Source organism: Ruegeria sp. A5 (assembly GCF_056543005.1).
Genome location: NZ_JBQGAV010000007.1, coordinates 1 through 56,270 on the forward strand (window position 1 = coordinate 1; position 56,270 = coordinate 56,270).

Here is a 56,270-nt window from a genome sequence, read left to right on the forward strand (position 1 = left end):
CCATCCCCCGCAAACTCTCCGACCTCGGCGTCACCAAAGCCGCCATCCCCGAACTGGTACAAGGCGCAATCATCGACCCCTCATGCGGAGGGAATCCAATCCAACTCAACCAACAAAACATCACTGAGCTGTTTAAAGTGGCGATCTGACAGTGAGCGCTGAAATCGTTCTCATAATCCTTGCGGCCGCGTTGCTGCATGCGATCTGGAACACGGTTGTAAAAACAGCCGCTGACCGAACGGTCACGCTGGGTCTGGTTGCACTGGGGCATGTTATCCCGGGGGCGCTGATGGTAGCGGTTCTGCCGCTGCCGAATGTCGAGAGCCTGCCATATCTGGCAGGTTCGACTGTCGTTCATTTCGGATATTTCTACATGCTGAATCAGGCCTACCGGCATGGTGATCTCAGTGTGGTGTACCCGATCGCGCGCGGTGTGGTTCCTGCGCTGGTCGCTCTTTGGGCCGTAATATTTGCGGGCGAACATCTGCCGACGCAGGCATGGATTGGGATCGCGGTGATTGCCACCGGCATTCAACTGTCCAGCTGGTCGGTTTTGAGGCAAGGGGTCGGTAGGGCATCGCTTGTTTTCGCATTGGGAACGGGCTGCTTTATTTCCATCTACTCGCTTGTGGATGGCCTGGGCGTGCGGGTGTCAGGCAACATCCTGAGTTATTGGGCCTGGCATTCGGTTCTGCATATCTTTGTTGTGGGCTTTGTCGCGCTACGGCGAGGCGCGCGTGTGCTTGATTTGCCTCTGCGCATCTGGGTGATCGGGATTGCAGGCGGAATGGTGTCGATGACGGCTTACGGCCTAGTGCTTTATGCCAAGAATTTCGCTCCGCTTGGCGTCGTGTCAGCCTTACGCGAAACTTCAGTGATCTTCGCGGCCCTAATCGGATTTCTGTTCCTGGGTGAGGGCAATCCCATGCGACGCCTTCTGGCGGCCGTGATGATGGCTGCTGGCGTGACGCTGATCGCATTGTCGTCATGAACACATGCTGGGATGAGTTGAATGATTCTTGCGAGAGATCTGAAATCCACCTGTCACGCCGCATGAAACTGCAGGTTTGTTGTGCCATGTTGACCGGAAAAGACAAAAAAACCAAAATTGTCGCAAAAGATTTACATTTATTGTGGATTTTTGCGCGAAAATGTGACCGAGTCTGAAAATGGATGATGATAGCGTAACCATCCCACATCGTGGCCGAGAGCTGCTGGATGTCCTTGCGCGGCTGGGGGGGTCAGCGCGCAACACTCAGATCGCCCAGATCATGGACGTCTCTGAGGAAACTGTGCGTCGTTTGGTCAAGGCACTGGCGCGCGCGAACAAGGTTGAGCGTGTGCATGGCGGCACATTTCTGTCTCGGGCGCAGGATACACCGATGTTTTCGGGCGCGTTGGAGTATAATGCCGACGAGAAAACCAACATCGCCAGGCGGGTCTGCGGGTTGCTTGAGGACGAGATGGTGTTGTTCATCACCGTTGGCTCGACCATGACTCATGTGGCCGAGCAACTACGTGAGCTGCGGGGTTTGACCGTCGTTAGCAACTCTTTGTCAGTTGTCGCATCCCTGGCCGATCACAATGGCACGCGCGCCGTTCTGGCAGGGGGCGAAGTAATCCGCTCCGAACGAGGCAGTTTTGGCCGTGCAGCTGAAGAACTGGCGTGTCAGTACAGCTATGACGCGGTGATCTGCGGCGCGGATGCACTGTCGCTGGTTGGAGGCGTATTGGCTTCGAACCCGCTAGAGGCGGATCTGACCCGTGCGCTGCAAGGGAACACGCATCGCATGATCGTTGCAGCGGACCACACCAAATTCGGTGCAAAGGCAGCCAACGTGTCTTGCCCGTTCGACAAGGTGACGGATCTGGTGACCGATATCGCGCCACCTGATGCGTTTGCACCCGTTCTCAAGCAAGCTGGGGTCCAAGTGCACATTGCATCGCAATACGATGTCAAATCCGGGCCAGATGAAACAGAGCCCCGGAAGCAAAAAAAGAACAAAGAAACCTCCGAAAGCAAAGCGGGCAAATCGGGCTCTCGGAAACGCAAAACGAAATAAACAAAACCTAGGGAGAAAACATGAAAAAGCTTCTTATGTCTGGTGTGGCCTTTGCCACAATCGGGGGCGCGGCCTGGGCCAATTGTCCTGCTGCAACCGTCGCGGATATGCAGGGCGTCGCAGCCGGTGCTTATCCTCAGCAGTTTGATCTGTCCGAGTTTCAATCAGCTGCAAACTGTACGCTCAGCTTTGCAGAAAACCCGGCTATTGGGGATCTGAACGGCATGATCCGTGGCAATGGCGATCTTGCGGCCGTGGCAGATCGTCTGCCGGCTGACCCGTTGGTCATCGTACCCTATGACTCGATAGGTCAGTATGGCGGTGTTCTGGACGCGCTCTCCAACGCCACAGAAAGCGGCACCTCGGACTTCCTTTCGGTGCGTCACGTCAACCTGTTCCGCTATTCCGACGACCTGCAGACCCTGGTGCCCAACGTGGCGAAATCCTGGGAATGGAACGATGACTTCACCGTGCTGACCGTGAATCTGCGTGAAGGCCACAAGTGGTCGGATGGCGCGCCATTTACGGCGGCGGATATCGTCTTCTGGTACGATAACCTGATGATGGACACCAATGTCATCGCCGAAGCGAAGGATTATGCACTGGCGGGCGGTGAGCCCATGAATGTCGAAGCGCTGGACGACACCACCGTCCGCTTTACCCTTGCCGCGCCCAAGCCTGGCCTGACCGAGACATTCTCGTTCACCTATGTGCAGCCCTACCAGCCCAAGCATTTCTTTGAAAAGTTCCACCCGGCGCTGGATGACAACGCCGACGCCAACGCGCAGGCGCTTGGTTATGAAAACGGGTACGAGCTGATCAAGGCCTATTATGGCAACTCGGACTGGATGGATACGCCATCTCCGATGCTGACAGCCGGTGACAAACTGGCGGGTCTTCCCACCGACACCATGCCGACGCTGGAGAGCCATATCCTTGTGAAGGAGAGCACCGAGGGTCGTCACTACGTGGCCAACCCCTATTTCTTCCAGGTCGATACGCAGGGTAACCAGCTTCCCTACATTTCGGAAATGGATGAAACTTACGTTCCGGACGAAGAAGTTCGCACCCTTAAGTTGCTGAATGGCGAGGTCGATTACAAATCGCAGGGTGTTAACCTGACATCCGCTCCGGTGCTGCTCGAAGGTCAGGAGAACGGTAACTACACGGTCGAGGTGAAGCCTTCGATCGGCTATCCGGTTCTGACCTTCAACGTGACCGCAGAAGACGAGGCCAAGCGCGCGATCTTTAACGATATCCGGTTCAGAACTGCGATGTCTGTTGCGATGGATCGCAACCAGCTGAACGAGGTTGTTGCTTTTGGTCTGGGAACACCGACACAGTACATCGGCTTCTCGCCACGTCCCGATTTCATCGACGAAAAATGGTCGAACCATGAGATCGAATTCGACGCAGAGCGCGCCAATGCGCTGCTGGACGAAGTAGGTCTTGTCGACAAGGACGGTGATGGCTTCCGCGACTTGCCGAATGGTGATCCGTTTGTTCTGGATTGGCAGTTCTCGACCCAGCCAGCTTCGGCGCAACTGGTGGAACTGATTGCTCAGAACTGGAAAGACGTTGGCGTCAACACCGCGATCAAAGAGGTGACATCCGACGAATTCCGCGCCGCACAAACGGCCAACTCGCTGGATATGGGCCTATGGCTGAAGAGCCAGCCAGCCGGGTCGATCCTCGGGGACAGCGAGATCTGGGTGCCTCCGTTTGATGGCTATTTCGACGTACGCACAGGTATGCTCTGGGCTGAATACATCAGTTCAAACGGTGAAAACGGTGTTGAGCCGCCGGCTTGGGTCGCGGATCTGAAGGTTGCATTGGACACCTATCAGTCCAGTGCACCCGGCTCTGATGCGTCAGTATCCGCCGCGCAGAAGATGGTCGAGATCATGACCGGCGAGCTGCTGTTCCTGGGTACCGTGAATGCTCCTGCCCCGATCTATCACTCGAACAACCTGCAGAACTTTACCGAGTTCAAAACGCAGTCTTACGAGTTCTATCGGACCTATCCTTACCGCCCCGCACAGTGGTGGCTGAGCGAATAAGGTTGAGAAAATAAGAAGGTGGGCGCCCGCGCCCGCCTTCACGCATCCCGCGGGGACAGATATGTTGCAATTCTGCAGATTTGCCGCCACCCGGGCGGTTATGGCGTTGGTCACTTTGGTCATCGTATCGCTGATTGTTTTTTCACTGATGGAACTGGTGCCTGGTGACTGTGCCGAGCGCTATTTGGCGTATAAAAACACCCAAGGGTCCGCGATCACCGTTGCTGACGTTGCAGCAGAACGCGCCCGACTGGGGTTGGATCAACCGTTCCTGACCCGATGGGCCACCTGGTTGTCAGGGGCGTTTCGTGGCGATTTCGGCGAAAGCTGCATCCTGCGGGTGAATATTGCACAGCTGCTGGGCGACAAGTTCTGGCTGTCGCTGTGGATCTGCCTTGGCGCTTTGACGCTGGCTTATGCCATTGCAATCCCTGTGGGCATCATTTCTGCCGCCTCGCGCAGTGCGGTACTGAACAACTCGCTGCGGATCGTCAGCTATCTGGGTCTGGCGATGCCGAACTTCCTGCTGGCCCTGATGGTGATGCTGGTTTCAACCGTTTATTTCGGCGAGACTCTGACCGGGCTGTTCTCGCCCGAGTACAAAGAAGCGCCTTGGTCTTGGGGCAAGTTCCTTGATTTGCTGAAACACGCCTGGCTGCCGATCTTCATTCTGGGCTGGTCGGCCACAGCCTTTGCGCTGCAGACCGTGCGCGCGTTGATGTCGGATGAGATCGGGAAGCTGTATGTCACCGCTGCTGCCGCGCGGGGCATTTATGGCCGCCGCCTGTTATGGCGCTATCCGGCCCGTCATGCGCTGGGGCCGATCGTCAACAGCCTTGGCTTTGACCTGAACCGGATCTTCAACGAACTGCCCATTGTGGCGCTGATCCTGACATTGACCGAAGCCGGGGCGCTTTTGCTTGAAGCGTTGGCGCGGTCCAATGATCAGCAACTTGCGGGGGCCATCATCTTTCTGCTGACGGCATCAATCGTGACGTTGAATTTCTTCACCGACATTCTGCTTGCGGTGATCGATCCGCGCGTGCGCAAAAGTATCCTCAGGTGACCAGATGACTGCGACAATCGACAACCAAAAGGCTAAAGAAGCCTATTTCACCGCCTCGCAGCGTCAGTTGATCTGGGCCCGATTCAAGAAACAGCGCGCGGCGATGATTGCGGCCACAGTTCTGGTCGTCCTGATCGTGTCGGGCATCTTTGCTCCGTTCCTGTCGCCTTACGATCCGACCGCCGCAGGGCGTGACAAAGACTATTTGAACGGAGCCCCGCAGATTCCAAAATTCTGCGACAAGAATGGCTGCTCGATCCGCCCGTTCCTGCACGGGGTAACCCGCGAACGCTCGTTGGCGACCAATTTCCGCTGGGTCGAGAAAGTGAACGAGGATGAACGCCGATATATCCAGTTCTTCGTTCGGGGCGACAAATATAAGCTGTTTGGAGTCATTCCCGGTAACATCCACCTGTTTGGTGTCGATCAGGGCTATGTTCACCTGTTCGGAACCGACAGTGCCGGCAAGGATATCTTCAGCCGTACACTGCATGCGGTTTGGACGTCGCTACAGGTCGGAACGCTTGGGGTGATGATTTCGTTCGTGCTGGCGCTCGCGATCGGAGGGGTGGCCGGATATTACGGTGGAATGGTCGACAGTGTGATCCAAATGATCACCGATGCGATCCGAACGGTCCCGGCCATCCCTCTGTTCATGGCGATTGCGGCCTTTATCCCGCCGGAATGGTCGGCCGAGACACGGTTTTTCGTGATAACGGCCATATTGGGACTGGTCGGCTGGCCGACGCTGGCGCGGCGGGTGCGTACCCATCTGCTAACGGAACGCAATCAGGAATACGTGCTTGCGGCGAAACTGTGCGGCGCGTCGCCGGGCCACATCATCCGGCGTCATCTGCTGCCCAGCTTCACCAGCTACATCATCGTCGATCTGGTGATCTCGTTCCCCTATATGGTCCTCAGCGAAACCGCGCTCAGCTTTATCGGGCTGGGGCTGAAAGATCCGGTCAACTCACTTGGCGTGATGTTGCAGAATGTGACTAAGGCGGATGTTCTGCTGAATTACCAATGGTATTTCATCCCAGTCATCTTCTTTGTCGTTCTCGTGATGTCTTTCGTGTTCGTTGGCGATGGCCTGCGCGATGCGGCTGATCCTTATTCGGAGACCCGCAAATGAGCCTGATCGATGTCGAAAACCTGTCCGTTCAGTTCAAAACCGATGAAGGGTTGATCACGGCGGTCGAGGATGTTTCGTTTTCACTCGCTCCAGGCGAGGTGCTCGGGCTGGTCGGCGAAAGTGGATCAGGGAAATCAGTGACGGCAAAGTCACTGATGAAACTAAATCCACCCAACGCGATCTATGCGCCGGAAAGCCGGATCGATCTGCATCTCGACAGCGGCCCGGTTGATATCATGGCGCTGAAGCGGCCCAGGGACATGGAGATTGTGCGCGGCGGGGCGATCAGTATGATCTTTCAAGAGCCGATGGCCAGCTTTGCCCCCGCGATCACCATCGGCAAGCAGATGGTTGAACAGTTGCTGATCCACACGGACCTCAGCAAAAAGCAGGCCAAAGAACTATCGATCGAAATGCTGGACCGAGTGGGTATCCTTGAACCAGCGGCCCGGTTCAACCAATACGCTTTCGAATTGTCGGGCGGGATGCGTCAGCGGGCGATGATCGCCATGGCGCTTTCGACCAAGCCCAAACTGCTGATCGCGGATGAGCCGACAACGGCGCTGGACGTGACCATTCAGGCTCAGGTTTTGGATCTGATGAAGGATCTGGTGGCCGAGTTCGGCATGGGCATCGTCTTCATCACCCATGACCTAAGCGTCGTCGCCCAAACCGCCGACCGGGTTGCGGTGATGTACCTGGGTCGGATCATGGAAAGCGGACCTGTGCGTGAGGTGATCCGCCATCCGGCACATGCCTATACGCGTGGCCTGCTGAACGCGTTACCCAAACTCGATGATCTGGACGCACCGCTAACCCCGATCCCTGGCGATATCCCCTCACCTCTGGAGCGGCCATCAGGCTGCGTGTTCCATCCACGCAACCCGGAACTCAAACCCGGATCGCGATATGAAACGGAACGCCCACCCTTGACCGAGGTCAGCCCCGGCCATTTCGCAGCCATTTTCCCCGAAGACGTGCCAGGCCAGCCATGACAAATGCACTGATCAAAACCGAAAACCTGTCGGTCGAATTTCCCCTTGGTGGCGGGTTGTTTAATAAGCGCACGCTGAAGGCGGTCGACAACGTCTCGATCGAAATCCCGCGAGGGGCTTTTGTTGGGGTGGTCGGCGAGTCCGGCTCGGGCAAGACAACACTTGGCCGCGCATTGCTGAATGCGGTTCCAATCACCAGCGGTGGCGCAAGCTATGATGATGGTGAAGAGCAGTTCGATCTGACCAAAATGTCAGCAACCGATCTCAAGTCCTATCGCCGTCGGGCTCAGTTGATTTTTCAGGACCCTTACGCGGCGCTTAGTCCTCGGATGACCGTGCGTGATATCATAGCCGAACCGCTGGAGGTGATGGGCCTGACCGCATCGCGTGAGGAAACCGATGCGCGGGTTCGCGAGATTGCGGGCAAATGCCGGTTGAACCTTGAACATCTGCGACGCTATCCGCACGCGTTTTCGGGCGGTCAGCGTCAGCGGATTTCGATTGCGCGGGCGCTGGCCTGCAACCCGCGATTTGTAGTTGCCGATGAATGCGTGGCGGCGCTGGACGTGTCGATTCAGGCGGATATCCTGAACCTGCTGAAATCCCTTCAGCGAGATATGGGCCTGACCTTCATGTTCATCAGCCACGATCTGTCGGTTGTGGCCCATACCTGCGAATTTGTGGTTGTGATGTATCACGGCAAGATCGTCGAAAGCGCCCCAACGCGCGAACTGTTTGCCGCTCCCAAGCAAGACTATACCAAGCGGTTGCTGGATGCGATCCCATCGCTGGACCCCGATCATCGAATGCGTGCCTGATCAGGGCGCGCTGACCTGCGCCTGTCCGGTCTCGGTCAGCACAATCTCGGTCGCTCCATCTGCGCTGCGCTCGCTGGGTGGGACAAGGACATCGATGCCAGGCCGGTCGGGGCCAAAGGTGTTGCCGACCCGGCGGACCGAACTGAGAATGGCCAGCAGCGCCGGAGACGTCGCCGCCACGAAATGAGATGATCCCGCATCGCTGTTGAATGCAGTCGTGTCGATCACGCTGATCGGATATTCGGCCAATGCGTCGACCGAACTGATATTACCCAACCTCTGACTGTCCGCGGTGCCGCGCAGCCGAGCCGACAGGTTCAGAATCTTGTCCTTCTGGGACACCATCACCACAAACGGGTCGGGCGGGCTCTTGATGCTGTTCATCTGGGATCGGAACAGATCCACATCCAGATCAGGTGAGATCAGGATGACCCCCTCAAGATTGCGGCTTGCCCATCCCGGCTCGCGCAGTTCGGCTTGCCGCATCATCTCCATCGATAGTGCGCTGCCCATCGAATGCGCTATCAGGACGACCCGCTTTACGCCCATTGATTTGAGCAATCTAATGGTCTGTTCCAGCCCGTCTCGGGCAAACAGCATACTGTCCAGATCATAGGCGTAACCGGTGCCGCGTGCCTTACTGGGCCAGGAATAAATCAGAATAGTTCCGGGGATACCGATATCATGGCTCAGCTGAGCGGCCCGAAATGCGGTCTCGGTCTGCGTGGCGTTATACCCGTGAACAAAGATGACCACGTCATCCACGCCACGCAGACGGGACTTCAGATCCTGCGGACCAGAGAACTCGGTAACATCGGCCACGACAAACTGTTTGTTCGGATTCGGGTTCGCGTATGAGAACTTGAGTTCACCCGGCGTGTGCGACGGCGGAATCGAGACGGTCATCTCAAGGTAACGCAATGCCTCGGCACGGTTAGCTCCGTAGCTGCCATCCGGCTCGCGCGCCCGGGTAGTGGCGGCAAAGACCGTGGCGGGGGAGCCGACCTTAAGGGCTTCGGGTGTGATCTCTGTGATAGACCGATCCGCACAGGCGGTCAGCACAGACAGCGTCACAATGATGATGAAATAGCGCAGCACGCTCTGCCCCTGTGAAGTTACAGGGCTACGCTACCGTATTCCCGCCCCGCGTCCAGCCTGAGGGCACGACTCATTGGCAAAATCCGGCTGGCACCTGTTACAAAACGTAACGGCTGAGGTCTGTGGATTTTGTCAGCTCGCCAAGATTGTCGTTCACGAAACCTGCATCGACGGTGATCTCAGCCCCTGCCTGATCCGGTGCGGTGAACGAAAGCTCTTCGAACACGCGCTCCATCACCGTGTAAAGCCGCCGCGCACCGATATTCTCGATGCTTTGGTTCACATCCGCCGCAATCCGGGCCAAGGCTGCGATCCCGTCTTCGGTGAAACTGACCTTGACCTCTTCAGTGCCCATCAGGGCAGTATACTGCAGGGTCAGAGCGTTGTCGGTCTCGGTCAGGATACGTACGAAATCCTCTTCTGTCAGGGCGCGCAGCTCCACGCGTATCGGCAAACGGCCCTGAAGTTCTGGCAGCAGGTCCGAGGGCTTGGCGATGTGAAACGCACCGGATGCGATGAAAAGGATATGGTCGGTTTTCACAGGGCCATGTTTGGTGCTGACAGTGGTGCCCTCAATCAGAGGCAGCAGGTCGCGCTGAACCCCTTCCCGGCTGACATCGCCCCCGCGCGCATCGGATCGGGCGCAGACTTTGTCGATCTCATCCAGAAACACGATGCCGTTCTGTTCGACGGATTCCAAAGCCACACGGTTGACGGTTTCGTCGTCCAGCAACTTGTCGGCCTCTTCGCCAATTAACGCCTCATAGCTTTCAGCCACAGTCATGCGTTTCTTGACGGTCCGTCCACCGAAGGCTTTGCCGAAGATATCACCCAGATTCATCATCCCCATCTGACCACCCGGCTGGCCCGGAATATCGAACATCGGCATCGGGTTCGTGGTATCTGACAGTTCCAACTCGATTTCGGTATCGTCCAGCTCACCAGCCTTCAGCTTCTTGCGGAACATCTCGCGCGTCGCTTCGCGGGCGTCGGTTCCTGCAATCGCCTCGATCACGCGATCCTCGGCGGCCTGATGGGCGCGGGCTTTGACATCCTCGCGCATATACTCGCGGGTTTGCAGGATTGCGGCGTCAGCCAGATCACGCACGATCTGTTCAACGTCCCGACCGACATAGCCGACCTCGGTGAATTTGGTGGCTTCAACTTTGATGAAGGGTGCGCGGGCCAGTTTGGCCAGACGGCGGCTGATCTCGGTCTTGCCAACGCCGGTGGGTCCGATCATCAGAATGTTTTTCGGATAGACCTCATCGCGGATGTCATCTGGCAACTGCTTGCGCCGCCAGCGGTTGCGTAGCGCCACGGCGACGGCGCGTTTCGCGTCTTTCTGCCCGATAATAAAGCGGTCCAGTTCCGAGACAATCTCGCGCGGGGTCAGGTCGGTCATATGTGTTCTATCCGTATGTTTCGCAGCGGAACCTAATCATACGGCGCGAAAACACAAGCCGATCACGAGAAGATCACGGCAACTCACGGGCAGCACACGGAATTTCGTGGTGATGTGAATCGCCAGATGCACAGCGTCTGCGGCATAACCTTTCGCGACGGACTCTGCGTCCGTATGACATTAGGGAGATACCTCATCATGATGACTCGTCGTTCGCTTTTTGTGAAAGCTGCAGCTACCGGCGCGGCCCTGTCTCTGGTCGGCACCACCGCTGCCCTGGCCGGTGGCGCAAAAAAGAAAGGCACATTTGAAGGCCGCTCGAACCACGTCACTACCGGTTCGGTAAAACTGGTCAAAGATGGCGAGCGTTACATCGTTGAACTGGGCGACGACTTTTCGCTGGACAACGGCCCCGACCCGCGTGTCGCATTTGGCAAGGACGGCACATACGCCCCAGACAGCAAACTGGGCGCGCTGCTGCACCTGACCGGCAAGCAATCCTATGCCGTGCCACCAACCATGGATGTCTCGGGCTACAACGAAGTTTACATTTGGTGCGAGGTTGCCAGCGTCCCGCTGGGCGTTGCTTCGTTGAAGTAATCACACCCTTCAGGGGTCGGGCTTTCCGGCCTCTGACACGCCGTTAGGTGACAGGGCAACTGTCTGTTACACTCGCCCCAAGATATTGGAACTGGGGGCGTTTTCATGACCAAGATTGCCAAGATCACCCTGCTGTTTGTGGTCTTTGTTGACCTGATCGGACAAGGGCTGGTGTTTCCCATCATCAACTCCCTGATCATGGAAACGAAGTCCGGCTTCTTGCCGGAAAGCACGGCCATGGGCACAAGGCACTTTTATTATGGTCTGGTGATCGGCTGCTTCTTCCTGTCTTGGTTTCTGGGGGTGGTCTATGTCTCGAAAGTTTCAGACTCCATCGGGCGCAAGAATGCTCTTCTGGTCTGTTTGACCGGGGCGCTGGTCGGCTACGCCCTGACCATCGCAGCGCTTTATCTCAACAGCCTGCTTCTGCTGATCATTGGTCGTTCGATCACCGGGTTTACGGCTGGAAATCAGCCCATCGCACAAGCGGCGATGATCGATGGCAGCACCGACGCTGCCGACCGCGACCGCAACATGGGTTATATTGTGACCGGTGTCAGCTTTGGCTTGGTCGGAGGACCGATCATAGGCGCGGTTCTGTCCGATGCAGCCTTATTGGGCAGCGCGGCGACATTGAAAACGCCTTTCTACGGGGCGTTTGTACTGGTCCTGATTGCAATCTTTCTTGTGACCGCGTTCTTTAAGGATACCAGAACCGAGCGTGAACCTTTTGTATTCCGCCCACGCGACATCACCGACAGTCTTATTGCTGTGCGCGAGCACCCGCTGGTTCTGAAGATCATGCCAGTTTACGCCCTGTTCATGGTCGCCAACGTTACTTTCTATGTATTCGTCGACAACTTCCTGACCAGCGCGTGGGGTTATGGCGTAATAGGGGGCAGCATGGCGATGGTGGTCATTGGCGTTGCGCTGGCCTTTTCCAGCACCTTCCTTGTGAAACCAGCGCAAGAGAGGTTCAGCAAGCACCAGATCATCTACACCTCATTGGTCACCATGGTGATCTGTGGCTTTGCCTTCGCATTCAGCCCCAGCGGGGTGCTGAGCTATATTCCGGTCTTTTTCTTCTACTTCTTCTTCGGCGTTTCTTACCCGACGCTGCTAGGCCTGTTCTCGTCCAGCGTTGCGGAAACGGATCAGGGCTGGGTCATGGGCGTGACCACAGCCGTGTTCTGCCTAGCAGGCGGTATCATGTCCCTGATCGGAGGCGGATTGATGAGCATCGACATCCGCGTGCCGTATTATATCGTCATTGCCACTGCCTTGATGGGCCTGATCGGGATGCATCTGAGGTGGAAGGGGAAAGAGATCAAAGCGCTATTGGCGTAAAGAACAGCCGATAGAGCGGAAAGGGTCACCTACTCCTGCTCTTCCTCGATTTCTTCTTCGTCAAGTTTGCGCTGGCTTTCCTGCAATGGCGCGCGCTCGATCAGTGCCCAAATTTCCTTTTTGGTCTTCTTTGAAACAGCGCCTCTGGCTTCCAGCTCGATCAATAGCGAGCGTGTCTGATCTTCGGTGCAGCCAATTGTTCTGCTGAGCCGTTCCAGAGTTTTGAACTTGTACTTCGTATCCCTCAACATGGACTCAAGCAGCTTCTTGCGAGGCTCTTTCCATGTCTTGGCGTGCTTCCGGTTCCGATATTCCTCAAGCACAATCGGCCCAACAATGCCGCCAATCAGCCCACCAAATATCGCTGCCAGAACCGCACTCATGACCCGATCGTCTCAACCGTCAGATTGCCGTTGGTATACACGCAGATATCCGCAGCAATTGCCATAGCTTCACGCGCTACATCCTCGGCTGGTTTGTCGCTATCCATCATCGCACGGGCCGCCGCCAGGGCAAAGTTGCCGCCCGACCCGATTGCAGCGACGTTGTGTTCCGGCTCAAGCACGTCCCCTGCCCCAGTGATCACGAGCAGATCCTTGCCGTCGGTCACAATCAGCATCGCCTCGAGCTTCTGCAGATACTTGTCGGTGCGCCAGTCCTTGGCCAGCTCGACCGAAGCACGCGCCAGTTGGCCGGGCGTCGCCTCAAGCTTGGCTTCCAGACGTTCCAGCAGCGTGAACGCATCCGCCGTAGATCCGGCGAATCCGGCGACCACTTCGAACCCGCCCGGTGTCAGGCGACGCACCTTTCGCGCAGTGCCCTTGATCACGGTTTGGCCCAGGCTGACCTGCCCGTCCCCGGCGATGACAACCTGCCCGCCCTTCTTGACGCCAATAATAGTGGTGCCGTGCCATCCGGGAAAATCGCTGTCTGCCATGAATGCCTCCGTTATCCGTGCTGCCATATATGGGCCGGGCACGGGTTCTGCGCAACCGGTTCTAAAACTGCCCAAAAGATATGCAGTAAACGCAAACCGGGGCTGTTGAGTCAGCATTTGTGAGACTCAGCCGCCGGAGTTACATGAGGCTTACAACCGACAACGGGTCGGCTGTTTCTGTTAAAAGGACTAAGCACATGGCAAACGCAATCGCAAAAACCCATGCGCCGCGCGGAGCAGTCACCATCCTGCACGCAGTGGACGCATTCTCTCATGCATTCGAAAACGTTGTCGAATGGTACAAGTCATATCAGACACGCAACGAACTGTCGCAACTGAGCGACGAGCAGCTGGAAGACGTCGGGCTGACCCGCGCTGATATCTCCAAGTTCTGATCCAGGATTTGAACACTTATAAGATGAGCCGCTCGATTGAGCGGCTTTTTCTTTTTCAGTTTTCGACGAATTTACCTGCGAGATCAGGCAGATAAGCCTCAACTGCAGCAGTGGCTACGACATGCCGGGTACCCGCCTCGGCATCCTCGACATCCAGTCCCCCTTTGACCGCCCGAACCGAGGCGCGGCCCCGCGGCAGATCCGAGGCGACAAGATCACAATCAACCTTCTCAGGCTGCTGAACGCCAATCGTGACCTCAACGCGCATCTCCTCATGACTGATGCCCAGTTTGGAAAACAGCGTGATGGACGAGTGGTGCAGCGCGTCCTGAACAGCGCGGCGCGCGGCCTTGGTATAGTCCTGACCATACAGATCGTTGCCGGTCCCCATCTCCAGAATGATGCGTTTTTCCGTCATCGGGCGGGCTCCATATCAAATGAGACAACGATCGCGGCGTTGGCGATCACCGTGCGACCTTCAAAATGGGGTTTGTCGATATCCAAGCCACCATGTGTGACCGTGATGTTGGGCTGGCCGTAGGGGAAAATGGCCTTCAACGCCTGCGAATCCACCCGGTCCGGTTGCTGTACTCCGATTTCCGCGTCGATGATCATGGCCTCTTTCGGGAATCCGAACAATTCCGCCATATTGATCGAGTTATGCCAGAGCGCATCCTTGAGCGCGCGCAGCGCTGCTTCGGTATAGTCTTCGCGCCGAAGCGACGTACCCATACCGAATTCCACCAATACCCGAGTTTTGGGCATGTCGCCTCCTTATTCCTGATGACCCGACAATCTGCACGAGTTCTTGCGAATTGAAAGAACCAGTACAGTGAACTGCATCCGGCCAAACCACGAAACCCGAATGTTTGGTGTGTACCGCCGCTATCGACTAGAATTCTGTCTGTTTAAGCACACGATCTATGAAAGGTTTGATTCCATGACGTATTTTCGGCTCATGTCATCATTGTTGTTGTTTGGACTTCTGGCGCCAAGCGTATCCGCTGAAGTCATAGAAAACAAAGCGAAATTTATGAACCTGATCGTTGATAAGAAGCTGGTTCAGGGCGAAACCTGGGTGACTATTCACAAGGACGGCACGGTTGAGGGCAAAGGCCCGAAAGGTGGCAGTATCAGCGGCACGTGGGAGTGGAAAGACAGGTATTACTGTCGGAGAATCGTGATCGTCGGTGAAGTGATGCCCCACGACTGTCAGGTGGTTTCAATCGCAGACGACACCGTTACATTTACCCACAAAGACGGCGCGGGAGTATCGGTGAGGTGGACCATCAAGTGAGTCTAAACTCTTGTCACGCAGTGGCTTTAACAAAAAAAGGCGCCCAATGCGGGGCGCCTTTTTTTCGTTCGCACACTAGCGAAGGTCAGATCGACTCGTCGATCCAGCTTTGCAGGGCCGCCTTCGGGGCCGCGCCAGCGCGGTTCGAAACCACCTGACCGTCTTTGAAAATGAACAGCGCCGGAATGCCGCGCACGCCCATGGCCGCGGCTGAGTTTGGGTTGCTGTCGACATCGACCTTGGCAATCTTCACCTTGCCACCATATTCGCTGGCCAGCTCTTCCAGGGCGGGGCCGATCTGCTTACAGGGGCCGCACCACTCGGCCCAGAAATCCACCACGACGGGGATATCGGAATTCTTGACTTCGGCGTCAAAGGTGTCGTCGGTAACGGCTACGGTCGACATGTCTGTCTCCTGACTGGGAATGCTTGGGCTCAGAACCTAGGTGCGGCACCGGGCAAGGTCAAGATATAGGGTTCGGTGTCAGGGCGTCCGTCACCATATCGTGTGGCAACCACATCAGGTGTGCGGTTCGCGTCCACAAGATAGCGGTGCGGATACTGTGATTGGGATAGATTTGCGACAGGGCATGGGCGTAGGCCGCCATCTGTCGCAACAGCCCTTCGGGGCAGGATTGTGGCCCGGTCGGAACAGTCGCATTGGATTTGAAATCAATCACATGCACCTCTGTATCCGTGATAATCAGCCGGTCGATGACCCCATGCATTCGTGTGCCGTTCAGATCGGCAGAGACCGAAACCTCGGTCAGCGCATCCGAGCCAAAGACCGGTTTCAGATATTCGGCCGTCAGCACCGATGTGGCCTCAGTCAGCAGATCTTGCCGCTCAACATCTTGCATATCGGCCAGAAGCCGTGCGCAAAGCTGCGGCCATTGATCCTGTGCGGCAGCAGGAAGATGTTCGAGCAACAGATGCAGCTGCGATCCACGTCGTTTCGCCGCCTCTTCATTCTGCCCCGCATCTCCGGGCAAGGCCTTCGCACCCCCTAGATCAGAGGGGCTGAGCGTTTCGGCTGGCGCGGGTACATTTGGCGCGGGGTGGTCAAAAAATACAGGCAAATGCTGTTCGTTGTGCGGGATGCTGCCCTGTTCAACGGCAGGCAAAGCCTCCCAATCTCCATGCGCCAGTCGAAGGGTCTGGGTGCCGGGCACCTGATTAGCCCCTGCCCGCGCCATCGCGGCCTCAACCATCTGATACCAACTGTTGCCATCCTTGCCTACATCCCCGGCGGCCGCCACTATTAGCCACTTTTCTGCCCGTGTTAGAGCCACATAGAGTAGCCTCAGCCGCTCATTCTCTTCGCGCGTTCTGGCTTCTTGGCGCGCAGCTGCGATCAATGCAGGTGAGGCATCAGAAGGCACTTTCCACAACGGAGTATCGCCCGCCATCATGATCTCGGCATCTCGTGGTGGCTGTCGTTTACCAGTGTCCGGCAGGATTACGATCGGTGATTCCAATCCCTTCGAGCCATGAACGGTCATCACCCGGATCATATTGCCGACTCCGCTCATCTGGCGCTTGATCTCCAGATCGTCGGTTTGCATCCAGACCAGAAAACCGGTGAGGCTTGGGATATCTGTCCGTTCATAGGCCAGCGCCTGCGACAGTAACGCGTTGATACCATCCTCAGCCTCGGCCCCAAGCCGACCCAGCAGTTTGCGTCGCCCGTCATGGCGCGTCAGGATACGTTCGATCAGATCATAAGGACGCAGAAAGTCGGTTTGACCGCGTAGGTCGTTCAGAATCGCAAGCGTTACCGGGAACTCCTCGGCACGATTGCGCAACGCTGCCCATAGATAAGTTTCCTCCCTGCGATGAGCCAGATCGAACAACTGTTGTTCCGTCCAGCCAAACAGTGGGGATTTCAGGACTGTCGCCAGTGACAAGCTGTCTTCGGGTGTGGCCAGAAAGCTAAGCAAAGCAGCCAGATCCTTGACCGCCAATTCCGCGCCCACCTTCAGGCGATCTGCCCCCGCGATGGGCAGACCCTCGCTTTTGCAGGCGCGAATGATCTCGGCAAACAGGTCTGAGCGGCGTTGGACAAGGATCAGAAAGTCGCGGGGCTGCACTTTGCGCCGGACAAATGTCCCCGACGCGTCGCCATCATCGGGAATGGTGGCGCCACCCCTGATCATATCCTTGATCGACCGGGCAACCTGTTCTGCCAGAATGACGGTGTGATGCCGCGCGCCGGGTCGATCAACGGGATCGGTCCAATCGGTGTCATCCTCGTCTTCAACCTTCTCGATCACCGGCCATAGGTCGACGCGCCCAGGAAGATCGGCCTTGAATGCCCGGTGTAAGGCATCCTTGTGGAACCCGGCCTCTATATGGTTTTCGAACAATATATCGACCAGCCCAAGGATCGCGCTGGACGAGCGGAATGAATATTCCAGCGTTGAATCCCACAGTTTAGAGCCTGATTCTCGAAGTTTTCGTCCAAATTCGGCCTGCATCTGGTCAAAGGCTTGCGGGTCGGCACCTTGGAAGGAATAGATTGACTGTTTCTTGTCGCCGACCACAAAGATCGTGCGCTCAACGCCGGATCGGGCCCCTTCCCCGCTGGTAAATTCCTGAGCCAATTTTTCGATCACGTCCCATTGATCCGGGCTGGTGTCCTGCGCCTCGTCCACCAGAATGTGATCGATGCCACCGTCGAGCCGGTACAGCACCCATTCTGCGACCGCCGGGTCGTTCAGCACCTGACGTGCGCGCAGGATCAGGTCATCAAAATCCAGCCAACCCCTAACCTGCTTGCACCGCTCGTATTCCGGAAGGAAGGCCGCGGCAAAGCGATGTAATACGTGGGTTTTCTGGGCCGCAACCAGCGCCAGTCGCTGTTCCCGCGCGGCTTCGACCCGCAGCATCAGGGCCTCGAGCTGGGGCATCCGATCTGCCAGCGTCCCTTCACGCAGCGCCTTGGTTGGAAAGCTGTTGAGTTTTGCGGCAAAGGGCTCTTTCGCGCCCTTACCCGTCAATAGGACGTTTTCAAGTATCGTCAGTTTGCTCAGCCGGGCGTCGGTAAAACCGACAAGCTTGTCGGCGGCCTTGGCATTGTTCCCTCCGCTTTCCGAAAGCGCGGGCAAAATGGACTGGATCAGTTCGACCTCACCGCCCAGAAACACGTTACGCAGCAGGACCTGTTCATCAAAACCTTCGGGCAGATCAAACCGTTGCAGAATGTCCGGCCATTGCAGCACATGTTCAAACTGATTTCGTTTCTGCGCAACAGCGGCAGTCAGTTTGTCAAAACCGGTATCGGTGACAAAGCGGGCAACGTCTTCGATCAATTCGGCCTGAGGGCCGTCGGCAAAACTTTCAATGATCTCTTCGCGCAGCAACGCCGCAGCCCGGTCTTCCATTTCGGAGAATTGAGGGCTGACCCCTGCCTCAAGCGGGAACCGTCGCAGCAGCGAAGCACAGAAGGAGTGGATCGTTTGGATTTTCAGTCCACCAGGCGTCTCAATAGCGCGGGCAAACAGGGTCCGTGCTTGCGCCAACCGGTCGGGATCGATCAGGCCTGGTACGCCAAGTTCGACCAACTCAGACTGAAGGTCGCCGTCGCCCAACATTGCCCATTTGCCAAGACGTTTGAACAACCGGTTCTGCATCTCGCTGGCCGCGGCCTTGGTATAGGTCAGGCACAGGATATGCTGCGGCTGTACGCCATCCAGCAACAGCCGCGCCACCCGGTCGGTCAGCACCCGGGTCTTGCCCGAGCCCGCATTGGCCGCCAGCCAGGTTGAGGCGTCCGGGCGCGCGGCCTGAACCTGCCGTTCGGTGGCATCATTGCGGGGGGTCATGTCAGGTCCTCCGGTTCGGTTTCCGCTGAACGATCCCACTCGCCGAACCGGGCGAGGTGATCATAGTCCCCTATATCTGTGTCCTTGTGCAGCATCCTGCGTGAAGAGAACCCCTGATCAGGCTCTAAATAGGCTGATATGAGCTCTTTCAGTTCGGCCAGCACCTTGTCGGTCGGCTCTTTCTGCAGCGGTGCGGGCACTTCTTTATAGGTGCCGCCCATGCCAATGAAGATCGCCTGTGCAACGGGAAGCGGATCGAATCCTTCGATACCGCCCTGCTCGGCCATTGCGGCCTCGATCAGCAGTTGTTTGTCGAATTTGGCTTGCTGACTTTCCGTTGGCGGAGTGCCCGTCTTGTAGTCGATGATACGCAAAGCCCCCTGCCCGCTTCGATCGATTCGGTCGGCACGTCCGGCAATGGTGAAGTCCAGCGGCGTCAACGCCAGCCGCATTCCAACTTCAAATGCTACAGCCCCGCCATCGGCGCGGCGGTGAATCTCGGCGGACAGAAAGCTATCGGTAATCCGCTCTAGCCGCGCCAGCCACAGCTTTCGGGCAGTTGGCCACGCAACGTGGTCGTCCAGCAGAGCTTTGGCGCGTTTCAGGAAATTTTCTCGGGTCAATAAAGCCGGATCCAGAACGCTGTCGCGCACGAATTGTTCCATCACCTCGTGGATGACGATACCGCGTAGCAGGGCATCTGGCGCCTGAACCAGCGGGTCCAGTTGTCTCAATCGCAGGACATGTCGGGCATATATGGCGTACGGATCGCGGATCAGGCGTTTGATTTCGGTCACCGATAGCCGCCGTGGCCGCGCCGCGACGGGTGGTCGTGGCGACGGGCGGTGCGCGGGTGCGATTCGGGGTGCATGTTCCAGCATCTCTGCCCAATCCAGCCACCGTTGGCCCCGCGCTTGCATTGCTTCTAACGCCCTAGTTCCACCCTGTTCAGGCAGGCCTTGCAACAGGTTGGTCATGCGGTTCAGCCAACGGGATGGTACGGTCTCCGCATCATCCGAGCGGGTAGCGCGGGTCAAAACCACCTCTGCAGCACCTGCCGCCTGCTGGAAGTCATGCGCGGACAGGCCGATCCTGCGTTCGGGCAGTAAAAGACCGGCCTCATTGCGCATCTGACGGTTCAGCCAGGGGTCGGGTGCCGCAGCCTCGGGCCAGCTGCCTTCGTTCAAGCCACCCAGAATTAGCAGATCCGCACCCTGAACGCGCGCTTCCAGCGTGCCCCAGATCATCAGATGCGGGTGAGGTGCATCGCGGTCGCGGACTTCTTCACCTGCCAACAACGCGCCCAGAAGGTCGGCAAAGTCATGGGCGGTCATCGCGCCGCCATGCTGTGCTTCGGCTTCCAAAGTAGAGATCACCGCAAGCGCCTTCTGGCCCGCGTTCTTGTCCCACAATGTGCCAGATTCACCGGTTGCACCTGCCGAGATCATCTCGGCCAGCGTGCGAAGCCGGGCGACCCAGTCCGGCAGTGGCTGTTCGGTGGGGTCGTATTGATCGCAAAATGTCTGGGTAACCCAGCGGACCCAGTCCTCGGGCGCTTCAGTACGAATGGCGAAAGCGGTCAGGCTGGCGCTGTCGGGAAAGGGCGGGCCATAGCGACGCAGGTCAAGCTCAAGATCGCGGGTATGCAGCAGGTGGCTGCCCCGGTCGCCCCCGTCATGGCACAGTGGGTGTTTGAGCAGCGTCAGCAGAGCCTCGCCATCCAGGCGGCGCGCGAACAGCCCGGCGACATGGCGCAGGAACCGCCCGGGCGGAGACAGCTGCAGTGGCAGGCCCGCGCTGTCATCGGGCAGGATATTCCACCGGTCCAGTGCGGCGCTGACCTGCCGGGTTAGCATCCGGTCGGGGGTGATTAGCGCGGCGGTCTGGCCGGTCTCGGCGGCTTGCCGTAGGCGTAGCGCAATGGCCAAGGCCTCGGCCCGGGGCGAGGGCGCCTCGATCAGCGTCACATCCTTGGTCGCACCGTTCAGGTCGGGCAGGAGCGGGCCTTCAGTCATCCATGCGTCGGTGACCGGGGCAGGGCGCAATGCAAGCGAAATCAGCTTGTTACGGGCAGGTGAAGGGGCCTGATCCGTGGTCCATGGCCGGATTTGATCCGGGCCAAGCCCTAGCCCAAGCATCAGCTTGCGGAACCGGTATTGAGGATGATCCTCAGATGTCAGCGGGTTATCCAGATTGTGCCAAACATGTTCAGGCTGATCGAAATCATAGCCAGGCAGCACCAGCGCCCCCTGAGGCAGACGCGCGACCGCCTGCATCAGCATCAGGGTGGTCCCGCGAGACCCGGTAGAGCCTGCCAGAATGACAGGATGTTCGGGCGGCGACGCCTCCCAGCGCGCGATCAGGTTCTCGACCACGCGCCGCTGTCGGGCCTGCGCATCCAGCGCGTCCGAACCGGATTCCATGAACTGATCGGCGATGCCGATAAAGGCCTGCGCCCGTGCCCAATGGCCGGACATGTCGCTGACATCCAGTTGCCTGATCGCATCGTGAGAGACACCTTCCCCCTGCATCTCGTCGATCAGCCCGGCCAGGCTGTCAGATAGATCGAACAGCGAGGACCGGGCCGCCAGATCGGGTTGCTGGTCTAGCAGTTTTGCGATCAGCTGCGTCAGCTCCAGCCTGCGACGCAGAGGCGGGATTGCGGGTGGGATCTGCGCCAGATCGGCGCTTTCGCCAAGATCGGTGACCAAAGAGAGGCGTGGCAAAAGGCAAGCGGGACCCTGATCAAACAGATCGCGCACCCGGCGCGCCATCCGGCGGGTGTTGATCACTAGTTGCACCCGGGCCAGCGCGTCGGGCGGCTGCCCCACAAACCGCTCATGTAGCCCGTCAACCAACACCTTGGGAAAATCCGCTCCCGGAGGAACGGCGAAGACCCGGGGCAGGGCGCTGGGCTCAAACATCGGCAATCAGCCCCTCGGCCAGATCAATACCCTCGGGACGCCCCACATCGCACCAGCGACCGGGGTAAGACAGTGCGAACAGGCGCTTTTGCTGCAGCATTCGATCCCACAACACGTTCAATGAAAACACGTCCTCAGCGATGTCATGCAGCGCTTCGGTTTTCAGAATTTGTACCCCGCCGTAAACAAGACCTGCACTGCGGACGATCCGCCCTGTGCTGTCCTGAGTGAAGTCACCAGGGCCGGAGTGGCCAAGGGTTTGCCCAACTGGAACGCACATCAGCAGCGCATCCATTTTTTCCGGATTCCACTGATCCTTCAGTAAATTCAGCGGGTTGGGCCCAGCCCAGATCGCGTCGCTGTTCAAGGTGAAAACGGGATCGGATCCAAGCAGAGGTAGCGCTGCGCGCAGCCCACCACCAGTATCCAAAATGCGCGGTTCTTCCCGCGATATCATAACGTCGCAGCCCGCCAGATGATCAGCCAACTGATCAGCGTGGTAGTGCAGGTTGGCAACAACCCGCAACGGCCTGAGCGCATCGACCAGATCCAGTGCGTGATCAATCAGGGGCCGCCCGGCCACCTCGATCAGCGGTTTGGGCCGGTCTTTGGTCAGGGCACCCATGCGAGTACCAAAGCCCGCGGCAAACAGCATTGCAGCTTGGGGTGTGCCGGTCATTGCGCCCTCAGCTTTGCCAGGTTCTCGGGGTTTGGGGCGGGCAGGGCGCTGCGCAACAGGTCTGCCACCGGCACCAACGCGGGATGTTCGAGATCGCGCATCAAATGTGCCCACGCAGCCGGGATCAGGTCGACGTAGTGTGGCTTTCCATAATCGGTCGCCAGCCGGGCAAAACCGCCCAGAATGCGCAGGTTACGCTGTGCGCCCAGAACAGCATATGCGGTGCGGAAATCATGCCCATCGACGCCGGTTGCGGTGATATAGCGGTCGATCATCCTCATCTCGATCCCGGCGGGCACAGTCCGACGCACATCCTGTAGCAGTGACATCAAATCATAGGCGGGATGCCCCAGCATCGCGCTTTGGAAATCCAGCAGACCGACGCGCGCCAGACCTTCGCGCTCGGGCAGCCAGATCAGGTTTTCTGCGTGGTAATCGCGTTGCACAACAACCCGCGTTCCGCCGGTTTCCCGGTGCAGGATATCCGCAAAGCGGAGCTCGAACCGGGCGCGGGCCTCGTCGTCGTGCGACCCAAGAATTCCTTGTGCATATTTCGTGAATGACAGCGCCGCCAATTCGGTCATCATAGCGGGGTCGTAACTGTCTAGCGAAAGCGTCGGCGCCGCGTGAAGATGGACAAGTACATCGGTTGCGGCGTCATACAGCGTGCGCTCAAGCGTCGGATCGTCCCGCAAGACGCGTGCGAACAGATCGTCGCCCAAATCTTCGAGCAACAGAAACCCGTATTCGCAGTCCTCGGCGTAGATTTCCGGCGCACTCAACCCAATGGAACACAGGTATTTCGACATACGCACGAAGGGTTCAACAGCTTCGCCCTTGTCGGGCGGAGCATCCATCAAAACGGCGGTCCGGCCGGTGACAGGGTCGGTCAGACGCTCGTACCGGCGGTTCGAGGCATCACCTGCCAAAGGCGTATGCCGTGCGTCGTTCCATGGTGTCTGCGCGATCAAGGCTTCTGCCAGAATGGCCCGGTTCGTCATTGGATCCCCTCCAGCTTGGCGTTCCATTTCGGGTCTGTCCACGACATCTTAAGTTGTCGCGTATCTTGTTCGTTGGCGTCTGTGGTGAACCGGATCAGTAAGGCCGGCTCTGGCGTCAGAGGACCCAGCTTTTCAGGCCACTCGATCAGGCAAATGCCGGCGTCGAAGGCGTCGACCAGCCCTAGCTCTTCGATCTCTTCCACGGCAGAAAGACGATAGAGGTCTGAATGCCAGACCTCTCCAAGCTGCGTCTCGTAAACCTGAACCAGAGTAAAGGTCGGCGAAGGCACATCTTCGGGAGCGGACAGAAGAGATTGAATCAATGCGCGTGCGAAATGGGTTTTGCCGCTGCCGATGGTACCTTCAAGCAGGATAGTATCGCCAGACTGCAATGCGCCTCCCAGTTTGGTGGCAACTTCAGCAGTGTCGAATGGGGATTTCGAGGTCAGAGTCAGCGGTGCGTTCATGGCGTCACAATGAACCTGCGCCGGGTCGGCTGCAACCGGTTCACGCGCTGATTTTTTGTATTTCCGTGATGTTCCTGACCGGGTTGTCCGAGGCGAAACGGACAATTGTTGCCCCGTTTTGCATGGGGCTGACCGTGCAGTTCAAAGAGCCGCCGGATTTTAGGATCAGTTCAGCCGACCATTCGGCCCGATTCTCGCGCGCGGTGACGAATTCGCGGATCTCGCCAAGGATCGGCGTGGCGGTGCAGTGCTCCTGCCATTGGCGTGTGATTTCCAGCACCGTTGCTGGTTCGAATCCTACTTCGCCGCTGTCGCCCCACAACACCTGATAGGCGTAATTTGTGATCGCCAGCGAACCGTCATCCGAAAACACCGCGATGGCATCAGCCAGCTTGTCCAGAATGGATTGCATAAGGTCCGTTTCAGCGCGGAACCGTCGGGTCAGTGTGATTTCGGCGGTGATATCTTCGAACAGGAAAGCCACGGCCCCATCGGGATGCGGGCGACCACTGACGGAATAGACCGATCCTGATGGCAGCGACCAGGTTTCCTGATAGTTCCCGTCCTGTGCCGCCTCCAGAAGGTCGTTCATCTGGCGCCGCCAACTGCGATAGTTCTTAGGCTCGGGCATCATGTGCTGGTCGCGAAGCCGGTCAAAAAAGCTGGACAGGCTTGGGCGCAGGCTCAGGAAGTCGGGTGGCAGGGTGGTCAGATCAATCAGCGCTGGATTGAACAGGGCCAGTTGCCGGTTGCGGTCAAAGATCGCTAGGCCAATGGAGAGCTGTGCGAAGGTTTTGGTCATGGTCTGCACAAACTTGCGCTGTGCTGTCTCGGCTTCGACAATCGCGTTGATATCGACCGCGTAACACAACTGATCCTGTTCGTGTGCGACCTGGGTCAGGTCAAACCAGAGCTTGGCATCGCTGTCCCTGACCGGAATCGAGACACGGGTTTTTCGACTCAGCTGCGCCTCGTCCCTGTGAGAAGGAAACAGAGGGTCCGTCAGATCGGCATCCGGTCCCGCGATCTTGCGAACCAACCGTACATAGGCCGCATTGCACCAGCCCACCTTATCACGGTGATCTATCAGCCAAACAGGGTAGGGCGCCTGCTCCATCGCCAAACGAATTGGATCGCGCTGGTCACGGCGTGGCGCAGGGATGGTCCCCGTCAGATCACGTAATTGAACCCGAATGATACCGTCGATCCACTCGCACAGAACCTCGCGCTCGACTGTGCAGTCGATGGCTGAAACGGCGATGTTGCCCCCGGACCGGACAATCTCGGGCGTTTCGGGGAAAGCGGGAAAATCTCGTTGCAGCAAACGCCGCAGATCAGCCCAGTTGCTGACGGATTCGTAACCTGCCAGCGCAATATCGGAGTGGCTGATCAACCGGTCGCCATCGAACAGGAAGACAACATCGAACAGCGCTCCGGGCGCTGACAGCCCGAAATCTCTTGTTTTGGCCTGATGGCGTGGCAAGAGCCACAATATCGCAAAGCTGGCCGAAACCACACTGATTGCGGCCAGAACGATCCATTCGGCCATTGCTCCAACCCCCGGGTAATACGTTTGAATCTATATGAACAACAATGGTTAACGGGGTCTTAACTCAGATCTGGAACGGTTGGTTGGCGCCCGAGGGAACAGGAGTGTCCCCGGTTTGCGCGTCGATCAGCTTGCGCGGCCAAACGACATTGACGATCGCCCCCCTGCGGTCCGGTTGGTTAGTCAGGGTCTGATAAGGGTCCGCGCCATTGGCGAAGCTCAGTTCGGCACCGCTGCGTTCCAGCAGGGTTTTGGCGATGAACAGACCCAGCCCCATGCCTTCGTATTCCGGCCGACTACTGCGATCGGCGCGGCGGCGGCGCATGAATGGGTCACCAATCCGACCAATGATGTGAGAGGGATAGCCGCGCCCATCATCCATGATCGAAACGCTGATCCGGTCAGAGGTCCATTCAGCTTCGACCCAGACCGTCGACTGGGCGAAATCCACTGCGTTCTGGATCAGGTTGCGCAGCCCGTGAATGATCTCGGGCTTGCGCAGGATTGAGGGCTGCTGCACATCGCCATCCTCAACTGGTCCTTCGTCGAAATGCACCACTTTACCACGATTGATATGTGGCTCTGCCGCTTCATGGATCACGGTGGACAGAGGCGCCTGACGCAGGTGCAAGTCATCTTTCCCAGCTCGGCCCATATCGCGCAGGATGTCGCGGCAGCGGTCAGCCTGTTCGCGGATCAAGGCTGCGTCCTCCATCAGCTCAGGCCGGTCGTCCAGCTCTTCGATCAGTTCTGAACTGGCCAGCTTGATTGTAGCCAGCGGCGTACCCAACTCATGCGCGGCGGCGGCCACCACACCACCAAGATCAGTCAGCTTTTGCTCGCGCGCCAGCGCCATATGGGTGGCCGAGAGCGCTTCGGACATCGATTGAACTTCGGAACTGATGCGGTGCGAATAGGCGCCGATGAAAACGATGGCGATGATAATCGCCGCCCAGTTTCCGAACAGCAAAATATCGGGGATATCCAGCACCAACCCCAGATTGGTTCTCAGCGGGAGGTGGAATTGCGCCAGCAACGTGGTCAGGATCACCGCAACGCTGCCGATGATCAGGGTCGAGCGGGTGCTCATTACATTTGCAGAAATCGTCACCGGACCCAGCAACAGCAGCGCAAACGGGTTGTTTAGCCCCCCCGTCAGATACAAAAGGATCGACAGCTGCAGCAGATCGAACAGCACCATCAGGAAGTTCTCGAATTCCGACAAGCGCTTGTTTTCGGGAAACAACAGAATGGCCGTGAGGTTACCCATCACCGAAATGCCGATGACGAAATAACACAATGCCAGCTCAAGCTGAACGTCGTAATATTTCTGTGCAACCGTGATGGCCGTAAACTGGCCGATAATGGCGACCCATCGCAGCAGGATCAGCGTGCGCAGCCTGATCCAGGTACTGCGCTCCTGCCCACGCCAAAGACTGGTGTTGGAATTCGTCATCTGTCGATTATGTCCTATTGCGTCGGTCCGACATGTTGATAGGTGTCCCGGCAGAATCGATCAACATCCCCTTTCGTATCAGGATACGCGCCATGGTTCGTCTTTATGCTATTCTCGCAACTGTTGTTCTTGCAATTGGTCTTGGCGCCATGTGGCTGCTGACGCGGGGTGGCTCAGATGACAAATACGCGCAGTGCCGCTCGTCTCAGATTGCGGGCGGGAGCGCGGCGATCGGCGGACCGTTCGAACTGCTTAACGCCAATGGTGAGACGGTAACCGACAAGGATGTGATCACCGAGCCCACGCTTGTCTACTTCGGTTATACCTTCTGCCCGGATGTTTGCCCCTTTGACATGTCGCGCAATGTCGACACGATCGATTTGCTGGCAGAGCGCGGTCAGTCGGTGACGCCGTTGTTCATCTCGATAGACCCGGATCGCGATACCCCCGAGGTTGTGGGCGATTTCGCATTCAACCTGCATGAACGCGTGATTGGCCTGACCGGATCGCCCGAGCAGATCAAGGCGGCCAGCAAGGCGTACAAGACCTATTACAAGGCCCAAGACAAAAGCGATGAGTATTATTTGGTCGACCACTCGACCTTTACCTATCTGATGACGCCCGAGGACGGGTTTCTGGAATTTTTCAAACGCGATGAAACGGCCGAGCAGATGGCGGACAAGATTGGCTGCTTTCTTGATCAGGCCTGATCCTCAACAGTCGGTTTGACCTTTGGAATGGCGCTGCTATTACTCATGTTTAAGCCAAGAGGCATGAAATAGCGGAAAGACCCACATATGGCAGACAGTTCCCAGCTTGAAATCGGCCCCGACAAATCGCTGCTGCTGGTAGATGATGACGAGCCGTTTCTGAGACGTCTGGCCAAGGCCATGGAAAAACGCGGATTCGAGGTTGAAACCGCGGGTTCCGTCGCCGCAGGCCGCGCCATTTCCACAGCCCGCCCACCTGCCTATGCCGTGGTTGATCTGCGACTTGAAGATGGCAATGGGCTGGACGTGGTTGAAGTGCTGCGCGAAAAACGCCCCGACAGCCGGGTTGTGGTTCTAACCGGTTATGGCGCCATCGCCACCGCCGTTGCGGCGGTCAAAATTGGTGCAACCGACTATCTGTCCAAACCCGCCGACGCCACTGACATCACCAACGCTCTGTTGGCCAAGGGCGACGAACTGCCCCCGCCGCCGGAAAACCCCATGAGCGCCGACCGCGTCCGCTGGGAACATATCCAGCGCGTTTATGAGCTGTGCGACCGGAACGTCTCGGAAACCGCGCGCCGGTTGAACATGCACCGCCGGACGTTGCAGCGGATTCTGGCGAAGCGTAGCCCAAGGTAGACCCTTAAACTCAATAGTGTGTTTTCCCGGGCCGTTCCAAACGACTTTCAGGGCGCGGGTTGAGCCTGAGTTTGGAGCCTCAGCGCGTAATTCTTAAGGCAGGCAGAGCGCGCGCACCCAACTTTAGGCAATAACAGCAACTCATCAACCTTTGCCTGTAGCTTGCCACCCATCGCCAGCATTCGATCATCCACGACGCTGTTCTGATTGTACTTGTTCCAATACCTTTCACGAAACCGGCTGGACCGGTTGGGTGCATCTGTCGCTTTCGTGCCTTGCCCGCGCTGCCGCTTGAGCGCGAAACTGTCTCGCGTTTTCACCGGGTAGTGAATGACAGCAGCCCAATCGTGTGTAGACAGATGCTCGGGCGCGGCACCCAGCGCATGTCTTCGTCGCAATCCCGAACGATACATGTGTTCGTGCATCGGCAGGCCCGCAGCATTTACAAATTGCGATCCATCGTTTCGAAAGTCCGGTCGCAAGTAGGGCCGGTGCAGGCCAAACCCCCGTATTTTATCAGACTTTCGAAAAAGCGTTTTGAAGTAGCGATGCAAATTATGATCTGTATCGGCACGCTTTAGGAATCGTTGCGTGACCAGCCCCGGTTCCCACTTGTCGTTGCCCCCATTTCCGAAGATCAACCAATTCACGGCGATGCCCTCGGCGAAACCGGAACAGCGTTCGACGAGACCTGCGACCTGATTTTCATCGTTTGCACAGAAAAGAAACTCATCGCTATCAAGCCACATCAGCCAATCGGCATCGTTAAGCGAAGGATGCGCATAGGCCGTTTCCGCCGCTGTATGCTGTGGTACTTGCCCGGGTTTCAGATCTTGCAGAACATGGGAAATAACCCCGTTTTTATCCAGCGCATCAAGCAGCTCGGCGGTGCCGTCTGTCGAGTCATTGGTGTAAATCAGAATAGGATCAAACCCGACCAGCAGATGATACGCGATCCACTCAAGTATAAACGGCCCTTCATCCTTGGCGCAGGAGAACAGCCCGACCTTCATATCGGCTTGGCCTGAGTGGGTTTGATCATGATCGCGGTTCTCCCTTGCACGGCCTATCTTCTGAAGATGATATTACGTTGAGTTTGAAAGGCATTTTCATAGCCACGATCGGAAAGTGAGGCAAACAGGCGTTCGGCGCTATCACCAAGATTCACGGTTTCCAGCTGTAGATATTGGGGAAGCGCTGCATCTACTGCGCTTTCAAGAAAAGGCATAAGAATGTTCGGCTCGTGCCCTTCAACATCAAGCTTGGCAAAATCGGCATCATGCAGATGTGTAAGCTCAAGCAGTGTTCGGGTCTGCACCTCAATCGTATCGTATTTTGATAGCTCCAGATACGCTGGGTCGTTTGCCAAGCGCGCCTGACCAAGATTGGTGGCCGTGTCGCCCCGCTTTTCTATGATAAGTGTCGCCTCACCAGTTTCGCCCGCGATCGCGAAAGTGTTCAGCTCCACGTTGCCAAATCCGTTCAGAGAGCAATTATTGCTGAGGCGTTCGGCCAGTGTCGGATTAGGCTCAAACGCATGAATCCGGGAGTCCGGGCTAAGAATTGACGACAAGAAAAGTGAATACAGACCAAAATTTGCCCCGATATCCAAAACCTTGAGAGTCTTCCCCGCAAAACTGTCTTTCAGCCAATTCAGCTCAAGCTCTTCCGGGGACCGGCCCTTCTGCCAAAGAGAGAATTCGCTGAAATTGTCATAAGGGTGCAGGTGGATTCGAATACCCCGGTAGGCGATCAACTGTGGCAGCAGTGACTTTCGGATCAGATTGCGCACCCGCCCTCGGCCTGTCAGATTGTACGCTTCACGTAAACACGCGTTGGCATATTCCATCTGCGCGTTCGTGACCGGTATCTGGCTGTCTGCGTCGCTCATCTGAACCTGCGTCCGATTATGGTCTTGTTTTAGCGGAAAATTAGCATAGGCCGAGCTGCTGATCTATTGGCGACCTAAATGCTGCCCAACAATTCCTGATGCCGCGCGGTATAGGCCTGCCGCACCTCAATCGGGGGACGCAGTTTGATCTGCAACCCCTCTAATATTGCCTTGTCCGGACGACCAAAGAACTTTGATGCTTCGGTATCAGAAAAACCTGCGATCTGCGTCGCCTCCATCCAGGCGCTGATCTTGTCCGCCTTCTTGATCTGGCGTTTCACTGTTTTTGGTACCACGGCGGGCAACCCGAAACGTATATGAATCGCAGCAGCCAGCCGGTCGTCTAAATCACCATAATCCGGGCCAACGGCGGATTTCACCGGAGAGATCATGTCACCAATCACATATTCGGGGGCATCGTGTAACAGTGCCGCCAACCGCCATTTCGTCGGTGCATTTGGTGCGATGCGGCCAAAGAGCTCTTCCACCAGCAAGGAATGTTCGGCCACGGAATAGGCAAAATCCCCGTTGGTCTGACCGTTCCACCGCGCCACAAAGGCCAGCCCGTGCGCGATATCTTCGATCTCGATATCCACGGGCGTCGGGTCCAGCAAATCCAGCCGCCGTCCCGACAGCATTCTTTGCCACGCTCTGGGTTGTGTTGCCATTTTACCATGCCTTGTGAACTGGGACACGTTCAATTCGCGTTCTTGTGGTATGATGTATCTGTCTGGATCACATGCTGCCAACAATTTCTTGAGCATTCGTGCTTTGAACCTGCGCGATACGATCCCGACATCAAGGACTGAGGGGGGTGCTGACTCCTCCCAGTTGCGCCCTCTCGAAACGAAACTCGTATCGAAAGGAGCTTGCTATGTTCAAGCGTTTGTTTGCAATAACCCTGACCTTCGGAATGGCCGCAACCGCGCCACCCGCCTTTGCCCAGAACTGCGCAGAGCGCGAGCACGTGATTACCAAACTGCAAGACAATTACTCCGAGGAATTAACCTTTGGCGGTCTTCAGAAATCACGTGGCGGGCAGACGGTCATGGAGGTTTGGACCTCGAAGGAAACGGGAAGTTATACCGTTTTGGTGACCCAGGCGAACGGCATGAGTTGTATTGTCGCCGTTGGCACTGATTTTTTTGAAGCGATCCCCAAAATCAAGGCAGAGGGTACGCCAAGCTGATATTTTGTCACCAGACTTCCTGTTTCCGGCCATCTTCATTGCCTCATCCCGCAAGGGATGCTAGTGGCACTTCGGACTGTGAATTGCCGGAGTGGAGTACCTGATGGCCGGGGACTATATCGTTAAAGACATTTCAATGGCCGAGTTTGGCCGCAAAGAGCTGAATATCGCTGAAACGGAAATGCCGGGGCTGATGTCCCTGCGCGCCGAATATGGCGAAAGCAAGCCGCTGAAAGGCGCGCGGATCGTCGGTTCACTGCATATGACCATCCAGACCGCCGTTCTGATCGAAACACTGGTGGCGCTGGGTGCTGATGTGCGCTGGGCGTCGTGCAACATCTTCTCAACGCAGGACCACGCGGCGGCGGCGATTGCCGAGGCTGGTATTCCCGTTTTTGCCATCAAGGGCCAGACGCTGGAAGAGCATTGGGATTACCTGGACAAATCCTTCCTGTTCGACGAAGGCCCCAACATGATCCTGGACGATGGCGGCGACGCGACGCTGTACATCCTGCTGGGTGCACGTGCCGAGGCAGGAGAGGACATTATCCCCGTTCCCGGTTCGGAAGAAGAAGAGGTGATCAAGAAGCAGATCGTCAAGCGCATGGCCGCGTCTCCTGGCTGGTTCACCAAAATGCGCGACCAGATCCAAGGCGTCTCTGAAGAAACCACCACCGGTGTAAACCGCCTGTATCAGCTGGTGAAAGACGGCCACCTGCCGTTCCCGGCGATCAACGTGAACGACTCGGTCACCAAGTCGAAATTCGACAACAAATACGGCTGCAAGGAATCGCTGGTTGACGGTATTCGCCGCGCCACCGACACCATGATGGCCGGTAAGGTTGCCGTGGTCTGCGGCTATGGTGACGTGGGCAAAGGCTCGGCGGCTTCGCTGCGTGGCGCAGGCGCCCGCGTGAAAGTGACTGAGGTCGACCCGATTTGCGCGCTGCAAGCGGCCATGGACGGGTTCGAAGTCACCCTTCTGGAAGACGAAGTCGCAAACGCCGATATCTTCATCACCACCACCGGCAACAAGGACGTGATCCGTATCGAGCACATGCGCGAGATGAAGGACATGGCCATCGTCGGTAACATCGGTCACTTCGACAACGAAATTCAGGTGGCCAGCCTGAAGAACCACAAGTGGACCAACATCAAAGAACAGGTGGACATGATCGAGATGCCCTCGGGCAACCGCATTATCCTGCTGTCCGAAGGCCGCCTGCTGAACCTCGGCAACGCCACCGGTCACCCCTCGTTCGTGATGTCGGCCTCTTTCACCAACCAAGTTCTGGCCCAGATCGAGCTGTTCACCAAAGGCGATGAATACAAGAACGAAGTTTACATCCTGCCCAAGCATCTGGACGAAAAAGTTGCCCGTCTTCATCTGGACCGGATCGGCGTGAAGCTGACCCAGATGGACAGCGATCAGGCGGCCTATATCGGCGTGAAACCCGAAGGCCCCTATAAGCCGGAACACTACCGCTACTAAGTGCGAAAGACGCATGACCAAAGCTTCTGGACGCCGCCGAATCCTGCTTTCGGCGGCGTCTTTTCTTTTTGGCCTCTTAACGCTGTTGACCGTGTTGGGCGGCGGCGTTTGGTGGCTGCTTGCCCATCCCAATACGCCTGTACCCCCGCACTGGAACCCGCTGCGTGATCTGACCGTGACGGCCCCGGTCACCCCGGTCACCCCTTACCAGTTGAACCGCGCACTGGCGGATGACGCTTTATGCCGTGCAGCCTTGGCCGAGGCTGGAGCTCGGTTTGATCCGCTGGACGATCTGGTGGTGGACCAGAATTGCGGAATCGAGGGACGCGGCCGGTTGTTCGGTCTGGTGAACGCCCGCGTCACTGCAGTCGAGACCCGGTGTGCCACAACTTTGCGGCTTGTCATGTGGGAACACCATGTTGTGCAACCCGCTGCGCAGCAACTACTGGGGACTTCCGTCAGCAGATTGCGCCAGATCGGTAGCTATAACTGCCGGCGGATGCGCACCGCGCAAGGACAAGACAATGGTTGGAGCAGTCACGCCACTGCGGACGCGATCGACATCGTCGGAATGGATCTCTCGGACGGGCGCAGCTTGAACCTGCTGGCTGACTGGGACGCTGACGGGCCCGAGGCCGATTTTCTGCGCCAGATTTGGCGCGGAGCCTGTGACTGGTTCCGCGTGGTGCTTGGCCCTGATTACAACCGCTTACATGCCGATCACTTCCACCTGCAGGGGCCCGGCTGGGGCTACTGCCGATAGTACCTCAGCGTAGAGGTGGGATAAAATCGCCGCGGCCCTGTGGTGTGAAATCCAGCACATTCCACAAAGGCCAAGCTGCATCCACATGCCGGGGATGCCAGTCGCTGGGTTCAAAGAACAGCTCGGAACTCCAGAAGTGATGAATGCCATCAGGGAGCTGTTGAAAGACATTCAGGATGGGAAGCTGATCACCCCCGTCGGTCTCGGCCAGATAGTCACGTTGGTAATTCGTCCCTAATGCTGAGTAGAGCGGCAGCGCATTCCAACCCATCTCATCCTTGAGCGCCGAGAGTTTTTCGGGCGTATTCTGCGCCACTACGGCAACCGAGGCGTTCTGTATGAGATGGTGGATCTGAGAGTTCAGCCCATCCAGAAACGCCGAACACATAGGGCAGGGGCGTTCCGCGTCGGGTCCGTACATCAGCGAATAGATAATCAGCGTATCCTTATCGCCAAACAGCGACGACATAGGCGCACCCTCGCCTGCCAGATCTCGGAACGCATAATCGTTAGGGGTTTTGCCTCCGGTTGGAAGAGAACGGCGCAAGGCCGCGACCTCTTCAACCTTTGCTCTCAGGTCCCGCTCGGCGGATAGAAGTGCATTACGAGCTGACCGATATTCGGTGGTTTCATTCGGCAACGTTACGGGCATGGGGACCTCCGAGAATCATAATTAACAAAAATGTTAAATAATAAATCTGAAAAAATCAAATCACCGAGTCCCGCGAAGTTCAGCCTAGGGGGAAACCTTGTGATTTTTCCCTTTTGGGAATTCCGCCGACAAGGCTAGTCTCTCGTGCATCGGTAAAAAGTTCCGTGACAATGGATTAAGGAGATTGGGACATGGGCAAACGCGACGAATTGATCGCCAAATACGCTGAAGATCTAAAAGGCAAATGCGGGATGGACCCCGATATGGACCTGCTGACCAAGGTCACCATCGGTTGCGGTCCGGCGATCTATGACGCGGATGCGTCGACAGTGGCGGCCAGCCAGGAAGGCGAGCTTGAGACGGTCAAGAACAACTTCCTCATCAAAAAGCTGGGCCTGTCGGATGGTCCCGAACTGATGGAAGGGATCAACAAGGCCATGGAGACCTATGGCATGTCCGAGCGTAACAAGTACCGCGCTGTCGTTTATTACATGCTGACCAAGCATTTCGGCAAAGAATCGGTCTATAGCTGATCCAGCCAAGAACCTTTTCAGCACCCGTCGGTCTTACCGGCGGGTGTTTTGTATTTGATTGAAACTCTAAATACTTGGCGTTTGAAGCGCGGTTCTGAAATCGGCTAAGGTCAGGATATGACCAGGACGGTCAGAGCCAATAGATTTCCGTATGCGTGTGGTGAGCTTGGGAGCACGCGGGGTAGGGAAGGTTCTGAAGTCGTCAGGGCCTTCCCTTTTCATTCAATCCGCCTCAGTCTCGCCCAAAGCGCAGATCAACTGCCATTCTGTATCGCTGACCGGCTGCACTGACAGGCGTGAATTCTTGACCAGAACCATTTCACCCAACCGCTCATCCGCCTTGATCTGATCTAGTTTGACCGGAACTGTGAAAGACCGGACGGCTTTGATATCCACGCATTCCCAACGCTCATCATCGGTTGTGCTGTCGGGATGGGCCTCGGCGCAGACCTCGACAATGCCGACAATCGCCTTGTCCTTTTGCGAGTGGTAGAAAAACCCACGATCGCCAATCTGCATCTGACGCATGAAATTGCGGGCTTGATAGTTGCGCACCCCATCCCATTCCTCGCCCGCGTCCCCCTTGCCGACCTGCTGATCCCAGCTCCAGGTCGAGGGTTCGGATTTGAACAGCCAATACGCCATCAGCCGATGACCTTTTTCCACGGGATCAATTCAACCGAGTCGAACAGGCCGGCCAGCGCGTAGGGGTCATTTGAGGCCCAGGCCTCAGCGGCGGCCAGATTCTCGACATCCAGAATGACCAGCGATCCGATCATCGCATCGCCGTCCAGTAACGGCCCGGCCTGCGCCACAACACCGGTTTCTTCAATGTAAGCCAGATGGGCGGTGCGGTTGTCCAGCCGGGTCTGTAGGGCACCAGCTTTATCCCGGGCGATCAGGGCGATGAGCATATTATTCCTCCTTAAGTGGGCGACCCAGCAGGGCCTGAATCGCGTCGGTGACACTGTAGGCACCGCTGCTGAGTTTCGCCACCGTTGCGCTGATGGGCATGTCTAACCCTTCGCTCGCTGCGATTTCGGACATGGCCTGCGCAGTGGCGACACCTTCGACGGTTGTCGTGGTGTCAAATGGCTTGTTTAGACCCAAACAAAGGCCAAAACGATAGTTTCGCGACAATTCGGATGAGCAGGTCAGCACCAGATCACCCAGCCCCGATAACCCCATCAGCGTATCGGGCCGTGCCCCGCGCTGGGCGGCAAAGCGCTGCATCTCAGAAAATCCGCGTGTGATCAACGCAGCGCGGGCGCTGTCGCCAAGCCCGGCACCAATGGCCGCGCCGCAACCAATAGCCATCACATTCTTTAGCGCTCCACCTAGCTCTGCTCCGACGGTATCGGCGGTACGATAAAGACGCAGATTGGCAGTTGTCAGCTCTTGCTGAAGCGCTTCACCCAGTTCGGCATCATCACAAGCCAGCGTCAACGCCGTAGGCAAACCGCGCGCGATATCATCGGCAAAGCTGGGGCCAGTCAGCAAGGCCGGTAGTGCGTCCGGAACGGTTTGACGGATGACTGCAACGGGACCCAGCCCCGTGGACAGTTCGATCCCCTTGCAGCAAGCCACCAAAACCTTGCCACCCAGTTCGCCGGTATATTGCGTCAACGCATCGCGCAGCTTTTGCATTGGGACGGCCAGTAACAACACATCGGATTGCGCCGCTTGTTCTAATTCAGCTGTCACTGAAACACTGGCGGGCAATGTAACGCCAGGCAATCGTCGCGGGTTCTCGCGCCCGTGCTGCATCTGCGCTGCTTGCTCGACATCTCGTGACCAGAGAGTTACAGGCCCATTGCCCGCCAAAGATATCGCCAGAGCGGTTCCAAATGCGCCAGAACCAAGGACGGTCACGCTCATGCCTTGGCCCCTTTTTTGCCGCTACCCAGCATTGCAGGGCTGGTTTGATCCAAGGGCCAGCGGGGCCGCGCCGTCAGGTCCAACCCATCTCGTGCACCGGTGCGGAATCGTTCCATACCCGCATAGGCGATCATTGCGGCATTATCAGTGCACAAAGCCAGCGGAGGGGCAGTAAATCGGGCGCCCATTTCCGCAGAAACAGTCTCTAATGCTGAGCGAATAGCGGAATTTGCTGCGACACCTCCGGCAACGGCAATAACCGGTTCTGACGGTGATGTCTCAAGATACTGGGCAATCGCGCGGCGGGTTTTCTCAGCCAAGGTATCAACAATAGCCCGCTGAAAACCGGCGCACAGATCAGCGCGATCTTGTCGGGTCAGCCCCCCTTTTTCGGCTACGACCTTATCCCGCATCCGCATCAGCGCGGTCTTGAGTCCCGAAAAAGACAGGTCACATCCGGGGCGATCCAGAAGGGGCCGGGGAAAGCGGAAACGTTTGGCATCACCCGCGCGCGCCTCAGCCTCGACTGAGGGGCCGCCGGGCTGGGGTAGGCCCAGCAGACGGGCGGTCTTGTCAAAGGCTTCTCCGGGGGCATCGTCGATCGTCCCCCCAAGGCGGGTGAACTGTTCCGGTCCATGAGCGATCAGATATTGGCAGTGACCACCCGAGACCAGCAGCATCAGGTAGGGAAAGGCAATCTCGTCGGTCAGTCTTGGTGTCAGCGCGTGCCCGGCCAAATGGTTCACCCCGATTAGCGGCAACCCGGTTGCTGCGCTTAGGCCCTTTGCGCACATCACGCCGGATATTACGCCGCCAATTAAGCCGGGACCGGCGGTGACAGCGATAGCGTCCAGATCATCTAAGCCAATTTCGGCGTGTGTTAGAGCCTGCTTGATGCAAATATCCAGCTTTTCCGCATGCGCACGCGCTGCGATCTCAGGCACAACGCCACCATAGGCGCTGTGCAACTCAGTCTGGCCATGCACCACGGATGACAGGATCTCGGCCCCTACGCCTGTGCCCTGCCGCACAACGGCGGCTGCGGTATCGTCGCAGCTGCTTTCCAGTCCAAGGACGGTAAGTGTTTGCACCATAGGCCTGATCCGTTGCATCATGATTGCCAAGCGGGGTATCACCCCGCGCGGATGCAAACAATCCCAAGGCCGAAGGCGCCGACCGTTGTATTTGTTGATGACCCGCCCTCGCGCCGCCTCGGACAGGTTCGTTGCGCAACTGCCGGACCACATTCGGCCGCAAGTCGCGGTTATCCATTCACCCTTGTTAAAGATCGAACCGCTGGGTGTCATGGTTGAGTCCGATGATTCTGCTGGACTGATCTTTTCCTCGGCAAATGGCGTGAACGCCGCCGCCGTATTGAATGTGGAACGCAGCCTGCCCGCCTATTGCGTTGGTTCGGTGACCACGCAGGCAGCGCAGGCAGCAGGGTGGGATGCTCAGATGCTGGGTGCGACGGCCGAAGGGCTGGTGGCCAATCTGCTGAAACTCAAGCCAAACAGCCCGCTGCTACATCTGCGCGGAGAACACAGCCGTGGCAACGTGGCCGCGCGTTTGACTGAATCCGGGCTGACCACCCGCGAACAGCCGATTTATCGGCAACAGCTTTTGCCGCTGAGTGATGAGGCTTCCCACGCCGCCGAGGGTGATCAGCCCATCATCGCCCCGCTATTTTCGCCCCGCACAGCGCGACAATTTGCCGATGTCTGGGCCGGATCCGCGCCTCTGTGGCTGGCCGCGATCAGCGAAGCCACAGCGGAACCCCTTAAAACACTGAGTTTCGAGCGGCTGAAGATCGCGGATGAACCGACCCCGGACAAAATGCAGAAAGCCGTGAAAAAACTCGTGAAACACGTGATGCGGGTTGAGAGCGCGCCGGGTGCAGATTAACTTGGGTTAGTCTGTTGTTCATGTGTTTTGGGAATCGATAAGGGGATTAACGCGGTGGCTGATAAGAAGAAACCCGATCAGGAACCGGTCGAAGACCCCAGCGTCGAAGAGGTGGTAGAAGCCGCCGAGACCGAAAGTGATGCAGTGTCGGATGAGAAATCCGTTGACGCGGATAACGCTGCGGACGAATTGACTTCCGAAGCCGAAGCCGAAGCCGAAGCCGAAGCCGAAGCCGAAGCCGAAGCCGAAGCCGAAGCCCTGAACAGGGCCGAGCCGACCGAAGAAAAGCTGATCGAACGCACAGTCGAAAAACGCGGTGGGTTTGTTCCGGCTTTGTTGGGCGGGGTTATTGCTGCAGGCCTCGGATTTGCTGCAGGCAACAGCGGGTTATTGTCTCAAGGAGCAGATAGCTCGGACGCAATTTCCGCGCTCGAGTCGAAGCTGGCGGAACAATCCGATCAGATTGCCCAACTGACAAAAACTCTTGCTGAAGGCCCCGATGTCTCGGGCTTGTCAGATCAGATCAAGGCGTTGTCGGATAAGCTTGCTCCGGTCGAAAGCGATCTGACTGCCGTGAAGAGCAGTGTTGATGGCCTGACCGGTAAGGTCGACCCGCTTGAGGAACGCCTGACCGCGCTTGAGAAGCAGCCGCTTGAAGCAAATGTCTCGCCCGAGGCCACAGCCGCGTTCGAGGCAGAATTGAAGAAACTACAGGATTCTCTGGCCGCTCAGCGTAGCGAAGTGGAAAAGATGGTCTCAGACGCGCAGGCTTTAGAGGCTAAAGCTTCGGCCGAGGCGCGCGCGGCGACCAACGCTGCCATCCTGTCGCGTTTGCATGGTCAATTGGATGCCGGTCAACCCTATGAAGATTTGGTCTCTGAACTGAAAGCCGGTGGTGTCGATGTACCCGATGCCTTGGCTGCGTCTTCGAAGGACGGAGTTGAGACGCTTTCGGCGCTGCGCAGCTCGTTTGCCCCCGCAGCCCGCGCCGCACTGGCGGATGCCCGTGATGCCGATAAAGGCACAGGCTTGGTTGCTTTCTTGCAGCGCCAGACAGGCGCGCGGTCGGTGACCCCGCAAGAGGGCGACGATCCGGACGCGGTCCTGTCGCGTGCTCAGGCAGCGTTGGCAGATGGTGATGTCTCAAAGGCGCTGACCGAATTGAAATCCCTGCCCGAAGCGGCACAAACCGCATTGGCGGATTGGGAGCAGGCGGCGCAGACACGGGCCTCTGCCGTCGAGGCCGCAAACACGCTTGCTTCAAGCCTGAACTCGAACTGAAGGACCTGCCATGCTGTGGTCATTGTTAAAGATCCTTGTTTTTGTTGCGATTATCGGCCTGCTGGCCATGGGTGCTGGGTTCTTGATGGAATCATCCGGCGGCGTGCAGATCACCGTCGCAGGCACCGAATACACACTGGGCCCGCTGCAATCAGTGATCGCGCTGGGCGTGCTGGTGTTTGCGGTCTGGTTGTTCTTCAAGCTGCTTACGCTGCTGATCGCCACGCTGAAATTCCTAAACGGTGATGAAACCGCCCTTTCACGTTATTTCGATCGCAGTCGGGAAAAGCGAGGATATCAGGCGCTGGCGGACGGGTTGATGGCGCTGGCCTCGGGTGAGGGGCGCGTGGCGATGACCAAGGCCAATAAGGCCGAGAAGCTGCTGAACAATCCGGAACTGACCAATTTGCTGGTGGCGCAGGCAGCCGAGATGACCGGTGATACCAAGAAAGCGTCCGAGACTTACAAGAAGCTGGTCACCAACAACGCCACGCGATTTGTCGGTGTGCGCGGGATCATGAAGCAAAAGCTGGCCGAAGGCGATGATGAAACCGCGCGCAAGCTGGCCGAGAAGGCTCTAGCCCTCAAACCCCGGCATGAAGAAACGCAGGATGTGCTGTTGAACCTGCAGACCAAAGCGCAGGATTGGGCCGGTGCGCGGTCCACGTTGACCTCGAAGCTGAAGGCCGGGTATTTGCCGCGCGACGTGTTCAAACGGCGCGACGCAGTCCTGGCTTTGTCCGAGGCCAAAGTGCTGCTGGACGACACGGCGACGGTCGAACAGCAGGAACATGCGATTGAGGCAAACCGCCTTTCACCCGATCTTGTCCCAGCAGCCGCCATGGCCGCGCGCGCCTATATCGAAAAGGGCAAACCGCGTGCAGCCACCAAGATTCTGAAAAAGGCGTGGGAAGTACAGCCTCACCCCGATCTGGCCCATGCCTTTGCCGAGATTGTGCCAGACGAAACACCTGAACAGCGGATCAAGCGGTTCACCGCTTTGACCCGCATTCATTCAGAGAATATGGAAACACGCCTGATTTTGGCCGAGCTGAACATCGTAGCCGAAGACTTCCCCGAAGCGCGACGCGCGCTGGGTGATGTTGTCGAAAAGCAGGGGGATGCACGGGCCTACACGCTGATGGCTGCGATTGAACGGGGCGAGGGCGCCTCGGACGCGGTGGTTCAGGGTTGGCTGGCCAAGGCGTTGAACGCACCGCGCGGGCCGCAATGGGTCTGCACCAATTGCCACGACATTCAGCCTGAATGGGGACCGGTGTGCCAGAACTGCGGCAGCTTCGATACGCTCAGCTGGCAGACGCCTCAGACGCCCGAGATTGCTAGTGCGACGGGTGTGCACATGCTGCCTCTGATCGTTGGCGCGCTTGAGGATCAATCAGAGGCTGAAGAGGCAGAGGAACCTGAAGAAAGTGCTGAAGAGTCACTTGAAGAGCCGGTCGAAGAGGACATGATCGAGGGAAAGGCCGAGCCGGTCACGGAGGAAGTCGCGCGACAGACCTAACGCGCGGTCTCGGCGTTGAAAGCGTCGTTCCGCAGCTTAAACAACCCGGCCCACCGATTCTGATTAAGGGCGACCAAAGCCATTATGTGCTATCGGCTGTCGTCGGCGACACCGGCACACAAGACGACTAAACCGATCCCGGCGGGTTCTGCACGTCCAGATAACGTTCGGCCGGAATCCTCACGAGACCTTTGATCCCCAAGGCAGTACGATCCGCATCATCCAACTGCGCAATCGCCCGTTCAACCGCTGTAAAAATCGCTTGCTGATCGTTACCCTCCGCAGTGATCAATGGCAGGCTAGGCGTCGGGTCCGTCCACTCTAACACCCGCAGAGATGCGGCAAACTCTTCATACTCAGCCATCAATCGCCAAGAAACCGCATCAAGGGCGGCGATATCGGCGTGACCTTCCGCAACGGCATGCGCCGACTTCAGGTGACCTTCGGTTTGCACACGGTGCTTGAACCAGAAGCCATGCGGCTCAAGATGCCAATAAGGCGCGGCGTAGCCAGATTGCGAAAAGGTCTGGTTGTAAGCGAACACCGCTTCCCGAAACGCCATCAGATTTGTGCGTGGATCATCGGCGCGCACGACCAGAGCACTGCGGTAATAGCCGGGCGGACACCCGTCGAGACCATAGTCTGGCGTGCCAACCAACGCGACCTTATCGTGCAGCCATGTCCGGTACGGCATGCCGCAAGTCTGGCTGAGCACCAGTTCCGGGTGCTGCCAGACCGAGAATTCCTCGGCGTCCTGCGACAGATGCTCAGGGCTCTCGATCCCGGCGCGGTTCAGATTGTCACGGATGAGGTTCCAGTATCGCAGATGTGCCTCATCAAGCTGAGGGCGGGCATACATCATCAGGCTTGCGATCATTGCATCTGCCCGAACAGTTCATACAGCTCTATCGTGGTTTTCACGCCGACCTTCTGCTGGATGCGCCCGCGATGAATTTCTACCGTGCGGGGGCTGATACCCAAGGCAGTTGCGATCTCCTTGCTCGACGTGCGCGCGGGGTGGGTCAGAATATGTTGCAGGACCTGCTCCTCGCGGTCGGTCAAAAGTCTGCGCTTATCCGCAAGCATCTGACGTCGCGATTTCTCGGCGCGCAGACGGTCGCCTATTTCAAACGCGGCCTGTATCCGTTCGATCAGCACCTGCAGGTCAAAGGGTTTTTCCAGAAAATCAATTGCACCCGCCTTGGTGGCCCGCACGGATTCCGGAATGCCGCCGTGACCCGAGATGAAAATGACCGGTATGGTCGACTCGCGCCGGTTCAGATGTTCCTGCAATTCCAGCCCGTCCATGCCGGGCATGCCATAGTCCAGGATCAGGCAACCTTTTGCGTCCTCATGCACCTGATTCAGAAATGTCTGCGCATCGGCAAAATGCTCGACCCGTAGTCCGCGTTTGCTGAGCGACCGAGATAAGGCGACGCGCACATCTTCATCGTCATCGACGATATAGACGACCAGCGGCTCAAAGGTCATGCGTGATCCTCCTTGGGCTGATCGCGGCGCTGCAGGGTGAAACAGAAGCGCGCCCCGGACGTCTCAGTAGGCTCGTACCAAATGGCTCCGTCATTGGCTTTGACGATGGTCCGACAAATGGACAGGCCCAGCCCCATCCCGTCGGTCTTCTGGGTGTCAAACGAGTTGAACAAGGTGACACCATCGCTAATCCCGGGCCCGTTATCCTCAACCCGCACCTCGACCAGTTCATCGCTAGTCTTTGTAGTGATGGTGATTTTACCCTTGCCATCCGGATCCAGGGCCAAGGCGTCGATCGCGTTGCGCAACAGGTTAACCAGAACCTGAGCGATCTGCGTCCGGTTTCCGATGACAAGAGGAAGGTCGGTTTCTTCATAAAGCAGCTTGATCTCGTGTAACTTCGCCTCGGCGTCCATCAGGCTGACGGTTTGCCGGATCAACCCGTTCAGTTCAAACGGAGTCTGACGTCCGCGATCCTTACGCACCACATCACGCAGGGCGCGGATGATGTCGCCCGCACGGCGCGACTGGCGGTCGATATCCGAAAGGATTTCTATCACCTCAGGATCGGGATCGCCGATTTCATCCAGCGTGATCTTTGCGGCGTCGACATTATAGGAAATCGCGCTTAGCGGTTGGTTCAGCTCATGCGCCAGCCCTGAGGCCATTTCTCCCATCAGGTTGACCCGTGCCACATGGGACAGATCGCGGCTGAGGCGGCTTACTTCATCCTCGGCCTGCTTCCGATCGCTGACGTTGTCGATAATGGCAACCGCATGATCAGGGGTCCCGCTTTCATCGCGGATGAGGATGGCATTGACCCGCAACCAGATGGGGGATCCATCTTTTCGGATAAACTGGTTTTCGGCGATGAACTCGGAATCCTGCAGCAAGGTTTCGCGGAACTTGACCGCGATCTGCTGTTCATCTTCCGGCAGGATGTCGGCCAGCGTCATCTTCTCCAATTCATCCGGCTGATATCCCATGATATCGCACAGCTGTTCGTTGGTCCGCAGAAAACGCCCCGTTTCGGGTGAGATCTGCGCCATCCCGCGCGAGGCCAGATCGAAGGTGCGGCCATAGGCGGTTTCGAACCGTTGCCGTTGTCGAACTTCCTGTGTCAGAGCCGCGCCGGTATCTTCCAGCTCGCGATAGGGGCTGTGCAGGCCTTCTTCGGTGGTGATCTCTCCGCTGCGCAATTGCTGGCTCTGGCTGGCAAAGGTGCGCACAGGGGCATAGATCCGGTCGGCCATGGCCAAACCAATTGCGCCGGTCAGAATGGCAATGGCAAGCGCGATCCAGACGCCTTGCGTCCGGTTCTTCTTGATCTCGCCAATAAAGTTGTCCTCGGCCGCATAAAGCCCGATCAACCAACGCAGCCCCGGCTCGGACACCTCGATCAGCATCGCCACATAGTCCTGACCGTTCAGCTGGAAATCGGTATGAACCGGTCCTTCCGTGTCGCTCAGACCGGTTTGCACGACATCTCCGAACGCCTTTTGTGCGATGGGGTCTGCGATTTGGTCCACACGCGTCAGCTCGGGCGCTTCCATATGTGCTTCCTGCCGGATCAGCACCAGCGTTGGATGCGCCAGCACCGCGCCATTTTCGTTCAGAACCAGCGCGGCACCGCGTCGTTCCGACCAGATGTCCAGCAGGAATCCCGACAGGGCGTCGATCTGGATATCGACACCCAAAATGGCACGGATAGCTCCGGTATCGTCCAATATGGGGACACTATAAGTGATCCCCGGCTGGCGCGTGGTGAAGAAGATATAAGGCTCTGTCCAGATCGGTGCTTTGGCTTCGGTCACCATTCTGAACCAAGGCCGGGTGCGCGCCTCATAGGTGTCAGTCTGGGTAGTGGCCGTTTCCAGCAATGTGAACTGATCGTTGCGCCATTGGAAATCGGCGGGATGTTCCGCGGTGCCGGGCAGGAATGGCGGAACGAACTTGGTGCGATAACGTCCGGGCTCTTCCGCGCGCATGACGTAGACAAACCTGCCCGTCGCATCGGCCAGATACATCCCTGCGAGTTGAGGCGCGACCTGTAGCTGCTGAAAAAAATGGCTTTCCAATACGCCAGGATCGCTGATATCCAGTACGTCATTTTCAGCAAGTCGCCGAGTTGCATCCAAGGCCTGCCGGGCGGGGTTCAGAAAACTTTTGACTTGGCCGATGACATTGACACTGACTTCGTTCAGTGATGTTCGGGATTGCCGCAACAGCGCGTTCTCCGAGCTGACAAAGGTCGACAGGATCACCGAAAGGATGGCGATGAACTGCAGCCCGCCCAAACACAGCGCAAGCGTGGCGCGCAGCGATCTTCGCCTGCGGGCTGGCTCAGTGTGGTCCTGGCGTATTTCTTGTTGCCCTGCGTAGTTCAATTCTTGTCCAAACGACCTTCTGCACGGGTCGGTATCACAGTCACAGAATGTGATCAGTTACCCTCTTTCCCCTATATCTGAATCCAAGCCTATACGTAATCTACCGTATAGACACCTGCTGTTTGGTTTCGCTTTCCTCTTTATCATCGGGGGGCCTGATTCCAGTGCGATTTTTTCTGTTGTGTTCTGAAAGGTTTCAGGCACCCCACAGATCAAAAAAGACTGACAACAGGAGTGTCAAAGTGTTCAAGAAAACCTCAATCACCGCATTTGCCGCGGCGGCCCTGATGGCACCAGCGGCATATGCTGAAGAATTTATCACGATCGGAACTGGCGGCGTTACGGGTGTCTATTACCCGACGGGTGGCGCGATCTGCCGTCTGGTCAACAAGGGCCGGAAAGAGCACGGGGTCCGGTGTTCGGTGGAGTCGACTGGGGGGTCGGTTTACAACATCAACACCATTCGCGAAGGCGAGCTTGAGTTTGGGGTGGCACAGTCGGACTGGCAGTACCACGCATTCAACGGCAGCTCGAAATTCGAAGAAGCCGGCCCGTTTGAGAACCTGCGTGCCGTGTTCTCGGTACACCCAGAGCCGTTCACGGTTGTGGCGCGTGCCGACGCGGGTATCTCGAATTTCGAAGACCTGAAGGGTAAGCGCGTCAACATCGGCAACCCCGGTTCCGGTCAGCGCGGCACCATGGAAGTGCTGCTGGGCGAAATGGGTTGGACCACCGATGATTTCGAACTGGCGACCGAGCTGAAAGCGGCTGAACAATCCGCTGCTCTGTGTGACAACCAGATCGATGCGATGGTTTACACCGTGGGTCACCCTTCGGGTTCGATCCAGGAAGCAACCACCGCCTGTGACTCGGTTCTGGTGAACGTCAGCGGCGACGCGGTTGACAAGCTGGTTGGTGACAACTCCTTCTACCGTACCGCAACCATCCCAGGTGGCATGTACCGCGGTTCGGATGGTGACACCTCGACATTTGGTGTTGGTGCAACCTTCGTGACTTCGGCTGACGTGTCGGAAGACGCGGTTTATGCGGTTGTCAGCTCGGTCTTCGAGAACTTCGATGACTTCAAAAAGCTGCACCCGGCATTTGCCAACCTGAAACCAGAAGAGATGATTGCGGACGGCCTGTCGGCACCGCTGCATCCCGGCGCTGAGAAGTACTACAAAGAAAAAGGCTGGATTCAGTAACCAGACCTGACACGGGGCGCCTTTCGGGGCGCCCCGATTCATATCCGGGCTAAACCGGAGACAAGACGGCCGCAAAAACCAAGGCCGAAGGACAGGGAGATACCAACATGAGTTCCGACACACAGGGCAATCGCCCTCTTTCCGAAGAAGAGCTTCAGGAACTGGTTGCCTCATCAGACGCAGGCGCGCGTGATCCGGCGGGTAATGTCGGGCTGTTTCTGGCGATCGTTGCGGTCTTGTGGTCGGTGTTCCAGGTCGTTCTGGCCTCTCCCCTATCGAATTATCTGCTGCCGGGCAGTGTAGTGAACAACTCACGCCAGATTCATCTGGCCTTTGCGATGTTCCTGGCCTTTTCGGCCTATCCGGCACTGAAATCCAGCCCGCGGAACTACATCCCGATTCAGGATTGGATCATGGGGATCGTGGGCGCATTTCTGGCCCTCTATGGCTATTTCTTCTACCAAAAGATCGTCGATGCGGGCGGTCTCGCAGACGACACAGACAAGTGGTTCGCCCTTGTTGGCCTGCTGTTGTTGTTCGAGGCCGCGCGTCGCGCGCTTGGCCCGGCAATGGCGATCATCGCCACGATCTTTCTGGCCTACGTCTTCTTCGGTTCCTCCGAGTGGGTGCCCGAGGTGATCCGATGGAAAGGCGCCAGCCTGCAAAAGGCGATGAGCCATATGTGGATCACGTCCGAAGGCGTCTTTGGCATCGCGCTGGGCGTTTCAACCAAGTTCGTCTTCCTCTTCGTGCTGTTCGGCGCGCTGCTCGATAAGGCGGGCGCGGGCAACTACTTTATCAAGATGGCCTTTGGCGCGCTGGGGCACCTGCGCGGTGGCCCGGCCAAAGCGGCTGTTGTTGGTTCTGCGGCGACCGGCCTGATCTCGGGCTCGTCCATTGCGAACGTTGTCACGACCGGCACCTTCACTATCCCACTGATGAAGCGTGTGGGCTTTTCCAGCGAACAAGCGGGCTCTGTTGAGGTCGCCTCATCCGTTAACGGCCAGATCATGCCACCGGTGATGGGCGCTGCTGCCTTCCTGATGGTGGAATATGTGGGCATCTCATACGTTGAGGTTATCACCCACGCCTTCCTGCCCGCCGCGATTTCTTACATCGCGCTCGTCTACATCGTACACCTTGAAGCGGTGAAGCGGAACATGCCGACGCTGGGCGACCGCGTCGTTTCGATGGGGCGCACAATCGGTGGAATGGCGCTGTTCTTCGTGGGCTTTGCCGGGCTGTGCTATGGCATCCAGTACCCGATCAAAGCGATTGTCGCGCTCATGCCCGATGCGTCGGGTCTGGTCCTGTCGGCGCTGATCGTTTTGGCCTATCTGATCCTGCTTTGGCTGGCTTCCGGAGTAGAGGACTTGGTGCCTGACGATCCTAATGCCAAAGAGGTTGAACTGCCGGTAATTGCCGAAATCTACAAGGCCGGTCTGCATTACCTGCTACCGATCATCGTGCTGGTCTATTTCCTGATGATCGAACAGAAATCACCGGGCCTATCAGCCTTTTGGGCGACTTCGCTGCTGTTCGTGATCCTGCTGACGCAGAAGCCGCTCAAGTCGATCTTCCGGGGCGAAAGCGACACAGCGAATGCCTTCAAGGCCGGTGTCGTCGACCTGTGGAACGGGCTGATCGACGGCGCGCGCAACATGATTGGTATCGCGCTGGCCACCGCCACTGCGGGTGTGATCGTGGGCACCGTAACGCTGACCGGAGTGGGTCAGGTGATGGCTGACCTGGTCGAGTTCCTGTCGGGTGGCAACCTGATCGCCATGCTGGCGCTGGTCGGTCTTCTCAGCCTGATCCTCGGAATGGGCCTACCGACCACGGCGAACTACATCGTCGTCAGCTCGCTGATGGCGGGTGTCGTTGTCGAACTGGGTGCGCAGGACGGCTTGATCGTGCCGCTGATCGCGGTGCATCTGTTTGTGTTCTACTTCGGCATCATGGCTGATGTGACGCCGCCAGTTGGTCTGGCGAGCTTTGCCGCCGCCGCCGTCTCGGGCGGGGATGCGATTAAGACCGGTTTCACCGCCTTCTTCTACAGCTTGCGCACCGTGGCACTGCCTTTCGTGTTCATCTTCAACACTGACCTGTTGCTAATCGATGTGGGCTGGGTACAGGGCATTCTTGTGGCCGTCTCTGCGACCATCGCGATCCTGATCTTTACCGCCGGTACCATGGGCTGGTTCCTGACCAAGAACCGCATCTATGAAAGCGTGGCGCTGATTCTGATCGCCTTTGCGCTGTTCCGTCCGGATTTCTTCATGAACCGCATCGCACCGCCCTTTGCGCAGATCGAACCGGCACAGCTGACACAGGCCGTGGGTGAGGCCGCACCCGGCAGCACCATGCGGATTGAGGTCGCAGGTCCGGACTTTGACACTGGCAATATGACCGAAACCACCGTTGTTCTGGACATTCCGGAAGGGGCCGACGGCACAGCACGCATTGACGCTCTGGGCCTGATGACGCTGGAAGAGGATGGTCTGGTCAAGCTCGACGAGCCGATGTTCGGTACGCCGGTCGCGGATGAGCTGGATATGTTCGACTATTATGCTGACGATGCCGTTCGCATCACCAGCATTCAGGCCCCGCAAAGCCAGCCCGCGAAAGAGCTGATCTTTATCCCGGCGCTGATCCTGTTGGGTCTTGTCGCCTTCCTCCAGCGCGGCCGCGCCGCAAAACAGGGAGAACCCGCATGACCCAAGCAATTCTGTGCGCCGTGGATATCAGCAATGGCGATCTTGATGTTGCTGTCCTTGAACGCGCCGCAGCGCTGGCCGAAATGGATGGCGCGCGGCTGGATGTCGTGACCGTGACACCTGACTATGGCGAAGGCTTTGTCAGCAGTTTTTTTGAGCCCCACCACCACGAAAAGGTGATTGAAGAGGCTCATGAAAAGCTGGTCGCCCTCTGCGCCGCCACGCTGGGGGAAGAGCGCAACGCCAAGGTCCGTCATGTGGTGGCAACTGGCAGCGCCTATCAGGAGATTCTCAAAACCGCGGAAGGCGCGGGCTCGGACTTGATCGTGATCGGCGCGCATAAGCCTGACTTGAAAGACTATTTGCTTGGTCCGAATGCGGCGCGCGTCGTGAGGCATTCGCACACGTCAGTATATGTTGTGCGGTAAATCGATCGGATTTAAGCTGAGAATCTGCCATTTGAAGCTTGTTACTCAGTAGCCAATCTCGCAGATCCTTACCGGGAGATTTCTATGATGAAGACATTCATGAAAACCGGCGCCGTTCTGGCGTTGGGTGTTGTCGCCTGCGCGGCCAATGCGCAGGACCCTGCGCCGGAATATGGCTATGGTTGGGAGGACAAAAACTCGGTGACTGGCACCGAGTTCATGGTCTCGGCCGCCAATCCCATTGCTGCCAAAGCCGGATATGATGTGCTGGCCGCAGGTGGCACAGCCGCAGATGCGATGATTGCCGTGCAGCTGATGCTCAATCTGGTTGAACCGCAATCATCGGGCATCGGCGGTGGTGCGTTCATGCTGTATTGGGATGCGTCGGCTAAAACTCTGACCACCTTTGATGCGCGTGAAAAAGCCCCTGCGAAAGCCACGCCTGAACGGTTTCTGTTACCGGACGGTGAAAAGATGCCGTGGCCCGAAGCTGTTGTAGGCGGACAATCTGTTGGCGTTCCGGGCATTCTGCGCCTGATGGAAGTGACCCATAACCTCTATGGCAAGAAAGACTGGGCCTCGCTGTTCCAGTCTACCATCGATCAGGCCGAGCAGGGGTTTGAGGTTTCGCCCCGCATGGCAAACTCGATCCAAAGCACGATTGAACGTGAGCGCTCAGTCGGTGTGTTCCCGGCGGGCAAAGCGTATTTCTTCAACGAAGATGACACGCCGCTGCAGGCTGGAACCTTGCTACGGAACCCCGAGTTTGCCGAAACCTTGCGCATTCTGGCCGATCAGGGCGCAGGCGCCTTCTATAGCGGCCCCATCGCCGAAGATATCGTGGCGGCAGTGGATGCCACATCCAAGGTGGAAAACAATATCACGCTTGAGGATCTGGCCGACTACCGCGTCAAAATCCGCCCCGCCGTCTGCGCCGATTATCGCGGCTACGATGTCTGCGGAATGGGTCCGCCAACCTCCGGCGGCCTGACCGTCGGGCAGATTCTGGGGATACTCAGCAACTTCGACCTCGACGGCACTGGGTGGAACGCCGAGATGGCGCATCTCTATGCCGAGGCCGCCAAGCTGGCCTATGCCGACCGCGCGCTTTACATGGCCGACGGCGATTTTATCGATGTACCGGTCAAGGGTCTGCTGGACGCGGACTATCTAAAGCTGCGCTCGGAGATGATCGACCCTGCTGCAGCCAGCGAGAAGCGTCAGGCAGGTGAGCCGCCACGTGATCACACCGCCCTGTTCGCGCCCTCGCAAAACCCGGGTCGTCCCGGCACCAGCCATATCGTGATCCGAGATCCGTACGGCAACGCGCTGTCGATGACGACCACTATTGAGACCGCCTTTGGCAGCCGGGTTTTTGTGCGGGGTTTCCTGCTGAACAACGAACTCACCGATTTCGACCGCGCACCAAAGGATGGCGACCGTCTGGTGGCCAACCGCGTTGAGGGTGGCAAACGCCCGCGCAGTTCGATGTCACCAACTATCGTGATGAAGGATGGTGAGCCCTATCTGCTGATCGGCTCGCCCGGCGGTAGCCGCATTATCAACTATGTGGCCAAAACGATCATTGCGATCCTGGATTGGGAAATGGACCCGCAGGATGCCATCGAAACCGGGCATTTCGTGCATCGCAACGGGTCTGCGATGGATCTTGAGCAGGGAACATCCGCTGCCGAATTCGCAGATGCTCTGACCGCCAAAGGTCATGAGGTCAAACAGGTCGATCTTAACAGTGGGCTTCACGCCGTCCTGATCAAGGATGGCCAGCTGATCGGAGCGGCTGATCCGCGCCGCGAAGGCGTGGCACTAGGCCAATAAAGGCGAACTGCAAAAGGGCTGTTGGACAATTGTACCACGCAGCCCTTTTCTCTTGCTTTAACAGCGTACTCGTCCGATAGGGCGGTATGTTCAAAAGCCGCGCAATAACCTTCATTCTGATCACACTGATGATTGATGCCATCGGTATCGGCATCGTGTTCCCGATCATGCCCGACCTGATGGATCGCGTCGGTGCGGGCAACACCGGACAGGGGGCTTTTTGGGGTGGGCTGCTGATGGCCGCCTATGCCGGGGCGCTGTTCCTGTGCGGACCCATTGTCGGCAGCATTTCGGATGCGGTTGGCCGCAGGCCGATCCTGATCGCAGCGCTGACCATGTTGGCGCTGGATTATGTGATCATGGCGCTGGCCGAAACGTTTTGGCTGCTTCTTCTGGGACGGACGCTCGCGGGGCTTGCGGGGGCGACCTATATCACCGCAACGGCTTACATTGCTGACATATCATCACCGACCGAGAAGGCGGCGAATTTCGGTCTGATCGGGGCGGCCTTCGGGATTGGGTTTGTGCTTGGCCCGGCCATCGGCGGCATCGCTGCCGGGATCAGCATTACTGCGCCGTTCTGGATCGCTGCGGTCTTGTCCGCCGCCAACGCCCTGTTCGGAGTCTTCGTCCTGCCCGAGAGCCTGAAACCAGAAAAGCGCCGCCCCTTTGGCAAGCGCGACCTGAACCCGTTCAAATCGATCTTTGACGCCTTCCGCTTTCCGGGGCTGGCAGTGCCGCTGCTGTGCATTTTCATCTTTGAATTTGCCAACATGGTCTACCCCACCCTCTGGGCCTTCTGGATACGAGAGGTGTTTGGCTGGTCCACGCTGTATATCGGCCTGTCGCTGGCCGCATACGGCGTGCTGTTGGCCTTCGTCCAAGCCGGACTGATGCCGGTCTTCATTCGCTGGATCGGCGATTACCGAACCCTGCTGCTGGGGATGGTATCGGCATTGGTCGGAATGATCGGCTTTGGGTTTACCGTAACGGTTACGGCCCTTGTCATCTTTATTCTGCTTGCCGCGCTGTCCGACCTCGTGCCTGCCTTGATCACGGCTATGGCCTCGAACCAGGCGGACGAAGACCGGCAGGGCGTGGTGCAGGGAGTCATCGCGTCACTGTCTTCTGTCGCTGCGGTTCTGTCGCCTTTGGTGATGACCGGCATCTTTCAGGCGTCGGTCGATGGCGAAGGCACTTATCTGCCCGGCGCACCGTTCTTTTTCTCGGCGGCTCTGGTCTTGGTGATGATGCCGTTGGTGTTCCGTCTGCGCGGGCACGCATCGGTCTGAAACGAAAAACGCACCCGCAGCGGACTGCGAGTGCGTTGAATTTTCAAGGCACGAGGCGCTTACTGAATTTCACCCATGCAGAGATACTTCATCTCAAGGAAATCCTCGATCCCGTATTTCGAACCCTCACGGCCAAGACCGGATTGTTTGACACCGCCGAACGGGGCGACTTCGGTCGAGATCAGGCCAGTGTTGATGCCCACCATGCCCGATTCCAGCGCCTCGGCCACACGCCAGACGCGCGCCAGATCGCGGCTGTAGAAATACGAGGCCAGGCCGAACTCGCTGTCATTGGCCATGCTGACGACGTCGTCTTCTTCCTCGAATTTGAACAGCGGAGCGACGGGGCCGAAGGTTTCGTCCTTTGCCACAACCATGTCGCGGGTTACGCCAGTCAGAACGGTGGGTTCAAAGAATGTTCCACCCAGATCCGAGCGTTTGCCACCCAGCGTTACAGTCGCCCCTTTGGAAACCGCGTCCGAGATATGTTCTTCAACTTTGTCGACCGCCGCCTGATTGATCAGGGGACCTGTGGTGATGCCGTCGCCAAAGCCGTCGCCGACATTCAAAGATTTTGTCTTCTCGGCCAGCTTGGCAGCAAACTCGTCATAGACGCCCGCCTGCACATAGATGCGGTTGGCACAGACGCAGGTCTGGCCATTGTTGCGGAACTTCGCGATCATCGCGCCATCCACGGCGGCATCCACGTCGGCATCGTCAAAGACGATGAATGGTGCGTTACCGCCCAGTTCCAGCGACATCTTCTTGATGGTGCCCGCCGCCTGACGCATCAGGATCTGTCCTACACGGGTCGAGCCGGTGAAGGTGATCTTGGCGACCTTGTCATTGGTGCAAAGCTCATTACCAACGCCCGAGCTGTCTGTGCCCGGGATCACGTTGAACACGCCCGCTGGTATACCCGCACGTTCACCCAAAACCGCCATCGCCGTCGCCGACAGCGGCGTCAACGTCGCTGGGCGCGCCACAAAAGTACAGCCCACGGCCAGCGCCGGGCCAACTTTGCGCGCGATCATCGCGTTGGGGAAATTCCAAGGCGTGATTGATCCCACTACGCCCACGGGCTGCTTCAGCACCACGATGCGCTTGTCGCGCTGGTGGCCGGGGATGACGTCGCCGTAAACACGCTTGGCCTCTTCCGAGAACCACTCGATAAAGGACGCGCCATATAGGATTTCACCGCGCGCCTCGGGCCAGGGTTTACCCATCTCGGCGGTCAGGATGGTTGCCAGATCGTCTGCGTTTTCGACCATCAGGTCGAACCATTTGCGCAGAATGGCGGCGCGTTCCTTGCCAGTCTGAGCAGCCCATTCCTTCTTCGCAGCGTAAGCTGCATCGATGGTCTGTGTTGTGCCTTCGATGCTGACATCTGTCACATTGGCGATCAGATCACCGGTTGCAGGGTTGTAGACAGGGAACGTTGCCTCACCTTCGACCCATTCACCGTTGATATAGGCGCGGGGTTCCAGAAGGCTGGGATCTTTCAGCTCCAGCTTGGTCACTTTGGTATCCAGCATGTTCAGGCTCCTTTGGCAGCGTCGATCGAGGCTTCGAGGATATCCATGGCCTCGGCGAAGATTTCGTCCTGCACCGTCAACGGCGCGAGGAAACGAATTACGTTCCCATATACGCCACATGTCAGCAGGATCAATCCACGCTTCAATGCCTCGACCCGTATGGCGTTTGCCATATCGGGATTTGGGGCGCTGCCGTCGGTCGTGTTGAACTCGGCCGCAACCATAAGGCCCGGACCACGAATATCTACGATCTCGGGCGTGCGGGAACGGATCGATTCCAGACGCTGTTTCAAGCGCGAGCCCAGCTCATTGGCGCGCGTGCACAGGTCTTCTTCCTCGATCACATCCATCACAGCATGGGCGGCGGCGATCCCCAGCGGGTTGCCGCCATAGGTTCCGCCCAAACCACCCGGGTGCGCGGCGTCCATCAGCTCGGCACGACCGGTGACGGCGGCCAGCGGCAGACCACCGGCCAGACCTTTGGCCATGGTGGTGATATCAGCAGAGACGTCATAAGCGTCCATCGCGAACAGGTTGCCAGTGCGCGCAAAGCCGGTCTGTACCTCATCGGCAATCAGAACGATGCCATGTTCGTCGCAAAGCGCGCGCAGACCACGCATCAACTCAGCCGGAGCGGGGTAGAAGCCACCTTCGCCCTGAACCGGTTCGATGATGATCGCGGCCACCCGGCCCGGATCAAGATCGGCCTTGAACAGTTTAGTCAAAGCACCCAGCGAATCTTCGGTCGAGGTGCCATGCAGATCGATCGGGAACGGGACGTGATAGGTATCGGGCATCATCGCGCCGAAGCCCGCTTTATAGGGCTGAACCTTGCCGGTCAGCGACATGCCCATGAAGGTGCGGCCGTGAAAAGCGCCGCCAAAGGCCACTACAGCCGGGCGGCCAGTGGCAGCACGCGCGATCTTGACGGCATTCTCGACCGCCTCGGCACCCGTAGTGACAAAGACGGTTTTCTTGGTGAAGTCGCCGGGCACTTTCTCGTTCAGGCGCTCGGCCAGGCGGATGTAGTTCTCATAAGGCAGAACCTGATGGCAGGTATGGGTGAAGTTCGCGGCCTGTTTCTGAACAGCCTCCATCACCTTGGGGTGGCAATGCCCGGTGTTCACAACGGCGATGCCTGCGGCGAAATCGATATAGCGTTTGCCTTCGACATCCCAGACCTCGGAATTCACGGCACGGTCCACATAGACTTGCGTTTGCATCCCCACGCCCTGCGCGATCGAGGTATTCCGGCGTTCAGCAATCTGAGCGTTCAGCATCTTGCGTCCTTTCCCGTTTCCGGGCGCGGTGCCCGTATGTTTGACTGCGCGACTGTAGTATCTGCGCCTGCAAGCGAAAGCCTGTTTCTTGTGATTCATAAGCCATTGATTTACCGTCCCGGCAGGATCAAGTGTTGCGGATACTTAACATGAAGAACACCAGCCAAGAGGATTTGACCCTCGGATTGCGCCTGCGAACCTTGCGAGAGCGTGCAGGCTTATCTCAGCGGGCGCTGGCCAAGAAGTCGGATGTGCCGAACTCAACCATCTCACTGATCGAGTCGGGCAAGATGAATCCATCGGTTGGTGCGTTACGGCGTATTCTGCAAGGCATACCGATTGGCATGTCCGATTTCTTTTCCTTCGAAATCGAACCTGAGCAGACCGTGTTTTACGCCTCAGAAGAACTTACTGAGATCGGAAAGGGTGGGCTGTCTCTGCGGCAGGTAGGATCAAACCTGCATGGTCGCGCGATGATGATCTTGCAGGAAACTTACGAGCTAGGGGCTGACACCGGTCGCGTGA

Annotated in this window: 53 protein-coding genes and 1 pseudogene (1 of these 54 running past the window's edge); 27 read left to right on the forward strand and 27 right to left on the reverse strand. The window is 57.7% G+C overall.

The features are described 5' to 3' along the window. The 8 genes and pseudogenes from ACR0AY_RS15245 to ACR0AY_RS15280 form a co-directional block, all read left to right on the forward strand. Window positions 1–149 (forward strand): annotated as a pseudogene (locus ACR0AY_RS15245) (iron-containing alcohol dehydrogenase); the annotation flags it as partial. Window positions 150–151: 2 nt separating this feature from the next. Next, the gene (locus ACR0AY_RS15250; protein WP_170397778.1) at window positions 152–991 is read left to right on the forward strand and encodes an EamA family transporter; all 840 of its coding nucleotides are present in this window, start codon (window positions 152–154) and stop codon (window positions 989–991) included. Window positions 992–1,169: 178 nt separating this feature from the next. Beyond that, complete coding sequence (locus tag ACR0AY_RS15255; RefSeq protein ID WP_170514169.1) at window positions 1,170–2,063, forward strand: DeoR/GlpR family DNA-binding transcription regulator; 894 nt, start codon at window positions 1,170–1,172, stop codon at window positions 2,061–2,063. 20 nt (window positions 2,064–2,083) lie between these two features. Further along, window positions 2,084–4,123, forward strand: coding sequence for an ABC transporter substrate-binding protein (locus tag ACR0AY_RS15260; protein WP_170514174.1), 2,040 nt, complete (start codon window positions 2,084–2,086; stop codon window positions 4,121–4,123). Window positions 4,124–4,184: 61 nt separating this feature from the next. Then, on the forward strand, window positions 4,185–5,189 hold the full coding sequence (locus ACR0AY_RS15265; protein WP_170397787.1) for an ABC transporter permease: 1,005 nt from the start codon (window positions 4,185–4,187) through the stop codon (window positions 5,187–5,189). A 4-nt stretch (window positions 5,190–5,193) separates the two neighbouring features. Next, window positions 5,194–6,324: an ABC transporter permease gene (locus tag ACR0AY_RS15270; RefSeq protein WP_170514177.1), complete on the forward strand. Its 1,131-nt coding sequence runs from the start codon at window positions 5,194–5,196 to the stop codon at window positions 6,322–6,324. Next, the gene (locus ACR0AY_RS15275; protein ID WP_170407909.1) at window positions 6,321–7,319 is read left to right on the forward strand and encodes an ABC transporter ATP-binding protein; all 999 of its coding nucleotides are present in this window, start codon (window positions 6,321–6,323) and stop codon (window positions 7,317–7,319) included. The genes ACR0AY_RS15270 and ACR0AY_RS15275 overlap by 4 nt, the downstream gene beginning before the upstream one ends. Beyond that, window positions 7,316–8,137 (forward strand): ATP-binding cassette domain-containing protein, encoded by an 822-nt coding sequence (locus tag ACR0AY_RS15280; protein WP_170514181.1) that lies wholly within the window; start codon window positions 7,316–7,318, stop codon window positions 8,135–8,137. Before ACR0AY_RS15275 ends, ACR0AY_RS15280 begins: the two co-directional genes overlap by 4 nt. Here the strand turns inward: ACR0AY_RS15280 and ACR0AY_RS15285 are convergent, their stop codons facing one another. Beyond that, on the reverse strand, window positions 8,138–9,235 hold the full coding sequence (locus tag ACR0AY_RS15285; protein WP_480454367.1) for an alpha/beta hydrolase: 1,098 nt from the start codon (window positions 9,233–9,235) through the stop codon (window positions 8,138–8,140). 97 nt (window positions 9,236–9,332) lie between these two features. Beyond that, complete coding sequence (gene hslU / locus ACR0AY_RS15290) at window positions 9,333–10,640, reverse strand: ATP-dependent protease ATPase subunit HslU (protein WP_170514186.1); 1,308 nt, start codon at window positions 10,638–10,640, stop codon at window positions 9,333–9,335. Between the two features lie 198 nt (window positions 10,641–10,838). Here hslU and ACR0AY_RS15295 point away from each other — a divergent pair, with 198 nt between their 5' ends. Further along, window positions 10,839–11,240 (forward strand): DM13 domain-containing protein, encoded by a 402-nt coding sequence (locus ACR0AY_RS15295; RefSeq protein ID WP_170514189.1) that lies wholly within the window; start codon window positions 10,839–10,841, stop codon window positions 11,238–11,240. A gap of 105 nt (window positions 11,241–11,345) precedes the next feature. Further along, window positions 11,346–12,587, forward strand: a complete 1,242-nt coding sequence (locus ACR0AY_RS15300; protein ID WP_170514192.1) for an MFS transporter — start codon at window positions 11,346–11,348, stop codon at window positions 12,585–12,587. A 29-nt stretch (window positions 12,588–12,616) separates the two neighbouring features. Here the strand turns inward: ACR0AY_RS15300 and ACR0AY_RS15305 are convergent, their stop codons facing one another. Both ACR0AY_RS15305 and hslV read right to left on the reverse strand, forming a co-directional pair. Further along, on the reverse strand, window positions 12,617–12,970 hold the full coding sequence (locus ACR0AY_RS15305; RefSeq protein ID WP_170425354.1) for a hypothetical protein: 354 nt from the start codon (window positions 12,968–12,970) through the stop codon (window positions 12,617–12,619). Continuing rightward, window positions 12,967–13,524: an ATP-dependent protease subunit HslV gene (gene hslV, locus ACR0AY_RS15310; protein ID WP_170397812.1), complete on the reverse strand. Its 558-nt coding sequence runs from the start codon at window positions 13,522–13,524 to the stop codon at window positions 12,967–12,969. The genes ACR0AY_RS15305 and hslV overlap by 4 nt, the downstream gene beginning before the upstream one ends. A 197-nt stretch (window positions 13,525–13,721) precedes the next feature. Here hslV and ACR0AY_RS15315 point away from each other — a divergent pair, with 197 nt between their 5' ends. Beyond that, window positions 13,722–13,919: a DUF1127 domain-containing protein gene (locus ACR0AY_RS15315; RefSeq protein WP_170397815.1), complete on the forward strand. Its 198-nt coding sequence runs from the start codon at window positions 13,722–13,724 to the stop codon at window positions 13,917–13,919. Window positions 13,920–13,974: 55 nt separating this feature from the next. Here the strand turns inward: ACR0AY_RS15315 and ACR0AY_RS15320 are convergent, their stop codons facing one another. Next, window positions 13,975–14,337: a Lin0512 family protein gene (locus ACR0AY_RS15320; RefSeq protein WP_170514195.1), complete on the reverse strand. Its 363-nt coding sequence runs from the start codon at window positions 14,335–14,337 to the stop codon at window positions 13,975–13,977. After that, window positions 14,334–14,684 (reverse strand): Lin0512 family protein, encoded by a 351-nt coding sequence (locus ACR0AY_RS15325; protein ID WP_170514198.1) that lies wholly within the window; start codon window positions 14,682–14,684, stop codon window positions 14,334–14,336. The genes ACR0AY_RS15320 and ACR0AY_RS15325 overlap by 4 nt, the downstream gene beginning before the upstream one ends. A 268-nt stretch (window positions 14,685–14,952) precedes the next feature. Here ACR0AY_RS15325 and ACR0AY_RS15330 point away from each other — a divergent pair, with 268 nt between their 5' ends. Beyond that, window positions 14,953–15,216 carry a hypothetical protein gene (locus ACR0AY_RS15330; RefSeq protein WP_170397824.1) on the forward strand — a complete coding sequence of 88 codons (264 nt, stop codon included), beginning with the start codon at window positions 14,953–14,955 and terminating at the stop codon, window positions 15,214–15,216. 85 nt (window positions 15,217–15,301) lie between these two features. Here the strand turns inward: ACR0AY_RS15330 and trxA are convergent, their stop codons facing one another. From trxA to regB, 8 genes are all read right to left on the reverse strand, one after another. Then, window positions 15,302–15,622, reverse strand: a complete 321-nt coding sequence (gene trxA / locus ACR0AY_RS15335) for a thioredoxin (RefSeq protein ID WP_170397826.1) — start codon at window positions 15,620–15,622, stop codon at window positions 15,302–15,304. Window positions 15,623–15,680: 58 nt separating this feature from the next. Then, window positions 15,681–19,040 (reverse strand): double-strand break repair helicase AddA, encoded by a 3,360-nt coding sequence (addA, locus tag ACR0AY_RS15340; RefSeq protein ID WP_170514202.1) that lies wholly within the window; start codon window positions 19,038–19,040, stop codon window positions 15,681–15,683. Further along, on the reverse strand, window positions 19,037–21,964 hold the full coding sequence (addB, locus tag ACR0AY_RS15345; protein ID WP_170514205.1) for a double-strand break repair protein AddB: 2,928 nt from the start codon (window positions 21,962–21,964) through the stop codon (window positions 19,037–19,039). The genes addA and addB overlap by 4 nt, the downstream gene beginning before the upstream one ends. Next, a complete protein-coding gene (locus tag ACR0AY_RS15350) occupies window positions 21,957–22,643 on the reverse strand; it encodes a nucleotidyltransferase family protein (protein ID WP_170514208.1) in 687 nt (228 codons plus the stop codon). The genes addB and ACR0AY_RS15350 overlap by 8 nt, the downstream gene beginning before the upstream one ends. Next, complete coding sequence (locus tag ACR0AY_RS15355) at window positions 22,640–23,644, reverse strand: aminoglycoside phosphotransferase family protein (RefSeq protein ID WP_480454370.1); 1,005 nt, start codon at window positions 23,642–23,644, stop codon at window positions 22,640–22,642. The genes ACR0AY_RS15350 and ACR0AY_RS15355 overlap by 4 nt, the downstream gene beginning before the upstream one ends. Continuing rightward, window positions 23,641–24,111, reverse strand: coding sequence for a tRNA (adenosine(37)-N6)-threonylcarbamoyltransferase complex ATPase subunit type 1 TsaE (gene tsaE, locus ACR0AY_RS15360; protein WP_170407927.1), 471 nt, complete (start codon window positions 24,109–24,111; stop codon window positions 23,641–23,643). The genes ACR0AY_RS15355 and tsaE overlap by 4 nt, the downstream gene beginning before the upstream one ends. Window positions 24,112–24,151: 40 nt before the next feature. Then, the gene (locus tag ACR0AY_RS15365; protein ID WP_170407929.1) at window positions 24,152–25,660 is read right to left on the reverse strand and encodes a PAS-domain containing protein; all 1,509 of its coding nucleotides are present in this window, start codon (window positions 25,658–25,660) and stop codon (window positions 24,152–24,154) included. A 64-nt stretch (window positions 25,661–25,724) separates the two neighbouring features. After that, window positions 25,725–27,116, reverse strand: coding sequence for a sensor histidine kinase RegB (gene regB, locus ACR0AY_RS15370; RefSeq protein ID WP_170514215.1), 1,392 nt, complete (start codon window positions 27,114–27,116; stop codon window positions 25,725–25,727). Window positions 27,117–27,208: 92 nt separating this feature from the next. Here regB and ACR0AY_RS15375 point away from each other — a divergent pair, with 92 nt between their 5' ends. After that, window positions 27,209–27,826 (forward strand): SCO family protein, encoded by a 618-nt coding sequence (locus tag ACR0AY_RS15375; RefSeq protein ID WP_170514218.1) that lies wholly within the window; start codon window positions 27,209–27,211, stop codon window positions 27,824–27,826. Window positions 27,827–27,913: 87 nt separating this feature from the next. Next, window positions 27,914–28,468 carry an ActR/PrrA/RegA family redox response regulator transcription factor gene (locus ACR0AY_RS15380; RefSeq protein WP_039542641.1) on the forward strand — a complete coding sequence of 185 codons (555 nt, stop codon included), beginning with the start codon at window positions 27,914–27,916 and terminating at the stop codon, window positions 28,466–28,468. Window positions 28,469–28,515: 47 nt separating this feature from the next. Here ACR0AY_RS15380 and ACR0AY_RS15385 read toward each other — a convergent pair whose 3' ends face one another. The 3 genes from ACR0AY_RS15385 to ACR0AY_RS15395 all read right to left on the reverse strand — a co-directional run bounded on the left by ACR0AY_RS15385 (window position 28,516) and on the right by ACR0AY_RS15395 (window position 31,027). Next, window positions 28,516–29,481, reverse strand: coding sequence for a glycosyltransferase family 2 protein (locus ACR0AY_RS15385; RefSeq protein WP_170514222.1), 966 nt, complete (start codon window positions 29,479–29,481; stop codon window positions 28,516–28,518). 53 nt (window positions 29,482–29,534) lie between these two features. Next, window positions 29,535–30,359: an FkbM family methyltransferase gene (locus tag ACR0AY_RS15390; protein ID WP_170514225.1), complete on the reverse strand. Its 825-nt coding sequence runs from the start codon at window positions 30,357–30,359 to the stop codon at window positions 29,535–29,537. Window positions 30,360–30,433: 74 nt separating this feature from the next. Further along, window positions 30,434–31,027, reverse strand: coding sequence for an HD domain-containing protein (locus ACR0AY_RS15395; RefSeq protein ID WP_170397878.1), 594 nt, complete (start codon window positions 31,025–31,027; stop codon window positions 30,434–30,436). Window positions 31,028–31,233: 206 nt separating this feature from the next. Between ACR0AY_RS15395 and ACR0AY_RS15400 the strand changes: the two genes are divergently transcribed. The 3 genes from ACR0AY_RS15400 to ACR0AY_RS15410 all read left to right on the forward strand — a co-directional run bounded on the left by ACR0AY_RS15400 (window position 31,234) and on the right by ACR0AY_RS15410 (window position 33,803). Then, window positions 31,234–31,548 carry a hypothetical protein gene (locus ACR0AY_RS15400; protein WP_170397881.1) on the forward strand — a complete coding sequence of 105 codons (315 nt, stop codon included), beginning with the start codon at window positions 31,234–31,236 and terminating at the stop codon, window positions 31,546–31,548. Between the two features lie 103 nt (window positions 31,549–31,651). Then, window positions 31,652–33,040 carry an adenosylhomocysteinase gene (gene ahcY / locus ACR0AY_RS15405; protein ID WP_170514228.1) on the forward strand — a complete coding sequence of 463 codons (1,389 nt, stop codon included), beginning with the start codon at window positions 31,652–31,654 and terminating at the stop codon, window positions 33,038–33,040. Between the two features lie 13 nt (window positions 33,041–33,053). Then, a complete protein-coding gene (locus tag ACR0AY_RS15410) occupies window positions 33,054–33,803 on the forward strand; it encodes an extensin family protein (RefSeq protein WP_170514231.1) in 750 nt (249 codons plus the stop codon). A gap of 4 nt (window positions 33,804–33,807) precedes the next feature. On the opposite strand, the gene ACR0AY_RS15415 is transcribed toward ACR0AY_RS15410, so the two are convergent. Further along, complete coding sequence (locus ACR0AY_RS15415; protein WP_170514234.1) at window positions 33,808–34,455, reverse strand: DUF899 family protein; 648 nt, start codon at window positions 34,453–34,455, stop codon at window positions 33,808–33,810. Between the two features lie 191 nt (window positions 34,456–34,646). Here ACR0AY_RS15415 and ACR0AY_RS15420 point away from each other — a divergent pair, with 191 nt between their 5' ends. After that, window positions 34,647–34,988 carry a DUF2853 family protein gene (locus ACR0AY_RS15420; protein ID WP_170397892.1) on the forward strand — a complete coding sequence of 114 codons (342 nt, stop codon included), beginning with the start codon at window positions 34,647–34,649 and terminating at the stop codon, window positions 34,986–34,988. 222 nt (window positions 34,989–35,210) lie between these two features. Here ACR0AY_RS15420 and ACR0AY_RS15425 read toward each other — a convergent pair whose 3' ends face one another. Genes ACR0AY_RS15425 through tsaD form a run of 4 tightly spaced genes read right to left on the reverse strand, consistent with a single transcriptional unit; the run spans window position 35,211 to window position 37,960 of the window. Continuing rightward, window positions 35,211–35,633 (reverse strand): EVE domain-containing protein, encoded by a 423-nt coding sequence (locus ACR0AY_RS15425; RefSeq protein ID WP_170514237.1) that lies wholly within the window; start codon window positions 35,631–35,633, stop codon window positions 35,211–35,213. Next, window positions 35,633–35,902 (reverse strand): YciI family protein, encoded by a 270-nt coding sequence (locus tag ACR0AY_RS15430; RefSeq protein ID WP_170514240.1) that lies wholly within the window; start codon window positions 35,900–35,902, stop codon window positions 35,633–35,635. Before ACR0AY_RS15430 ends, ACR0AY_RS15425 begins: the two co-directional genes overlap by 1 nt. 1 nt (window position 35,903) lies before the next feature. Beyond that, window positions 35,904–36,866, reverse strand: coding sequence for an NAD(P)H-dependent glycerol-3-phosphate dehydrogenase (locus ACR0AY_RS15435; RefSeq protein WP_170514243.1), 963 nt, complete (start codon window positions 36,864–36,866; stop codon window positions 35,904–35,906). Next, the gene (gene tsaD / locus ACR0AY_RS15440) at window positions 36,863–37,960 is read right to left on the reverse strand and encodes a tRNA (adenosine(37)-N6)-threonylcarbamoyltransferase complex transferase subunit TsaD (RefSeq protein WP_170514246.1); all 1,098 of its coding nucleotides are present in this window, start codon (window positions 37,958–37,960) and stop codon (window positions 36,863–36,865) included. Before tsaD ends, ACR0AY_RS15435 begins: the two co-directional genes overlap by 4 nt. 97 nt (window positions 37,961–38,057) lie before the next feature. Between tsaD and ACR0AY_RS15445 the strand changes: the two genes are divergently transcribed. Genes ACR0AY_RS15445 through ACR0AY_RS15455 form a run of 3 tightly spaced genes read left to right on the forward strand, consistent with a single transcriptional unit; the run spans window position 38,058 to window position 41,574 of the window. After that, the gene (locus ACR0AY_RS15445; protein ID WP_170514248.1) at window positions 38,058–38,771 is read left to right on the forward strand and encodes a uroporphyrinogen-III synthase; all 714 of its coding nucleotides are present in this window, start codon (window positions 38,058–38,060) and stop codon (window positions 38,769–38,771) included. A gap of 54 nt (window positions 38,772–38,825) precedes the next feature. Next, window positions 38,826–40,052, forward strand: coding sequence for a hypothetical protein (locus ACR0AY_RS15450; protein WP_170664107.1), 1,227 nt, complete (start codon window positions 38,826–38,828; stop codon window positions 40,050–40,052). Between the two features lie 10 nt (window positions 40,053–40,062). Beyond that, entirely contained in the window at window positions 40,063–41,574 is a 1,512-nt protein-coding gene (locus ACR0AY_RS15455) for a heme biosynthesis protein HemY (RefSeq protein ID WP_170513508.1), read from the forward strand. Window positions 41,575–41,701: 127 nt separating this feature from the next. Here ACR0AY_RS15455 and ACR0AY_RS15460 read toward each other — a convergent pair whose 3' ends face one another. From ACR0AY_RS15460 to ACR0AY_RS15470, 3 genes are read right to left on the reverse strand one after another with little or no spacing between them, the layout of a single operon-like run. Beyond that, the gene (locus tag ACR0AY_RS15460) at window positions 41,702–42,451 is read right to left on the reverse strand and encodes a PhnD/SsuA/transferrin family substrate-binding protein (protein WP_170397929.1); all 750 of its coding nucleotides are present in this window, start codon (window positions 42,449–42,451) and stop codon (window positions 41,702–41,704) included. Next, on the reverse strand, window positions 42,448–43,065 hold the full coding sequence (locus tag ACR0AY_RS15465) for a response regulator transcription factor (protein WP_170397932.1): 618 nt from the start codon (window positions 43,063–43,065) through the stop codon (window positions 42,448–42,450). Before ACR0AY_RS15465 ends, ACR0AY_RS15460 begins: the two co-directional genes overlap by 4 nt. Next, window positions 43,062–45,452: an ATP-binding protein gene (locus ACR0AY_RS15470; protein WP_170425407.1), complete on the reverse strand. Its 2,391-nt coding sequence runs from the start codon at window positions 45,450–45,452 to the stop codon at window positions 43,062–43,064. Before ACR0AY_RS15470 ends, ACR0AY_RS15465 begins: the two co-directional genes overlap by 4 nt. Window positions 45,453–45,694: 242 nt before the next feature. Here ACR0AY_RS15470 and ACR0AY_RS15475 point away from each other — a divergent pair, with 242 nt between their 5' ends. The 5 genes from ACR0AY_RS15475 (at window position 45,695) to ACR0AY_RS15495 (ending at window position 52,930) form a co-directional block, all read left to right on the forward strand. Next, on the forward strand, window positions 45,695–46,657 hold the full coding sequence (locus ACR0AY_RS15475; RefSeq protein WP_170397937.1) for a TAXI family TRAP transporter solute-binding subunit: 963 nt from the start codon (window positions 45,695–45,697) through the stop codon (window positions 46,655–46,657). Window positions 46,658–46,764: 107 nt separating this feature from the next. Next, a complete protein-coding gene (locus tag ACR0AY_RS15480; RefSeq protein WP_170514255.1) occupies window positions 46,765–49,374 on the forward strand; it encodes a TRAP transporter permease in 2,610 nt (869 codons plus the stop codon). Next, window positions 49,371–49,802 (forward strand): universal stress protein, encoded by a 432-nt coding sequence (locus tag ACR0AY_RS15485; protein WP_170397943.1) that lies wholly within the window; start codon window positions 49,371–49,373, stop codon window positions 49,800–49,802. Before ACR0AY_RS15480 ends, ACR0AY_RS15485 begins: the two co-directional genes overlap by 4 nt. An 84-nt stretch (window positions 49,803–49,886) precedes the next feature. Next, entirely contained in the window at window positions 49,887–51,638 is a 1,752-nt protein-coding gene (gene ggt, locus ACR0AY_RS15490; RefSeq protein WP_480454375.1) for a gamma-glutamyltransferase, read from the forward strand. An 86-nt stretch (window positions 51,639–51,724) separates the two neighbouring features. Further along, the gene (locus ACR0AY_RS15495; RefSeq protein WP_170407966.1) at window positions 51,725–52,930 is read left to right on the forward strand and encodes an MFS transporter; all 1,206 of its coding nucleotides are present in this window, start codon (window positions 51,725–51,727) and stop codon (window positions 52,928–52,930) included. Window positions 52,931–52,989: 59 nt separating this feature from the next. Here the strand turns inward: ACR0AY_RS15495 and ACR0AY_RS15500 are convergent, their stop codons facing one another. Further along, the gene (locus tag ACR0AY_RS15500) at window positions 52,990–54,465 is read right to left on the reverse strand and encodes an NAD-dependent succinate-semialdehyde dehydrogenase (RefSeq protein WP_170609187.1); all 1,476 of its coding nucleotides are present in this window, start codon (window positions 54,463–54,465) and stop codon (window positions 52,990–52,992) included. A gap of 2 nt (window positions 54,466–54,467) precedes the next feature. Next, the gene (locus ACR0AY_RS15505) at window positions 54,468–55,745 is read right to left on the reverse strand and encodes a 4-aminobutyrate--2-oxoglutarate transaminase (protein ID WP_170397954.1); all 1,278 of its coding nucleotides are present in this window, start codon (window positions 55,743–55,745) and stop codon (window positions 54,468–54,470) included. 149 nt (window positions 55,746–55,894) lie between these two features. Between ACR0AY_RS15505 and ACR0AY_RS15510 the strand changes: the two genes are divergently transcribed. Beyond that, a protein-coding gene (locus ACR0AY_RS15510) for a cupin domain-containing protein (protein WP_170425413.1) crosses the window boundary here: on the forward strand, window positions 55,895–56,270 show its 5' portion. It continues 191 nt past the right edge of the window; 376 of the gene's 567 nt are visible here — the first part of the coding sequence; its start codon is at window positions 55,895–55,897; its stop codon lies off the right edge, out of view.

Bases quoted from the DNA above. Each gene is read 5' to 3' on its own strand.
- ACR0AY_RS15320 (WP_170514195.1), bottom strand. From the start codon at position 14,337: ATGACGGAAAAACGCATCATTCTGGAGATGGGGACCGGCAACGATCTG.
- ACR0AY_RS15445 (WP_170514248.1), top strand. From the start codon at position 38,058: ATGACCCGCCCTCGCGCCGCCTCGGACAGGTTCGTTGCGCAACTGCCG.
- ACR0AY_RS15410 (WP_170514231.1), top strand. From the start codon at position 33,054: ATGACCAAAGCTTCTGGACGCCGCCGAATCCTGCTTTCGGCGGCGTCT.
- ACR0AY_RS15375 (WP_170514218.1), top strand. From the start codon at position 27,209: ATGGTTCGTCTTTATGCTATTCTCGCAACTGTTGTTCTTGCAATTGGT.
- ACR0AY_RS15465 (WP_170397932.1), bottom strand. From the start codon at position 43,065: ATGACCTTTGAGCCGCTGGTCGTCTATATCGTCGATGACGATGAAGAT.
- ACR0AY_RS15485 (WP_170397943.1), top strand. From the start codon at position 49,371: ATGACCCAAGCAATTCTGTGCGCCGTGGATATCAGCAATGGCGATCTT.
- ACR0AY_RS15295 (WP_170514189.1), top strand. From the start codon at position 10,839: ATGATGACTCGTCGTTCGCTTTTTGTGAAAGCTGCAGCTACCGGCGCG.
- ACR0AY_RS15390 (WP_170514225.1), bottom strand. From the start codon at position 30,359: ATGAGCGACGCAGACAGCCAGATACCGGTCACGAACGCGCAGATGGAA.
- ACR0AY_RS15435 (WP_170514243.1), bottom strand. From the start codon at position 36,866: ATGAGCGTGACCGTCCTTGGTTCTGGCGCATTTGGAACCGCTCTGGCG.
- ACR0AY_RS15425 (WP_170514237.1), bottom strand. From the start codon at position 35,633: ATGGCGTATTGGCTGTTCAAATCCGAACCCTCGACCTGGAGCTGGGAT.
- ACR0AY_RS15365 (WP_170407929.1), bottom strand. From the start codon at position 25,660: ATGGCCGAATGGATCGTTCTGGCCGCAATCAGTGTGGTTTCGGCCAGC.
- ACR0AY_RS15480 (WP_170514255.1), top strand. From the start codon at position 46,765: ATGAGTTCCGACACACAGGGCAATCGCCCTCTTTCCGAAGAAGAGCTT.
- regB (WP_170514215.1), bottom strand. From the start codon at position 27,116: ATGACGAATTCCAACACCAGTCTTTGGCGTGGGCAGGAGCGCAGTACC.
- ggt (WP_480454375.1), top strand. From the start codon at position 49,887: ATGATGAAGACATTCATGAAAACCGGCGCCGTTCTGGCGTTGGGTGTT.
- ACR0AY_RS15325 (WP_170514198.1), bottom strand. From the start codon at position 14,684: ATGCCCAAAACTCGGGTATTGGTGGAATTCGGTATGGGTACGTCGCTT.
- trxA (WP_170397826.1), bottom strand. From the start codon at position 15,622: ATGTCGACCGTAGCCGTTACCGACGACACCTTTGACGCCGAAGTCAAG.
- hslV (WP_170397812.1), bottom strand. From the start codon at position 13,524: ATGGCAGACAGCGATTTTCCCGGATGGCACGGCACCACTATTATTGGC.
- ACR0AY_RS15415 (WP_170514234.1), bottom strand. From the start codon at position 34,455: ATGCCCGTAACGTTGCCGAATGAAACCACCGAATATCGGTCAGCTCGT.
- ACR0AY_RS15275 (WP_170407909.1), top strand. From the start codon at position 6,321: ATGAGCCTGATCGATGTCGAAAACCTGTCCGTTCAGTTCAAAACCGAT.
- ACR0AY_RS15420 (WP_170397892.1), top strand. From the start codon at position 34,647: ATGGGCAAACGCGACGAATTGATCGCCAAATACGCTGAAGATCTAAAA.
- ACR0AY_RS15395 (WP_170397878.1), bottom strand. From the start codon at position 31,027: ATGGCAACACAACCCAGAGCGTGGCAAAGAATGCTGTCGGGACGGCGG.
- ACR0AY_RS15260 (WP_170514174.1), top strand. From the start codon at position 2,084: ATGAAAAAGCTTCTTATGTCTGGTGTGGCCTTTGCCACAATCGGGGGC.
- ACR0AY_RS15505 (WP_170397954.1), bottom strand. From the start codon at position 55,745: ATGCTGAACGCTCAGATTGCTGAACGCCGGAATACCTCGATCGCGCAG.
- ACR0AY_RS15305 (WP_170425354.1), bottom strand. From the start codon at position 12,970: ATGAGTGCGGTTCTGGCAGCGATATTTGGTGGGCTGATTGGCGGCATT.
- ACR0AY_RS15300 (WP_170514192.1), top strand. From the start codon at position 11,346: ATGACCAAGATTGCCAAGATCACCCTGCTGTTTGTGGTCTTTGTTGAC.
- ahcY (WP_170514228.1), top strand. From the start codon at position 31,652: ATGGCCGGGGACTATATCGTTAAAGACATTTCAATGGCCGAGTTTGGC.
- ACR0AY_RS15400 (WP_170397881.1), top strand. From the start codon at position 31,234: ATGTTCAAGCGTTTGTTTGCAATAACCCTGACCTTCGGAATGGCCGCA.
- hslU (WP_170514186.1), bottom strand. From the start codon at position 10,640: ATGACCGACCTGACCCCGCGCGAGATTGTCTCGGAACTGGACCGCTTT.
- ACR0AY_RS15500 (WP_170609187.1), bottom strand. From the start codon at position 54,465: ATGCTGGATACCAAAGTGACCAAGCTGGAGCTGAAAGATCCCAGCCTT.
- addB (WP_170514205.1), bottom strand. From the start codon at position 21,964: ATGTTTGAGCCCAGCGCCCTGCCCCGGGTCTTCGCCGTTCCTCCGGGA.
- ACR0AY_RS15265 (WP_170397787.1), top strand. From the start codon at position 4,185: ATGTTGCAATTCTGCAGATTTGCCGCCACCCGGGCGGTTATGGCGTTG.
- ACR0AY_RS15495 (WP_170407966.1), top strand. From the start codon at position 51,725: ATGTTCAAAAGCCGCGCAATAACCTTCATTCTGATCACACTGATGATT.
- tsaE (WP_170407927.1), bottom strand. From the start codon at position 24,111: ATGAACGCACCGCTGACTCTGACCTCGAAATCCCCATTCGACACTGCT.
- ACR0AY_RS15330 (WP_170397824.1), top strand. From the start codon at position 14,953: ATGAACCTGATCGTTGATAAGAAGCTGGTTCAGGGCGAAACCTGGGTG.
- ACR0AY_RS15455 (WP_170513508.1), top strand. From the start codon at position 40,063: ATGCTGTGGTCATTGTTAAAGATCCTTGTTTTTGTTGCGATTATCGGC.
- ACR0AY_RS15350 (WP_170514208.1), bottom strand. From the start codon at position 22,643: ATGACCGGCACACCCCAAGCTGCAATGCTGTTTGCCGCGGGCTTTGGT.
- ACR0AY_RS15280 (WP_170514181.1), top strand. From the start codon at position 7,316: ATGACAAATGCACTGATCAAAACCGAAAACCTGTCGGTCGAATTTCCC.
- ACR0AY_RS15460 (WP_170397929.1), bottom strand. From the start codon at position 42,451: ATGATCGCAAGCCTGATGATGTATGCCCGCCCTCAGCTTGATGAGGCA.
- ACR0AY_RS15380 (WP_039542641.1), top strand. From the start codon at position 27,914: ATGGCAGACAGTTCCCAGCTTGAAATCGGCCCCGACAAATCGCTGCTG.
- ACR0AY_RS15355 (WP_480454370.1), bottom strand. From the start codon at position 23,644: ATGACGAACCGGGCCATTCTGGCAGAAGCCTTGATCGCGCAGACACCA.
- ACR0AY_RS15385 (WP_170514222.1), bottom strand. From the start codon at position 29,481: ATGAAGGTCGGGCTGTTCTCCTGCGCCAAGGATGAAGGGCCGTTTATA.
- tsaD (WP_170514246.1), bottom strand. From the start codon at position 37,960: ATGGTGCAAACACTTACCGTCCTTGGACTGGAAAGCAGCTGCGACGAT.
- addA (WP_170514202.1), bottom strand. From the start codon at position 19,040: ATGACCCCCCGCAATGATGCCACCGAACGGCAGGTTCAGGCCGCGCGC.
- ACR0AY_RS15430 (WP_170514240.1), bottom strand. From the start codon at position 35,902: ATGCTCATCGCCCTGATCGCCCGGGATAAAGCTGGTGCCCTACAGACC.
- ACR0AY_RS15315 (WP_170397815.1), top strand. From the start codon at position 13,722: ATGGCAAACGCAATCGCAAAAACCCATGCGCCGCGCGGAGCAGTCACC.
- ACR0AY_RS15270 (WP_170514177.1), top strand. From the start codon at position 5,194: ATGACTGCGACAATCGACAACCAAAAGGCTAAAGAAGCCTATTTCACC.
- ACR0AY_RS15255 (WP_170514169.1), top strand. From the start codon at position 1,170: ATGGATGATGATAGCGTAACCATCCCACATCGTGGCCGAGAGCTGCTG.